The sequence below is a fragment of the Marinitenerispora sediminis genome, from assembly GCF_003336425.1.
Taxonomy (GTDB): Bacteria; Actinomycetota; Actinomycetes; order Streptosporangiales; family Streptosporangiaceae; genus Marinitenerispora; species Marinitenerispora sediminis.
Genome location: NZ_QEIO01000010.1, coordinates 1 through 55251, shown reverse-complemented (window position 1 = coordinate 55251; position 55251 = coordinate 1). Strand labels below are relative to the sequence as shown.

Annotated in this window: 57 protein-coding genes and 2 riboswitches (1 of these 59 only partly in view); of the genes, 28 read left to right on the top strand and 29 right to left on the bottom strand. The window is 74.3% G+C overall.

Annotated features, from left to right (window positions below; all coding sequences use genetic code 11):
- The 3 genes from DEF28_RS03225 to DEF28_RS03215 form a co-directional block, all read right to left on the bottom strand.
- Window positions 1-492 carry the 5' portion of a shikimate kinase gene (locus DEF28_RS03225; protein ID WP_114396404.1) on the bottom strand. 36 nt of this gene lie to the left of the window's left edge, so the window shows 492 of its 528 coding nt (coding positions 1-492); its start codon is at window positions 490-492; its stop codon lies off the left edge, out of view.
- 169 nt (window positions 493-661) lie between these two features.
- Complete coding sequence (gene aroC / locus DEF28_RS03220; protein WP_114396403.1) at window positions 662-1843, bottom strand: chorismate synthase; 1182 nt, start codon at window positions 1841-1843, stop codon at window positions 662-664.
- A 103-nt stretch (window positions 1844-1946) separates the two neighbouring features.
- Window positions 1947-2768 (bottom strand): prepilin peptidase, encoded by an 822-nt coding sequence (locus DEF28_RS03215; protein WP_114396402.1) that lies wholly within the window; start codon window positions 2766-2768, stop codon window positions 1947-1949.
- Between the two features lie 249 nt (window positions 2769-3017).
- Between DEF28_RS03215 and DEF28_RS03210 the strand changes: the two genes are divergently transcribed.
- The gene (locus tag DEF28_RS03210; RefSeq protein WP_114396318.1) at window positions 3018-3353 is read left to right on the top strand and encodes a YciI family protein; all 336 of its coding nucleotides are present in this window, start codon (window positions 3018-3020) and stop codon (window positions 3351-3353) included.
- A 26-nt stretch (window positions 3354-3379) separates the two neighbouring features.
- Here the strand turns inward: DEF28_RS03210 and DEF28_RS03205 are convergent, their stop codons facing one another.
- Together DEF28_RS03205 and DEF28_RS03200 are read right to left on the bottom strand one after the other, a co-directional pair.
- Window positions 3380-4084: an SseB family protein gene (locus tag DEF28_RS03205; protein ID WP_114396317.1), complete on the bottom strand. Its 705-nt coding sequence runs from the start codon at window positions 4082-4084 to the stop codon at window positions 3380-3382.
- 62 nt (window positions 4085-4146) lie between these two features.
- Window positions 4147-4623 carry a MarR family winged helix-turn-helix transcriptional regulator gene (locus tag DEF28_RS03200; RefSeq protein ID WP_114396316.1) on the bottom strand — a complete coding sequence of 159 codons (477 nt, stop codon included), beginning with the start codon at window positions 4621-4623 and terminating at the stop codon, window positions 4147-4149.
- 127 nt (window positions 4624-4750) lie between these two features.
- On the opposite strand from DEF28_RS03200, the gene DEF28_RS03195 reads away from it, so the two are divergent.
- Together DEF28_RS03195 and DEF28_RS03190 are read left to right on the top strand one after the other, a co-directional pair.
- A complete protein-coding gene (locus DEF28_RS03195) occupies window positions 4751-5296 on the top strand; it encodes a YceI family protein (RefSeq protein ID WP_114396315.1) in 546 nt (181 codons plus the stop codon).
- Window positions 5297-5469: 173 nt separating this feature from the next.
- Window positions 5470-5787 (top strand): DUF2470 domain-containing protein, encoded by a 318-nt coding sequence (locus tag DEF28_RS03190; protein ID WP_181874200.1) that lies wholly within the window; start codon window positions 5470-5472, stop codon window positions 5785-5787.
- A gap of 27 nt (window positions 5788-5814) precedes the next feature.
- Here DEF28_RS03190 and DEF28_RS03185 read toward each other — a convergent pair whose 3' ends face one another.
- Window positions 5815-7005 (bottom strand): CaiB/BaiF CoA transferase family protein, encoded by a 1191-nt coding sequence (locus DEF28_RS03185; RefSeq protein ID WP_114396314.1) that lies wholly within the window; start codon window positions 7003-7005, stop codon window positions 5815-5817.
- Between the two features lie 218 nt (window positions 7006-7223).
- On the opposite strand from DEF28_RS03185, the gene DEF28_RS03180 reads away from it, so the two are divergent.
- The gene (locus DEF28_RS03180) at window positions 7224-9881 is read left to right on the top strand and encodes a protein kinase domain-containing protein (protein ID WP_114396313.1); all 2658 of its coding nucleotides are present in this window, start codon (window positions 7224-7226) and stop codon (window positions 9879-9881) included.
- A gap of 197 nt (window positions 9882-10078) precedes the next feature.
- On the opposite strand, the gene DEF28_RS03175 is transcribed toward DEF28_RS03180, so the two are convergent.
- Complete coding sequence (locus DEF28_RS03175) at window positions 10079-10909, bottom strand: helix-turn-helix domain-containing protein (protein WP_114396312.1); 831 nt, start codon at window positions 10907-10909, stop codon at window positions 10079-10081.
- Window positions 10910-11256: 347 nt separating this feature from the next.
- Between DEF28_RS03175 and DEF28_RS27415 the strand changes: the two genes are divergently transcribed.
- The 3 genes from DEF28_RS27415 (at window position 11257) to DEF28_RS03170 (ending at window position 12694) form a co-directional block, all read left to right on the top strand.
- Window positions 11257-11430 (top strand): hypothetical protein, encoded by a 174-nt coding sequence (locus DEF28_RS27415; RefSeq protein WP_158562754.1) that lies wholly within the window; start codon window positions 11257-11259, stop codon window positions 11428-11430.
- The gene (locus tag DEF28_RS27410; protein ID WP_158562753.1) at window positions 11427-11591 is read left to right on the top strand and encodes a hypothetical protein; all 165 of its coding nucleotides are present in this window, start codon (window positions 11427-11429) and stop codon (window positions 11589-11591) included. The genes DEF28_RS27415 and DEF28_RS27410 overlap by 4 nt, the downstream gene beginning before the upstream one ends.
- A 149-nt stretch (window positions 11592-11740) precedes the next feature.
- Window positions 11741-12694 (top strand): aldose 1-epimerase family protein, encoded by a 954-nt coding sequence (locus DEF28_RS03170; protein ID WP_114396311.1) that lies wholly within the window; start codon window positions 11741-11743, stop codon window positions 12692-12694.
- A gap of 76 nt (window positions 12695-12770) precedes the next feature.
- On the opposite strand, the gene DEF28_RS03165 is transcribed toward DEF28_RS03170, so the two are convergent.
- The 6 genes from DEF28_RS03165 to DEF28_RS03140 form a co-directional block, all read right to left on the bottom strand.
- Entirely contained in the window at window positions 12771-13394 is a 624-nt protein-coding gene (locus DEF28_RS03165) for a nucleotidyltransferase family protein (RefSeq protein WP_114396310.1), read from the bottom strand.
- A gap of 148 nt (window positions 13395-13542) precedes the next feature.
- Complete coding sequence (locus DEF28_RS03160; protein ID WP_114396309.1) at window positions 13543-14028, bottom strand: hypothetical protein; 486 nt, start codon at window positions 14026-14028, stop codon at window positions 13543-13545.
- Between the two features lie 124 nt (window positions 14029-14152).
- Window positions 14153-15313: an XdhC family protein gene (locus DEF28_RS03155; protein WP_114396308.1), complete on the bottom strand. Its 1161-nt coding sequence runs from the start codon at window positions 15311-15313 to the stop codon at window positions 14153-14155.
- On the bottom strand, window positions 15306-16454 hold the full coding sequence (locus tag DEF28_RS03150; protein WP_233515063.1) for a vWA domain-containing protein: 1149 nt from the start codon (window positions 16452-16454) through the stop codon (window positions 15306-15308). Before DEF28_RS03150 ends, DEF28_RS03155 begins: the two co-directional genes overlap by 8 nt.
- Window positions 16451-17428 (bottom strand): AAA family ATPase, encoded by a 978-nt coding sequence (locus DEF28_RS03145; protein WP_114396307.1) that lies wholly within the window; start codon window positions 17426-17428, stop codon window positions 16451-16453. The genes DEF28_RS03150 and DEF28_RS03145 overlap by 4 nt, the downstream gene beginning before the upstream one ends.
- A gap of 220 nt (window positions 17429-17648) precedes the next feature.
- Window positions 17649-17882, bottom strand: coding sequence for a hypothetical protein (locus tag DEF28_RS03140; RefSeq protein ID WP_147280060.1), 234 nt, complete (start codon window positions 17880-17882; stop codon window positions 17649-17651).
- 328 nt (window positions 17883-18210) lie between these two features.
- Here DEF28_RS03140 and DEF28_RS03135 point away from each other — a divergent pair, with 328 nt between their 5' ends.
- Window positions 18211-18627 (top strand): hypothetical protein, encoded by a 417-nt coding sequence (locus DEF28_RS03135; RefSeq protein WP_181874199.1) that lies wholly within the window; start codon window positions 18211-18213, stop codon window positions 18625-18627.
- A 330-nt stretch (window positions 18628-18957) separates the two neighbouring features.
- Here the strand turns inward: DEF28_RS03135 and DEF28_RS03130 are convergent, their stop codons facing one another.
- The 10 genes from DEF28_RS03130 to fmt all read right to left on the bottom strand — a co-directional run bounded on the left by DEF28_RS03130 (window position 18958) and on the right by fmt (window position 28994).
- Window positions 18958-19419 (bottom strand): PH domain-containing protein, encoded by a 462-nt coding sequence (locus DEF28_RS03130; protein WP_233515062.1) that lies wholly within the window; start codon window positions 19417-19419, stop codon window positions 18958-18960.
- Between the two features lie 119 nt (window positions 19420-19538).
- Entirely contained in the window at window positions 19539-20033 is a 495-nt protein-coding gene (gene ribH / locus DEF28_RS03125) for a 6,7-dimethyl-8-ribityllumazine synthase (RefSeq protein WP_114396305.1), read from the bottom strand.
- 56 nt (window positions 20034-20089) lie between these two features.
- Window positions 20090-21364, bottom strand: coding sequence for a bifunctional 3,4-dihydroxy-2-butanone-4-phosphate synthase/GTP cyclohydrolase II (locus tag DEF28_RS03120; RefSeq protein WP_114396304.1), 1275 nt, complete (start codon window positions 21362-21364; stop codon window positions 20090-20092).
- A gap of 107 nt (window positions 21365-21471) precedes the next feature.
- Window positions 21472-22143, bottom strand: coding sequence for a nicotinamide riboside transporter PnuC (pnuC, locus tag DEF28_RS03115; protein WP_114396303.1), 672 nt, complete (start codon window positions 22141-22143; stop codon window positions 21472-21474).
- Window positions 22140-22757 (bottom strand): riboflavin synthase, encoded by a 618-nt coding sequence (locus tag DEF28_RS03110; RefSeq protein WP_114396302.1) that lies wholly within the window; start codon window positions 22755-22757, stop codon window positions 22140-22142. The genes pnuC and DEF28_RS03110 overlap by 4 nt, the downstream gene beginning before the upstream one ends.
- 113 nt (window positions 22758-22870) lie before the next feature.
- Window positions 22871-23001: riboswitch (FMN riboswitch) on the bottom strand.
- Window positions 23002-23122: 121 nt separating this feature from the next.
- Complete coding sequence (gene rpe / locus DEF28_RS03105; protein WP_114396301.1) at window positions 23123-23803, bottom strand: ribulose-phosphate 3-epimerase; 681 nt, start codon at window positions 23801-23803, stop codon at window positions 23123-23125.
- A gap of 515 nt (window positions 23804-24318) precedes the next feature.
- Complete coding sequence (locus DEF28_RS03100) at window positions 24319-25758, bottom strand: RsmB/NOP family class I SAM-dependent RNA methyltransferase (protein ID WP_114396300.1); 1440 nt, start codon at window positions 25756-25758, stop codon at window positions 24319-24321.
- Window positions 25759-25853: 95 nt separating this feature from the next.
- Window positions 25854-27356, bottom strand: a complete 1503-nt coding sequence (locus DEF28_RS03095; RefSeq protein ID WP_114396299.1) for an MFS transporter — start codon at window positions 27354-27356, stop codon at window positions 25854-25856.
- Window positions 27357-27448: 92 nt separating this feature from the next.
- Entirely contained in the window at window positions 27449-27892 is a 444-nt protein-coding gene (locus DEF28_RS03090; RefSeq protein WP_199493115.1) for an Rrf2 family transcriptional regulator, read from the bottom strand.
- 169 nt (window positions 27893-28061) lie between these two features.
- A complete protein-coding gene (gene fmt / locus DEF28_RS03085; protein WP_114396298.1) occupies window positions 28062-28994 on the bottom strand; it encodes a methionyl-tRNA formyltransferase in 933 nt (310 codons plus the stop codon).
- A gap of 395 nt (window positions 28995-29389) precedes the next feature.
- Here fmt and DEF28_RS27405 point away from each other — a divergent pair, with 395 nt between their 5' ends.
- The 3 genes from DEF28_RS27405 (at window position 29390) to DEF28_RS03070 (ending at window position 31453) form a co-directional block, all read left to right on the top strand.
- Entirely contained in the window at window positions 29390-30475 is a 1086-nt protein-coding gene (locus tag DEF28_RS27405) for a hypothetical protein (protein WP_158562752.1), read from the top strand.
- A gap of 49 nt (window positions 30476-30524) precedes the next feature.
- Window positions 30525-30893: a hypothetical protein gene (locus DEF28_RS03075; protein WP_114396297.1), complete on the top strand. Its 369-nt coding sequence runs from the start codon at window positions 30525-30527 to the stop codon at window positions 30891-30893.
- Between the two features lie 194 nt (window positions 30894-31087).
- Window positions 31088-31453: an MmcQ/YjbR family DNA-binding protein gene (locus tag DEF28_RS03070; RefSeq protein WP_114396296.1), complete on the top strand. Its 366-nt coding sequence runs from the start codon at window positions 31088-31090 to the stop codon at window positions 31451-31453.
- Here the strand turns inward: DEF28_RS03070 and DEF28_RS03065 are convergent.
- Window positions 31380-32978, bottom strand: coding sequence for a hypothetical protein (locus DEF28_RS03065; RefSeq protein WP_147280059.1), 1599 nt, complete (start codon window positions 32976-32978; stop codon window positions 31380-31382). The genes DEF28_RS03070 and DEF28_RS03065 overlap by 74 nt on opposite strands.
- A 624-nt stretch (window positions 32979-33602) precedes the next feature.
- On the opposite strand from DEF28_RS03065, the gene DEF28_RS03060 reads away from it, so the two are divergent.
- Both DEF28_RS03060 and DEF28_RS03055 read left to right on the top strand, forming a co-directional pair.
- Window positions 33603-35657 (top strand): primosomal protein N', encoded by a 2055-nt coding sequence (locus DEF28_RS03060; protein WP_114396294.1) that lies wholly within the window; start codon window positions 33603-33605, stop codon window positions 35655-35657.
- 161 nt (window positions 35658-35818) lie between these two features.
- Complete coding sequence (locus DEF28_RS03055) at window positions 35819-36604, top strand: nucleotidyltransferase domain-containing protein (protein WP_114396293.1); 786 nt, start codon at window positions 35819-35821, stop codon at window positions 36602-36604.
- 22 nt (window positions 36605-36626) lie between these two features.
- Here DEF28_RS03055 and DEF28_RS03050 read toward each other — a convergent pair whose 3' ends face one another.
- Entirely contained in the window at window positions 36627-37169 is a 543-nt protein-coding gene (locus DEF28_RS03050; RefSeq protein WP_114396292.1) for an ATP-binding protein, read from the bottom strand.
- A 205-nt stretch (window positions 37170-37374) separates the two neighbouring features.
- Here DEF28_RS03050 and DEF28_RS03045 point away from each other — a divergent pair, with 205 nt between their 5' ends.
- The 9 genes from DEF28_RS03045 (at window position 37375) to DEF28_RS03005 (ending at window position 42930) form a co-directional block, all read left to right on the top strand.
- On the top strand, window positions 37375-38196 hold the full coding sequence (locus DEF28_RS03045) for a helix-turn-helix domain-containing protein (RefSeq protein ID WP_114396291.1): 822 nt from the start codon (window positions 37375-37377) through the stop codon (window positions 38194-38196).
- Entirely contained in the window at window positions 38183-38368 is a 186-nt protein-coding gene (locus DEF28_RS03040) for a DUF397 domain-containing protein (protein ID WP_114396290.1), read from the top strand. The genes DEF28_RS03045 and DEF28_RS03040 overlap by 14 nt, the downstream gene beginning before the upstream one ends.
- A gap of 179 nt (window positions 38369-38547) precedes the next feature.
- Window positions 38548-38757, top strand: a complete 210-nt coding sequence (locus DEF28_RS03035) for a hypothetical protein (RefSeq protein WP_114396289.1) — start codon at window positions 38548-38550, stop codon at window positions 38755-38757.
- A 5-nt stretch (window positions 38758-38762) separates the two neighbouring features.
- Window positions 38763-39299, top strand: a complete 537-nt coding sequence (locus tag DEF28_RS03030) for a DUF6879 family protein (protein WP_114396288.1) — start codon at window positions 38763-38765, stop codon at window positions 39297-39299.
- Window positions 39296-40138, top strand: coding sequence for a helix-turn-helix domain-containing protein (locus tag DEF28_RS03025; RefSeq protein ID WP_114396287.1), 843 nt, complete (start codon window positions 39296-39298; stop codon window positions 40136-40138). Before DEF28_RS03030 ends, DEF28_RS03025 begins: the two co-directional genes overlap by 4 nt.
- Before the next feature lie 86 nt (window positions 40139-40224).
- Window positions 40225-40962: a hypothetical protein gene (locus DEF28_RS03020; protein ID WP_114396286.1), complete on the top strand. Its 738-nt coding sequence runs from the start codon at window positions 40225-40227 to the stop codon at window positions 40960-40962.
- Between the two features lie 59 nt (window positions 40963-41021).
- Entirely contained in the window at window positions 41022-41930 is a 909-nt protein-coding gene (locus tag DEF28_RS03015; protein ID WP_114396285.1) for an aminoglycoside phosphotransferase family protein, read from the top strand.
- A gap of 3 nt (window positions 41931-41933) precedes the next feature.
- Window positions 41934-42485, top strand: coding sequence for an HAD domain-containing protein (locus DEF28_RS03010; protein WP_114396284.1), 552 nt, complete (start codon window positions 41934-41936; stop codon window positions 42483-42485).
- A complete protein-coding gene (locus DEF28_RS03005; RefSeq protein WP_114396283.1) occupies window positions 42466-42930 on the top strand; it encodes a hypothetical protein in 465 nt (154 codons plus the stop codon). Before DEF28_RS03010 ends, DEF28_RS03005 begins: the two co-directional genes overlap by 20 nt.
- A gap of 78 nt (window positions 42931-43008) precedes the next feature.
- Here DEF28_RS03005 and DEF28_RS03000 read toward each other — a convergent pair whose 3' ends face one another.
- The 4 genes from DEF28_RS03000 to DEF28_RS02985 all read right to left on the bottom strand — a co-directional run bounded on the left by DEF28_RS03000 (window position 43009) and on the right by DEF28_RS02985 (window position 47602).
- The gene (locus DEF28_RS03000) at window positions 43009-44127 is read right to left on the bottom strand and encodes a hypothetical protein (RefSeq protein WP_233515060.1); all 1119 of its coding nucleotides are present in this window, start codon (window positions 44125-44127) and stop codon (window positions 43009-43011) included.
- A gap of 188 nt (window positions 44128-44315) precedes the next feature.
- Complete coding sequence (locus DEF28_RS02995; protein ID WP_233515066.1) at window positions 44316-44864, bottom strand: DinB family protein; 549 nt, start codon at window positions 44862-44864, stop codon at window positions 44316-44318.
- Between the two features lie 405 nt (window positions 44865-45269).
- A complete protein-coding gene (locus DEF28_RS02990) occupies window positions 45270-46052 on the bottom strand; it encodes an SAM-dependent methyltransferase (protein WP_158562751.1) in 783 nt (260 codons plus the stop codon).
- Between the two features lie 203 nt (window positions 46053-46255).
- Entirely contained in the window at window positions 46256-47602 is a 1347-nt protein-coding gene (locus DEF28_RS02985; protein ID WP_114396280.1) for an aminotransferase class V-fold PLP-dependent enzyme, read from the bottom strand.
- A 62-nt stretch (window positions 47603-47664) separates the two neighbouring features.
- Window positions 47665-47791: riboswitch (SAM riboswitch) on the bottom strand.
- Window positions 47792-48114: 323 nt separating this feature from the next.
- On the opposite strand from DEF28_RS02985, the gene DEF28_RS02980 reads away from it, so the two are divergent.
- The 6 genes from DEF28_RS02980 to DEF28_RS02960 form a co-directional block, all read left to right on the top strand.
- Window positions 48115-49374 (top strand): CaiB/BaiF CoA transferase family protein, encoded by a 1260-nt coding sequence (locus tag DEF28_RS02980; RefSeq protein ID WP_114396279.1) that lies wholly within the window; start codon window positions 48115-48117, stop codon window positions 49372-49374.
- A gap of 322 nt (window positions 49375-49696) precedes the next feature.
- Complete coding sequence (locus tag DEF28_RS02975) at window positions 49697-50887, top strand: acyl-CoA dehydrogenase family protein (protein ID WP_114396278.1); 1191 nt, start codon at window positions 49697-49699, stop codon at window positions 50885-50887.
- A 746-nt stretch (window positions 50888-51633) separates the two neighbouring features.
- Complete coding sequence (locus DEF28_RS02970) at window positions 51634-53223, top strand: BCCT family transporter (RefSeq protein WP_114396277.1); 1590 nt, start codon at window positions 51634-51636, stop codon at window positions 53221-53223.
- Window positions 53220-53351 carry a hypothetical protein gene (locus DEF28_RS28770; RefSeq protein ID WP_258861800.1) on the top strand — a complete coding sequence of 44 codons (132 nt, stop codon included), beginning with the start codon at window positions 53220-53222 and terminating at the stop codon, window positions 53349-53351. Before DEF28_RS02970 ends, DEF28_RS28770 begins: the two co-directional genes overlap by 4 nt.
- Window positions 53352-53419: 68 nt before the next feature.
- Entirely contained in the window at window positions 53420-53884 is a 465-nt protein-coding gene (locus tag DEF28_RS02965) for a nitroreductase/quinone reductase family protein (protein WP_114396276.1), read from the top strand.
- Between the two features lie 205 nt (window positions 53885-54089).
- Window positions 54090-55251: DUF418 domain-containing protein (locus DEF28_RS02960; protein ID WP_114446103.1), on the top strand; the 1162-nt coding region annotated here is incomplete at its 3' end.

The window sequence follows — 55251 nt, the reverse complement described above, 5'->3', positions numbered from 1 at the left end:
GACGATGGCGTCGACGACCTCCTCGGGGTGGTAGCCGCTGGTGGGCACCGTGGTGACGGCCAGCCCCTGGTAGACCGGCAGCCGCTGCTCCAGGAGGGCGCGCAGCTTGGCGCGCGGGTTGCCGAGCAGCAGCGGCCGGGCCTGGTCGAGCCCGACCCGCTTGGCGGCGTCCCGGAACTCCACCTCCAGGTAGACGACGTGCTGGCCTTCGAGGTCGGCGCGGGTGTCCGGGTGCAGGACGGCTCCGCCGCCGAGCGCGAGCACACCGGTGTGCGTGGTGAGCGCCTCCGCGACGACCGCGCGTTCCAGCACCCGGAACGCCTCCTCGCCGTCCTCGACGAAGATCTCGCCGACGGTCTTGCCGGCGCGCTCCTCGACCACCTCGTCGGTGTCGACGAACGCCGCTCCCAGCCGCTCGGCCAGGGCGCGGCCGACCGTGGTCTTGCCCGCCCCGGGCGAGCCGATGAGAACCGCGACGGGTCCGCTCATCAGATCTCCTCGTGTGGCCGCCCCCGGCCCTGCCGGGGAGGGACCACGTCCGTGATGTGTGGTGGGAGCGGGGGGACGGCCGGCTCGGGCGCGGCCGAGACCCGCGCGGCACCGGTCGCGTCCCCTCCGCGGAGGCCGTGGCGTGCGGCCGCCGGCGGCCGCACGCCGGGTGCTACCTGACGGCCAGGGTGTCGAGGTAGCCGCGCAGGTTGCGCGCGGTCTCGGCGACGGAGTCCCCGCCGAACTTCTCCACCGCGGCCTCGGCCAGGACGAGGGCGACCATGGCCTCGGCGACCACTCCGGCCGCCGGGACGGCCGTGACGTCGCTGCGCTGGTGGTGCGCCTGCGCGACCTCGCCGGTGGTGACGTCGATGGTGTCCAGGGCGCGCGGCACGGTGGCGATGGGCTTCATGGCGGCGCGCACCCGCAGGGGTTCGCCGGTGGTCATGCCGCCCTCGACGCCTCCGGCGCGGTTGCTGCGCCGCCGCACTCCGCCGGGACCTGGCTCGATCTCGTCGTGCGCGGCGGAGCCGCGGCGGGCGGCGGTGCGGAAGCCGTCGCCGACCTCCACGCCCTTGATCGCCTGGATGCCCATGAGCGCTCCGGCCAGCCGGGCGTCGAGCCGCCGGTCCCAGTGCACGTGGCTGCCCAGGCCGGGCGGCAGGCCGTAGGCGAGCACCTCCACGACGCCGCCGAGCGTGTCGCCGCTCTTCTTGGTGTCGTCGACCTCGGCGACCATGCGCGCGCTGGTCTCGGGGTCGAAGCAGCGCAGGGGGTCGGCGTCGACCCGGTCGGCGTCGGCCGGGGTGGGGGCCGGGGCGTCCTCGGGAACGGCGACCGGGCCCATGGAGACGACGTGGCTCAGGATGCGGACCCCGAGCGCCTGCTCGCAGAACCGGCGGGCGACCTCGCCGATCGCCACGCGGGCCGCGGTCTCGCGGGCGCTCGCGCGCTCCAGGATCGGCCGGGCCTCCTCGTGCCCGTACTTCTGCATGCCGACGAGGTCAGCGTGGCCGGGGCGCGGCCGGGTCAGCGGCGCGTTGCGGGCGATCCCCTCGAGGACCTCGGCGGCCACCGGGTCCGGGGACATCACCTGCTCCCACTTGGGCCACTCGGTGTTGCCCACCTCGATGGCGACGGGACCGCCGAGGGTGCGGCCGTGCCGGATGCCCCCGATGACGGAGACGCGGTCCTGCTCGAATTTCATCCGGGCGCCCCGACCGTACCCGGCGCGTCGGCGGCGCAGCGCGGCGGCGATGTCGTCGGAAGTGACGGACACGCCGGCCGGGAGGCCCTCCAAGATCGCGACGAGTGCCGGTCCGTGGGATTCGCCCGCGGTCAGCCAGCGCAACATGGCCCCGATCCTTTCACGGTTCGGCCGGTCTCGGCACATCGGGGCACGTGGCCGGGCGGTGGAACCGCTGCTCCGCCCGCCCCGGACCGCCGGGCCCAAGCGCTCAGCCCAGCAGCGCGGGCAGCGGGTCGCCGGCGACGATGACGCCGAGGGCGCCGAGGATCATGAACGGCCCGAAGGGCAGCTGGCTCCTGCGCGTCGCGCGGCGCAGCGCGATGAGCACCAGGCCGTAGCAGGCCGAGAGCAGGAAGGCGACGAAGGTCCCGCTCGCCACGGCGCCGAGCCCGGTCCAGCCGAGGTACAGGCCCAGCAGCCCGGAGAGCTTGACGTCGCCCCAGCCCATGCCGGCCGGATAGATGAACCAGAGCAGCCAGTAGCAGGCCCACAGGGCGGCCATGCCGATGAGGGCGGACCGCAGGGCCGCGCCGCCGCCGGGCGTGGTCGCCGCGGCGGCCCCGAGCAGCGCGAGCGCGACCGGGTAGGCCGGCAGCACGAGCGGGTTGGGCAGCCGGTGGGTGCGCGCGTCGATGACGGCGAGCAGCACGCCCCAGACTCCGAGGAACGCGAACGCCGCCACCTCCGACGGGGACCGGACCGGTCCGCCGGCGATGCTGCCGGAGGCCGCGGCGCCGAGCACCGCCAGAACCACCGCGGTGAGCACGGCCACGACCGCCGGCGACCGGACGGCCAGCCCGCAGGCCGGGCAGCGCCCGGAGGCGGCGAACCGCGCCGGGAGGGCGGCCCACCGCGCCCACGGGACGGTGCCGCCGCAGTGCGGACACGTCGGCGGCGGCGGCCCGGAGTCGTCGTCGGGCCGGTACTCGTAGGCGTGGAACAGCGGTACGACCCGCCCCAGGACCACACCGAGCACGGCACCGAGCGCGGCCAGCGCCACCGGGAGGAGGAAGTCGACGGGCGCGGGCATGACGGCTCTCCAGGGCATCCGCGGGACGGTGGGGAGAAGGGGCGGGACCGGGTCGGCCCCCGGAGAGTGTTCCACACCCCCGCCGCCCGCGCCGGCCCAACCGCCCGGCGGCGGCCGGGCGCGGAGGGCGGGCGGTGCCGGCGGGCGCCCGGTGGGGCGGGGCACGCCGTCGTGGCCTGCGGTTTTCCGGTCGGCCCGCCTCGGCGTGCCGGAGCGTCCCGGCCGCCGGGCCCGGTTAGCATCACCTGAATGAGCCAACACGTCCACTTGCTGATCGTCCGGTACACGGTTCCGCCCGCGCAGGTCGGACCGCATGTCCCCGCGCACGTCCGGTATCTGGAGCGCCACCACGAGGAGGGCGTCTTCCTGGTCTCGGGCACCTCGGTCCCCGCCGAGCTCGGCGGCGCCATCGTCGCCACGGGGGTGAGCCGGGAGCGCGTCGAGCAGATCACGGCGGAGGACCCGTTCGTGCGGGCCGGGGTGGCGGCGTACGAGATCGTCACCATCGACGCCGGGCGCCGGCACCCGGCGCTGGCGGAGCTGCTGGGAAGCGCGACGGAGCGGGAGGCCCCGGTCGCGCGGTGACGCCCGGCCCGGCGCGACGCGGAACGTCAGGCGTCGCGCCGGGCCCGCACCACGGCGCTGAGTTCGATACCGCCGGGCAGCACCGGCGCCAGTTCGGCGGCGAGCCGTTCGGCGACGCGGCGCAGGGTCGCGTCGTCCCGGCGGTCCAGTTCCAGCCGGATGCCGATGTCGGCGCGCTCGGACTCGTGGATGCGCACCCGCTCGATGCCGAACTCGGTGTGGGTGACCCGGTAGATCCGGGCCAGGACCTGCGGGTCCTCCGAGGGGGCGGGCACGGTGCCGTGCTCGGCGAGGCTGGCCAGGAAGTGGCCCTCCACGGCGTAGGTCACCGGTCCGGAGACATCGACCACGAGCGCGTCGGCGCCCTCGTCGACGGCCGCCCGGCAGGCCTCCACGGCCTCCACCGGCACCGGGCGGGCGTCAGGCCGCCAGCGCCGCACCGACTCCACCGAGGTGAAGGCGAGCACGCCCCGGCGCCCGTCGCCGCCCACGAGGATGGGCAGCGCCACCTCGCTCTTCTTGTCGTGCCGGAGGCCGTCGGCGCCCTCCTCGACCTCGACCGGGACGGCGACCACCGGCACCAGCAGGCGGGAGCGGCTGAGGGCGTCGAGCACCTGGCGGTCGCCCGCCGTGCCCCGCGCGTAGCCGTCCAGCTGCTCGCGTAGCTGCGGATCGGCGCCGCCGTCGTCGTCGCGGAAGCGCTGCGCCCCGATGATGCGTGGTCCGGTCACGGAAGGCGACTCTACTTCCTCCCCGGCCGCGTGCTGCCGGGGGCCGGTGCCGGTGGGAACGGTCACGCGCCGCTGGTCTCGCGCAGCCGCTGCTCCAGGACTCCCATGATCTCGCCGAGCTGCTTGGCCTGCTCGTCGCTCAGCACCCCGAAGAGGTTGGCGCGCACGGCCGCCACGTGCCACGGCGCCGCCTCGCGGAGCTTGGACTCGCCGCTCGGGGTGAGCACCGCCCAGGCGCCGCGGCGGTCCTCCGCGCACGTCTCGCGGCGCACGTAGCCGTCGCGCTCCAGCCGGGCGATCTGGTGGGAGAGGCGGCTCTTGGAGACGATGACGGTGTCGGCCAGGCTGCGCATGCGCATGCGCTGCCCGTCCGCCTCCGACAGGTGCACCAGGATGCCGTACTCGACGAGGCTGAGGCCGTTGCGCTGCTGGAGGTCGCGGTCGAGCCGCTCCTCGAGCATCGAGTTCACGACGAGGTAGCTCCGCCACGTCCGCTGCTCGTCGGCGTCCAGCCAGTTGACCGCGCTCATACAGCACATGCTACTTGCGCGCCTCCCCGATCAGCGTAGACTCTCTTCCTGGCAAGAATCTTTCGCTGATGATTCATCGGTGTCACCAGTCCTGCCGACCGGCCACCCGTCCCACCGCTTCCCTGGAGGCAGCAGCATGTCCGAGCAGACCCTCACCCCCGGCATCTGGAAGATCGACCCGGCGCACTCCGAGGTCGGGTTCTCGGTGCGCCACATGATGATCAGCAAGGTGCGCGGCCGGTTCGAGACGTTCGACGCCACGCTCACCGTGACCGAGGACCCGGCCCAGTCCTCGGTGAGCGCGACCATCGACGCCAGCTCCATCAACACCAACCAGCAGCAGCGCGACGACCACATCCGCTCCGCCGACTTCTTCGACGTCGCGAAGCACCCGGAGTTCTCCTTCGTGTCGACCGGGCTCGCCCAGAAGGGCGAGGACATCGTGCTGAGCGGCGACCTCACCATCAAGGGCAACACCCGCCCCGTCGAGCTCGCGCTGGAGTTCAACGGCGCGACCGTCGACCCCTGGGGCCAGGACCGCGCCGGCTTCCACGCCACCACCGAGATCAGCCGCAAGGAGTTCGGGGTGGACATCGAGATGCCGATGGACGGCGGCGGCGTCGTGGTCGGCGACAAGATCAGCATCGTCATCGAGGCCGAGTTCACCCGCCAGGCCGACTAGGCGGGTCCGCGCCCCCGAGCGCGTCCCCCGGACCGGTGCGCCCGGCCGCCTGGCGGCGGCCCGCGGCCCCGATAACGTGGAGGGCGCCGGCGTCCGCCGGCGCCCTCGCCCGTTCCGGGTGCGCCCCCGTTCGAGGCGGCGGGCGCGGGCGGGACCGACCGAAAGGACCGGCGTTGCCGTCGACTCCCTTCTCCGCCGAGGTCGTGCGGGCCGTCACCCGCCACATGAACGACGACCACGCCGACGACACGCTGCTGATCTGCCGCGCCCTGGGCGGCGTCCCGTCGGCCACGGCCGCCCGGATGGTCGGGCTGGACGCCACGGGCGGCGACTTCGCCGCCACCGTCGACGGCGCCGAGGTGGCCGTGCGCCTCGCGTGGAGCGCGCCGCTGACCGAGCGCGCGCAGGTGCGTCACGAGGTCGTCCGCATGTACCGCGAGGCCCGCGCGCGGCTCGGCGCCCCCGCGGAGGGGGAGGGCACCGGGCGCTGACCCGGCGTCCTCCGCGCGCGTCCCGGCTCAGTCGGCCGGGCCCGCACCGTCCAGCGTGTCCAGCCAGGCGCGGACGGCCTCGTTGTGCTCGCCCAGGCCGGGCGGCGGCAGGTGCTCGGCGCGGCCGCCGGCCACGTCGTCGAAGCGCACCGGCGGCCCGGGCAGCTCGATCCGGCCGAGGACGGGGTGCTCGACCGGCAGGACCAGTCCCTGGGAGCGCGTCTGCTCCCACTCGTACACCTGGTCGATGGTGCGGATGGCGCCGCACGGGACGCCGATGCCGTCGATGCGCGCCAGCCACTCGTCGCGGGTGCCGGTGGCCAGCACCGCCTCGATCTCCGTGTTGAGCTCGGCCCGGTTGGTGACGCGGTCGGCGTTGCGGGCGAACCGCGGGTCGGCGGCGTCCAGGCCGAGCAGCCCGGCGAACTTCGCCCACTGCCCCTCGCTGGCGACCGCGACCTGGAGCATGCCGTCGGAGCAGGAGTAGCTGCCGTAGGGGGCGATCGAGGGGTGGTGGTTGCCGATGGACCGGGGCACCTCGCCGGCCACCGTCCAGCGCGTCCCCTGGAACGCGTGCACCCCCACGATCGAGGACAGCAGCGAGGTGCGGACCACCCGGCCGCGGCCGGTCCGCTCGCGCTCGTACAGCGCGGCGAGGGTCCCGTAGGCGCCGTGCAGCCCGGCGAGCAGGTCGCCGATGGGCACGCCCACCTTGGTGGGCTCGCCGCCGGCCGCCCCGGTGATGCTCATCAGCCCGGCCTCGCCCTGCGCGATCTGGTCGTAGCCGGCCCGGCCGCCCTCGGGGCCGTCGTGGCCGAACCCGCTGATCGAGCAGATGACCAGGCGCGGGTTCAGTTCGTGCAGGCGCTCCATGGAGAAACCGAGGCGGTCGAGCACGCCCGGCCGGAAGTTCTCGACCAGCACGTCGCTGGCGCGCACCAGGCGGGTGAGCAGCCCGGCGCCCTCCTCGGACTTCAGGTCGAGCTCGATGGACTCCTTGTTGCGGTTGCACGAGAGGAAGTAGCTGCTGATGGGGTCGTCCTCCGGCCCGACGAAGGGCGGCCCCCAGCCCCGCGTGTCGTCGCCGGTCCCGGGCTGCTCCACCTTGATGACCCGCGCTCCCAGGTCGCCGAGCAGCATCGCCGCGTGCGGTCCGGCCAGGGCACGCGACAGGTCCAGGACGACGATGCCGGACAGCGGTCCGCCGGGTTCTGCCATTTCTGCGACTCCCTCGTGACGGCGGCCAGACCCGGGCCGCCACATTCTCCCGGTTCCAGGAATTGGCCTAGCCAGTGAGCCACGCTAGTCGCTCCGGTCGAGCCGGAACAACCCCCGGCGCCGGAGCCAGCGTCGCCGGCCGGCGTCTCGCCTACTCTGGGAGGCAGGCACGACACCACCCGTCAGCAGACACCCACCCGAAAGACACCGCCTGCACGATGGCCACACCCGAACCCTCCGATCCGAGCGCCCCCACCCAGAAGGTCGAGCCGGCGGCCGCGACCACCCGGCTGGAGCCCGAATCCGGACGGACCCGCTGGATCACCGCCGTCCTGCGCCCGGGTGGCCGCACGCCCGAGGCCCGGGACGCCGACTCCGAGCACACCGTGACCCTGGGCGCGCGCACCCGCCGCCTCGGCACGCCCCGCGGCGAGGCGGCCCGCGCTGCCGGTGCCGCGGACCCCGCCCCCTGGTGGCGCTGGCTCCTCGGGCCGCTGCTCGACTGGTTCGCCCGGCTGGTCGGACGGCTGGTGACCAGTCCCGCGAGCGGGCCCGACTACGCCGTTCCGGCGGAGCTGCGCCGACGCTACACGATCCTCGACCACATCGGGTCCGGCGGGGAGGCCGTGGTCTACCTCGCCGAGCCCGCGGGCCGCTCGGCCGGTGACGGCTCCGCGCCCGGGCGCCGGCTGGCGCTGAAGGTGTACCGCCCGGGTCACGACATCAACCGCGAGCTGCTGGAACGGCTGCGCGCGCGGGGCACCGCCGCGTCGCACACCCCGGCGATCCACGGCTACGGCCACGCGCGGAGCTCGTGGGGCGAGGAGGTGGCCTGGGAGGCCCAGGAGTACTTCAGCGCCGGCTCGCTGCGCGGCCTGATCGACCAGGCGCCGCTGCCGGACGAACGCGCCCGCGAGATCGTGGCGGGGGTGGCCGAGTGCCTGCACCACTGGCAGGACGAGCTCCAGCACAACCACACCGACGTCAAGCCCGAGAACCTGCTGATCCGGCAGACGGATCCGCCGGTGTTCGCCCTGACCGACTTCGGCGGTGCGGTGCGCGCCACCATGAGCCGGGTCTACGGCGGCCTCGCCATCACCGAGGACTACGCGGCGCCCGAGGTCATCGAGGGCCGCCGCGAGGCGCCCGCCGCCTGGTGGTCGCTCGGCATCATGGTGCACGAGATGCTGACCGGCCGCCGCCCGCAGCGCGGTGAGAACTGGCTGACGGCGCGCAACACCGAGGTGGACGTGTCCGCCATCGCCGACGAGCGGTGGCGGCTGCTCGCCCGCGGCCTGCTCACCCCCGCGCCCGACGCCCGCTGGGGGCACGCCCAGGTCGTGCAGTGGCTGGACGGCCGGACGCCCGGGCTGGAGCGGGCCCGCCGGCACGCCCCGATCCGCTTCGCCGACGTCACCCACGAGGACCCGCCCAGCCTCGCCTACGACCTGCTCGACCGCTCGGACAAGGGCGAGGTCTGGCTCGGCGCGCACTGGCCGACGCTGCGCACCTGGCTGGACCGGGAGGTCCGCGACTTCACCTTCGACCGCGGCTACCTGACCCGGCTGGCCGACCACCCCGAGCAGGCGCACCTGACCATCAGTGCGCTCGCCGCCCGGTTCGTGCCCGGTATGCCGCCGCGCTACCGGGGCCACGAGGTCTCGGCGGAGGGGGTACGCGCGCTCGCCGCCGGGGACGCCAGCCGGCATCCGACGCTGCGCGAGGCCATCGAGCTGGGCGCGCTCGGGTTGGCGGCCCGGCACTGGTGCGGCCACCCGGCGTGCCGGTCCGAGGGGACCAACCGGTGCGCGCTGCTGGAGCGGGTGCAGCACGAGGTGCCGCTCGTCATGGAGCAGGTGGAGCTCACCGTCAACAGCGTGGGGCGTTCGGGGGTGCGGGACTTCAGCCGCCCGGCGCGGCACGAGTGGGACGCGGCCTGGGCCCTCGCCGCCGAACTCGTCCTGGATCCGGACGCCGACCAGCGGCACCGCCGGCGGCTGCGCGCGCAGTCGTGGCATCCCGCGCAGCGCAGCGACGCCCCGAGGGTCGACTGGTGGCGCGATCTTCGCCGGAGCGGTCTGCGCGGCCGGCCGGGGCAGGTGGCCACGAGCGCCGCGCTCGTCGCGTCGCTGCTCCTGCTGCCCTGCGCGGCCCGCGCCGGCGCCAAGGTCCGCGAGCGCGACCGCCAGGACGCCCGGGCCCGCTGGCGGCACCGGTGGGACCAGGTGACCGCGGCGGCCGGCGGCGGGTGGGCCAACCTCCGCGAGCGGGTCGGGGCCGCGCGCGCGACCACCGAGGCGGACCCGGCCTCCCGGTACGGTCCCCAGTGGGCGCGCCGCCGCGACGGCCGCCCGCTGGCCGACTGGGAGCGCGACGTACTCGACCCCAAGAGCCCCGCCGAGACCAGGCGCGCGGACCGGGCCATGCGGCGGCTCAAGCGGGCGATGCGCGCGGGCCGGTGCCGCGGCTACGCCTACCCCGCCGGGGTCCTGGGCCTGCTGGACGGCATCGGCCAGTGGCTGTGGACCACGCGCGGCCTGTACAGCGCGCTCCCGGCCATGGAGAGCGCCCGGCTGGGCCTCACCGAGTTCAGCCAGAACCCGGCCATGGCCGGACTCGCCCGCGTGTCCGGCAACCTGCTCCAGCTGCTGCCGGGCCAGATGGCGCAGGCCCCGTGGTTCGCGATCGTGCTCGGCCTGGCACTGCTGGCCCTCGGCCGCACGGCGGCCAACCGGCGCCGCAGCTCCCGCGTCCAGCTCGCGGCCCGGCACCTGGCGCTGGCCGGCACGGTGCTCATGGCCCTCCGGCTGCTGGCGAGCGGGCTGCTCCTGCTGGGCATGGGGGTGCTGATCCCGCTGAGCCTGGTCACGGGGTAGCGGGCGGCGGTACGCGCCGTCCGGGCGGCGGAGGCATCGGACACCGGCCGCTCGTCCGGTGCTCCCCCACCCGGCGGCTCGGGTGCCGCTGATTCCCACCCCCAAGGCGGGGCGTTCTGAGGGCGGCACCCCGGCGGGACCGGCTCGGCGCCCGGACTACCCAGGAGTCGATCCGAGGTGGACCGGCGTCCCGCCGGTCAGCGGTCCAGTCCGTCAAGGTAGGCGTCGATCGGCGCCAGGCTCAGCCAGAGCTGGTCGAAGTAGCGGGCGAAGTAACCGAGGAACGTGGGGTCCTTGACGCTGAACCCGTTCAACTTCTGCCGGGAGCCACCGGAGAAGGCCAGGAAGGCCAGGGTGTCGTCCAGCAGCGCCATGTTCTGGCCGTCCGCGGTGCTGCTCCACCGCAGGATGCTCACCTGGTAGGTGAACAGATCCGCGGTCTCCTCGTGGTGCTCCCGGACCCAGGCGAGCATGGTCGGGTCCGGGATGCCGTCGCTCTCCGGCACCCCGATGATGCGCCGCACGCCCCGCTCGCTCTCCTCCTGCGCTGCCGCGCGGGCCCAGTCGAGGACGGCGGCGAAGTAGTCCGCCGAGGCGGCCGAGGTGTAGTGCGTCGGCGGATACCGGCGCACGTAGGTCATACGGATCTCCGAACGGGCGCCCCGGACCTCGCGGGCCAGTGCCCCGTAGAACTCCGGATTGTTGCGGTACCACGTGGCGGCGAGCATTCCCTGGCCGTCGGGGCGGGCGGCCCGGCCGCGGCGGGCGGCGTCGATACCGCGGTGCGCGTCCTCGTACCGCCTTCGCCAGTCCCGCGGTGAACCGCCGCACGCCTCGACGAAGGCGGACAGCAGCTCCCAGGAGGGGAAGCGGCGGCCGTTCAGGAGGTCGGAGACCGTGGTCCGCCCGCATCCCATCGCGTTGGCCAGTGCCTGCTCTGTCGGCTGCCCCGCCCGCAGCCGCAGCACGCGCAGCTGCTCCGCGAACTCCACCTGGGGCTGCGGGAAGGACGGGGCGGGCTTGGGCATGGGGGCCTCGCAGACAGCTCGACACGGCACGGGTGTCGTCGATTGTCCGTCAATGCCGGCCGCCGTCTGCTGAATTCGGCCGATTCCGGTCTGCCTTCCGGCGTCCTGTCGCCGCTGACCGCTCTGTGTCGGGAACGCGGGCACGCCGCGGCACGGCGGGACATCATCGGGTTCAGGCGCAGCTGGAAGGAAGGTACCAGCGCGAAACCGCGTCGAGCCGCTGCCCGCCCCCGGGGCGGAAGCACCGTTCACGGCTCGACGGTGGCGACCAGGGGCCGCCGCCTCCGTGCCTTCCCACCGGAAGGAGGCGGCGGTCCGGTAGCGAACGACAACGGGAGTGATCCGCCGTGTCCATCGAAACCAAACTCACCCTGCGGGTCCGGCTCGGCGGCCCCGCGGCGCACTTCGTCGCGGTGCTCGCCGCCGGGATCCTGCTGCTGATCTCCGAGGCGTACCTGGTTCCCGCCATCACCCTGCTGCTCGGAGCCGACCTGCCTCCCATCGGCGGGGGTGCGCGTTGACCCGGCCGCTGTGGTGTCCGACCTGCGGGCAGCGCACCTTCCACACCGAGATCACGGTCCGTCCGGTGCTGGACTGCACGGGGCAGGTGCTGGCCGTGTTCGGGACCTTCGAGTGCCGCCGCTGCCAGCGCCGGCAGCGCGTCCGGGTCAGCGGGAGGTGAGGTCGCGGCGCCGGGCCAGCGGCGGCCCGGCGCCAGCCGGTGCGCCGCCCCGCGCCGACACGGTCCGCGGCCGCCACCCCGGACGACCGCACTCGGCGACGTTATGATCGCCGGTGGTGCACATCCGGGCGGACAGACGGCGAGGACGCATGACCGGTCGCGACACAGAGGTGGCAACCGACGAGGCGGCAGCCGACGAGATCGTCCTCACGGCCGGGGAGTACCGGGCGGTCGTCGACCGGCACGGCGCCGCGCTGCAGCGGCTCCGGTGGCGCGACCGCGACCTCGTCTGGGGCTACCGGCGCCCGCCCGGCCCCGCGGCGTTCCAGGGGCAGGTGCTGGTGCCGTGGCCGAACCGCGTCGACCACGGCCGCTACACCTTCGACGGCGCGACCCACCAGCTGGAGGTCACCGAGCCGCAGCGCGACAACGCCATCCACGGGTTCGCGCACGCCGAGGCGTGGCTGCCGGCCGAGATCGCGCCCTCCCTCACCCGGCTCACGCACCGGACCCCGGGGGCGCCCGGATACCCCTTCCCGGTGGAGCTGTCGGTGGAGTACGAGCTGACGGCGGCGTCCGGGCTGACCGTGCGCATCGGCGCCCGCAACATCGGAAGCCGGCCCGCCCCCTACGGGGCCGGGAGCCACAACTACCTGACGGTCGGCGGCCCGGTGGACGAGGCGGTGCTGCTGCTGCCGGCCGGTGAGCGGCTCCCGGTCGACGGCCGGCTGCTGCCGTCGGGGCCGCCGGTGCCCGTGGCGGGCACCGGGTACGACTTCGGCACCCCGCGGCGGATCGGCGACACCGTCCTGGACACCGCCTTCACCTCGCTGCGTCGCGACTACGACGGACGCGCCTGGACCGTGCTCTCGGGGACCGGCTCGGCGGTGGCGCTGTGGGCGGACTCCGCCTTCGGCTGGCTGCAGGTGTTCAGCTCCGACGGCCTGGCCGACGGGGCGGACCGCGGCCAACTGGCGGTGGAGCCGATGACCTGCCCGCCGAACGCGTTCGTCTCGGGCGTGGACCTCACCGTGCTGCCGCCGGGTGGCGCCGTGCAGGCGTGCTACGGGATCCGGCGGGTCGATCCGCTGACGTCCCGCTGACGTCGGCGGTCCCCGCCCGCGGTCCCGCCGTGGGACCGGGCGGCCGGACCCGCCGGCGCGGGGACCGGCTCGGAGGTCAGGACGCGGTCTCCTCCGGCGGCGTGGTGAGCAGCCGGCTCAGCCGGTCCAGGTCCTCGGGGGTGTCGATGTCGTCGGGACGGGCCACGTCGTCGCAGGCCACCGTGGTCACCAAGTGGGAGTAGGCGCTCAGGAAGGGCCGGGCGCCGACGTCGCCCTGCGCGAGCGCCTGCACGCTCGGCCAGTGCTCCCGGGCGAGCAGCACGGGGTTGCGCAGATTGCCGGCGTAGGTGGCGACGGCCGCACGGGCACCGTCCTGATAGGCGGCGACCAGGCGCTCCACCGCCGCGGGCGTGACCAGGGGCTGGTCGGCGAGCGCCACCACGACGGCGTCCACGGCGTCCGGGAGCGCTTCCAGTCCCACGCGCAGCGAGGAGCCCATCCCGCTGTTCCAGTCGGGGTTGTGCACGTCCACGGCGTCCTCGACGTCGATGTCGGCCGCCCCGGTGACGACGTAGACGGGTGCGCAGCCGCCGGTGCGCAGCGTCCGCACGCCCCGGTCGACCAGCCGTTCCCCGGCCAGTTCGACGAGCGCCTTGGGGCGCCCCAGGCGGCTGCCCTCCCCTGCCGCCAAGAGCAGACCCGCGATCGCCGCGCCGTCGCCTCGCGCACGTGTCGTCATGACGTGATGATGCCACGAGCGTTCCCGCCCGCCCGGACCCCCACAGGTCCGCGCATCGCCCGTTACGCCCACAAACGACCCTGATCGTACGGTCGCGTACCCCGATCGGCGCTGTGGTTTACCCGAATTGGTGACCGGTTCCGGCCGCTCAACCGTGCCGTCCGCGCGGCTCCTCGTCAAGGACGTGCGGCTGCGGCGCCTCCTCCGCGCCCCGGGCCTCGGCAGCGTCCCGCGAGCCGGGCCCGTCGACAGCCGGCCGCGTCCGGGGGTCGCGCCGCGGGTGCTCGTCGGCCGGGTCGTCGCCGCGCTGCTGCCGGACCTCCTCGTCGACCACCGCCGCGGCCTCCTCGTCAACGGTCGGCGAGAGCGTGCCGTGCGGCCGCTCCCCGCCCTCCACCAGGGCGGCGGCCTGCGCGTCGAGGCCGCTGGCCATGTTGATCGGCGCCTGCGGCTCCTCGACCACCTCGGGTGCCAGGCGCGCGTGGTCGGCCGGCTCGATGCGGTCCTGCTCCGTGTCGAGCACGCCGCCGCGGAAGAACCGCCGCGGCCGGTTCTCCCGGCGCCACGCGGCCCAGACCACGATGAGTCCGACCGAGATGATCAGCAGCGCTCCGAGCCATCCCCATCCAGGCATAGGTCCCTCCCACCGGAAGTCGCGTGTTCGCGCACCTGCCCGGTGGAGAGCGCCTCATGCACGGCCCGGCGGAGCGCCCGCCCGGCGTTCCCGCCTCCGCGCAGGCCAGGGGCGGGACCGCGGGTCAGCGGCGGCCGGAGCCGGAGGCCGACCCCGCCGGGATCCGGCCGGGCGGCATCGCCGGCCCGCCGTGGATCCGGCCGCGGGTGTCCTGGAGCGGGAGGCCGCTGCCGCCCCACCGGGTCTGGATGAGTTCCGCCGCGATGGAGACCGCGGTCTCCTCCGGGGTGCGGGCCCCGATGTCCAGCCCGATCGGGGAGCGCAGCCGGGCCAGGCGCTCCTCCGGTACGCCCGCCTCCCGCAGCCGGGCCAGACGGTCCTCGTGGGTGCGCCGGCTGCCCATCGCACCGATGTAGCCCGCGCGGGTGCCCAGCGCGAGCCGCAGCACCGGGACGTCGAACTTGGGGTCGTGGGTCAGCACGCAGATGGCGGTCCGCTCGTCGATCTGGTCCGCCACCTCGCTGAGGTAGACGTGCGGCCAGCGGACCACCACCTCGTCGGCGCCGGGGAAGCGCTTGGGAGTGGCGAAGACCGGCCGGGCGTCGCAGACCGTGACGCGGTAGCCGAGGAAGCCGCCGACCTCGGCGACGGCCGCGGCGAAGTCGATGGCGCCGAACACGAGCATGCGCGGCGCCGGCGCGAAGGACCGCACGAACAGCTCCAGCTCGTCGCCGCGCCGCTGCCCCTCCGCTCCGTAACGCAGGATCCCGGTGCGGCCCTGCGCGAGCATGCCGCGGACGTCGTCGTCGACCGCGTCGTCGAGCCGGTCGGTGCCGAGGTGCCCCGCCGCGCGGTCCGGCCAGACGACCCGGCGCGCCCCCACGCGCGCGGGGCCGGCCACCACGGTGGCCACCGCCACCGGCTCGTGCGCGTCGATGGCCGCCAGCACCTCCCCCAGGTGCGGATGCCCGCGGCGGTCGACGGGCTCCACGAACACGTGCAGCTCGCCGCCGCAAGTCAGTCCCACGGCGAACGCGTCGTCGTCGCTGACCCCGTACCGCTCGCGCGCCGGGCGGCCGGTGCGGATCACCTCCTGCGCCAGCTCGTAGACGGCGCCCTCGACGCAGCCGCCGGACACACTGCCGGCCACCTCACCGGACGCCGACACGGCCATGGCCGCCCCGGCTCCGCGCGGCGAGCTGCGCTGGGTGTCGATCACGGTCGCGAGCGCGAACGTCTCCCCCGTCGAGTACAGGTCCGCGACGGCCGTCCTGATGTCACGCACGTGGCGTTCCTCCCCTCCCCCGTCCGCCGCCGATGACGACGGTGGCCAGCTCCTCCAGCGCCTCCAGGCTGTGCCCGGACACGAAGTCGTCGATGTGCGGCAGCGCGGCGCGCATCCCCCCGGTGAGCGGCCGGTACTCCGGCTGCGCCTTGTGCGGATTGACCCAGACGACGCGGTGCGCGAGGCGGGACAGCCGCGCCATCTGGCGGCCGAGCGGGGCGGCGGAGCCGCGCTCCCAGCCGTCGGAGGCGATCACCACGACCGCGCCGCGCGCCATGCCGCGCTGCCCGTAGTGGTCCAGGAACTCCCGGAGCTCGCCACCGAGCCGGGTGCCCCCGCTCCAGTCGGGGATGGCCGCCCCCGCGGCGGCCAGCGCGGCACCGGGGTCGCGGACGCGCATCTCGCGGGTGAGCCGGGTGAGGCGGGTGCCGATACTGAACACCTCGGTGTGCCCGGGGTGGCCCCGGGTGACGGCGTGCGCCAGGCGGAGCAGCGCGTCGGCGTAGGGGGCCATCGATCCGCTGACGTCGACCAGCAGCACCACGCGCCGCGGCCGGGTGGTCCGGTCCCGGCGCAGCAGCCGCAGCGGTTCACCGCCGTCGCGCAGGCCGGTGCGCGCGGTGCGCACCCAGTCGAGCCGGCCGTGCCGGGCGGGGGCGGTGCGGCGGGTCCGGCGCCGCGGCCGGTGCGCGGCGAGCAGGCCGAGCAGCCGGGCCACCTCGGCGCGCTCCTCGTCGGTGAGGGCGGCGAGGTTCCGGGACCGCAGCACCTCGGTGTCGCTGGCCGCGCGCGCCCGACGGGTGTCCGGCGGCTCGCCGGTGTCGCCGCTGGTCTCTGGGGGCCACGCGGCCGGGCGGGGCTGCGGCACCGGCGGGACCGCTGTTCCGGTGGCGTGCTGCCCGCCGAAGTAGGCGGCGAAGCACGCGTCGTAGCGGGGCAGGTCGGCCGGTAGCGAGCACAGGGTCAGCCGGCCGGCCCAGTAGACCTGGCGGGGGTCGGCGACGTCGAGGGCGTCGAGCGCGGCCACGAAGGCGCGCGCCCGGTCGCCGCCGGCCGGCACGCCGGCCGCGCGCAGCGCCGGCAGGAAGCCGAGCAGTGCGTCCAGGCCGGTGCCGGCGGGCGGTGGTGCGGTGGACGTCACCCGGGGTCACCTCCCGCCGGGGCCCCGTTCCCGTCGGCGCCGGTGGCGCTGGCCGCGCCCGCCAGCAGATCGTCGAGCCGGCGGCGCACCTCGTCGTGGTCCTCGCGGTGCTTGACCAGCGCGCCGAGGGTGCGGGCCGCGCGCTCCCGGTCGAGCCCGCGCGCCCCCAGGGCGACCAGCGCGGCGGCCCAGTCGATGCTCTCGGCCACCCCGGGCGGCTTGAGCAGGCCGGGGCCCGCGGCGGCCGGATCGCGGAGCCGCTGGGTGACCCGCGCGACGTCGCGCACCAGCCGCTCGGTCGCCTCGGGCAGCCGGCGCCGGATGATGGCGACCTCGCGGTGGAAGTCCGGGTGCGGCATCCAGTGGTAGAGGCAGCGGCGCTTGAGCGCGTCGTGCACCTCGCGGGTGCGGTTGGAGGTGAGCACGACGAGCGGGGGTACGGCGGCCCGCACGGTGCCGAGTTCGGGGATGGAGATGGTGAAGTCGGCGAGGAACTCCAGCAGGAACGCCTCGAACTCGTCGTCGGCGCGGTCGATCTCGTCGATGAGCAGCACGCTCGGCGCCGGTCCGCTCGTCTCCAGGGCGCGCAGCAGCGGACGCGCCAGCAGGAAGCGCCGGTCGTAGAGGCCGGCCTCGAGTTCGGCGACGCCGTCGGCGCCGGCGGCCTGGGCCGCGCGCAGGTGCAGCAGCTGGCGCGGGTAGTCCCAGTCGTAGAGGGCCTGCGCGGCGTCGATGCCCTCGTAGCACTGCAGGCGGATCAGCGGACCGCCGACGGCCGCGGCGAGCGCCTTGGCGAGTTCGGTCTTGCCGACCCCTGCGTCTCCTTCGAGGAACAGCGGGCGCCCCATCCGGAGGGCGAGGAAGCAGGCCGTCGCGACGCCGTCGTCGGCAAGGTAGTCCTGGGCGTCGAGCAGCGCGGCGAGGTCGGCCGGTGCCGGGACCGCGAGACCGCGGGACTCGATGACATCGCTCATGACGTGGCCGCCCCCTTGTGCCGCTCTCCGCCAGGCTATGCCGTTGCGGGCGGGGAGGGTAAGGCGGACGTTCCCCGAAACCACCGCCCCGATCCCGCCATTCGCCCCCACGACCGGCCGCCCTCTCCCGGAAGCACCGAAGGACGGCCGCCGCCGCGACCGTCCCGAGTGCTGGACCGCTGGTGCTGTTGTTCCCGACGGGCCGGCTGCGGTGTCCCCGCTACCAGCCGGACAGGTGATCGACGACGAGGGAGAGCAGCGCCAGGGTCACCACGACGAACCAGAGCAACAGCCCGACCGGGTCCGCCCGGCGCGACCGATGCGCGTTCCTGTTCCGGTCCTTGACGTCCATGTCGGTGAGACGCACTACGGCGCGGTTGCGTTCGGTCGCCGTCCGCATCGATATGACGCCGTGACGTTTCCAATCGCGGACGCCGCCGTCCTGCGGCCCCACTCGTCCGATCGGCCGCGCACCCGATTCCGCCGAACAGACCAGGTGACCACCGGTACGGAGCCGACGTCAGCCGCTACCGGTGGGCGGGACGGAGCCCGTCGCCACGGACGCGAGGTCACCGGCGCGGCCGTTTCCGGCCATGGCCGGCCGTCGGATTTCGGGGAGCGGTCGCGGAGCGTCACCGCGGTACGGTGCCGGGCCTTTTGCGCGTGCCGCCGCCCCCGCGACAGCTCCCCCAGCGGGAACTTCACAGACCAGGTCACCACCCTCCTCGAAAGGACGTAGCGCGATCGGCGAATCACGTACCGTCATGACAAGAAGGATGCTCGTGACCCATTTCTCGCGCACCGGCAAGCGGGCCCTGGCTCTTGTGGGCAGCGGCCTGCTGTCCGCAGGTCTCGCCACGGCGACGGCCACCGAGGCCAGCGCCGCAGAGATCGTCATCATCGACGGCTACACCCAGACGGTGCGGGAGTCGGCGGGCGTCCCCGTCGTCTGCCCCACCAACCAGGTTCTTCTCGGCCGAGCGCATTCCGGCGACGAGAACGGCAGCACCACGTACTACTGCGGCCTCATCCTCATCGACGGGCAACAGGTCCAGGTGAGCGCCCCGATCTGGAGCGGTTCCCAGCGCGAGAGCGACTCGTTCTTCGCGGCCCCGGTTAACCAGGTCCTGGTCGGCCGGCAGCACTCCGGCGACGAGAACGGACAGACCCGCTACCTGTACGCCCGCATAGTGGACTGACCCGCGTCCTGACCGGAGCGAACGCCGCCCGCCCTGCGTGCCCGGCCGGAGGCCCACTGCCAGCCCCGGCCGGCGGGGAACGCCGCGCCGTCATGTTCGGGGTGGGCGCGCGCTGGAGCGGAAACGGCCCCGCACCCACCTAGGATGCGGGGCCGTTCGCGTCCTCAGCCGCAGCCGTGCCGCACGGACACCGCCCGTCTCGGTGGGACCGCCGATGGCGGCCAGAGGCCGACGGCGCTCCGGCCACGGCGGGGGCCGGGGACCAGGTGCGGGCACTTCTGGTTCCCGATCGGCCCTGCAATCCGCGACGCGCGACCCGCGCCGCTGCCCTCAGCCCGGTTCCTGTGCCTCTCCGCGCTGGTGGAGCAGCGCCTGGAGCTGTGCCAGGTTCTCACCGGCCATTCGGCCGTCGTTGCTCTGGATGCCCATGGCCGCGAGCGTGGAGCCGTCGGCGAGGTCGATCGTGGGCCACGGCTCCCCCACGGGCATGCGGATGTCGACGATCTCCGCCCAGTCGAGCACGTGCGTGCGGATGCAGTTGACGACGGTGACCCCGCGTTCGGTCGCCAGCACGCGCGGCCGGGCGAGCAGGTGCAGCACCCCGACCCCCACGAGCCCGATGGCCACCAGGCCGACGCGGTCCTGGAGCCCCCAGTCCGCCGGCAGGATCACCGCGAGCGCGACCATGGTGGCGAGGACCAGTCCGGCCAGCCCGTAGCCGACCACGCGGATGTTGCGCGGCCGCCATGTGGCGGGCAGGTCCGGAACCGGCGGGCGGGCCGAATCGCCCACAGCGTCACCATCTCTCACGTTTCCCGGCTGCACGGCTGGATCGTCTCCTGTCTCTGGATTATCACGGCGGACGGCGCGACCGGGCGAACCGCCCGGCCGCGCCGCGCCGCGCCGCGTCGTCAGCCGACCGGCGCTCCACCGTGGGAGCGCAGCCGGCGCAGGACCAGCGCGGTGTCGAGGGCGGCGACGGCCGCCTCCCACCCCTTGTCCTCGCGGCTGCCCGGCAGGCCGGCGCGCTCGCGCGCCTGCTCCAGGGTGTCACAGGTGAGCACCCCGTTGGCCACGGGCGTGGCCGCGCGCAGCGCCACCTCCGTCAGCCCCTGGGTGAGCGACTGGCAGACGTACTCGAAGTGCGGGGTGCCGCCCCGGATCACCGCGCCCAGCGCGACCACGGCGTCGTGCCCGCGGGCGAGCTCCTGGGCCACCACGGGCAGCTCGACGGCGCCCGAGACCCGCACGACGGTCGGCGCCGCCACGCCGCTCTCCCGGGCGGCGGCCAGCGCGCGCTCCAGCAGCGCGTCCACGATCTCGGCGTTCCAGCGGGTCGCGGCGACGCCCAGGCGCAGTCCGGCGGCGTCGACCGCGCTGACATCGGGGAGTCCGGCTCCACTCATGGCTGTGTCTTCCGTTCTACTACTGTTCCGGCAGGCGGGAGGCGCCGACGGCGCGGTCAGTTCACCGCGGAGGCGTCGGCGAAGTCCGGGAGGTCGTGCCCCATCCGGTCGCGCTTGGTCTCCAGGTAGCGGAGGTTGTCGGGGGTGACGACGGCCGGCATCGCGACCCGCTCGATGACGCGCACCCCGTGCCGGGTCACGCCGTCGACCTTGCCGGGGTTGTTGCTGAGCAGCCGGACCGAGCGCACACCGAGGTCGGCGAGGATCTGCGTCCCGGTGCCGAACTCGCGGGCGTCCGCGGGCAGGCCGAGCTCCAGGTTGGCGTCGACCGTGTCGGCGCCGCCGTCCTGCAGCCGGTACGCGGCGAGCTTGTGCAGCAGGCCGATTCCACGTCCCTCGTGCCCGCGCAGGTAGACGAGGACGCCGCGTCCTTCCTCGGCGATGCCGGCCATCGCGGCGTCCAGCTGCTCCCCGCAGTCGCAGCGCCGGGACCCGAAGGCGTCGCCGGTCAGGCATTCGGAGTGCAGCCGCGCCAGCACCTCCTCGCCGTCGGCGAGGTCGCCGTAGACGAGTGCCACGTGCTCGACGCCGTCCACCGTGCCCCGGTACCCGAAGGCGCGCCACTCGCCGTGGCGGTTCGGGATGCGGGTCTCCACCACCCGCTCGACCAGGCGCTCGGTGCGCCGGCGGTACTCGACGAGCTGCTCGATGGAGACCAGCCGCAGTCCGTGCTCGTCGGCGAACCGCCGCAGTCCGGGGAGCCGCGTCATGGTGCCGTCGTCGTTCACGACCTCGGCGAGTACGCCGGCCGGGCGGCGCCCGGCGAGCCGGGCGAGGTCCACGGCCGCCTCGGTGTGGCCCCCGCGGGCGAGCACGCCGCCGCGGTGGTAGCGCAGCGGGAGCACGTGGCCGGGCCGCACGAAGTCCGCCGCCCCGGCGGCGGGGTCGGCCAGGGAGCGGATGGTGTGGGCGCGGTCCGCGGCGGAGATCCCGGTGCTGACGCCGGACCGCGCGTCCACCGTGACGGTGTAGGCGGTACGCAGCGACTCCTCGTTGCGCGCCGTCATCAGCGGGAGGTTGAGCCGGTCGAGGTCGGCTCCGAGCATGGGGACGCACACGACGCCGGAGGTGTAGCGGATCATGAAGGCGAGCAGCTCGGGAGTGGCGGCGTCGGCCGCGAAGATGATGTCGCCCTCGTTCTCCCGGTCCGCGTCGTCCACCACGATGACGGCGCGGCCGGCGGCGATGTCGGCGATCGCGTCGCCGATGTCGTCCAGGCGCACGGCGTCGCGGTCGGCGTGTCCGCCTCTGTGCTCCGTGGCGGTCGGCATGGTCGCTCCTGCTCTACTCGGTGTCCGTGCGGGTCCGGCCGGACTCGCCTGGGCGGGGCGCGCGGCGGCCGGCTCCGCGTGCCCGGGTCTCTCGGGCGGGGTGTTGGTCACGCCGCCGCCCCCTCCGGCCGGAGGCCGGCCGCGGCCGCGAGCGCCCGGTGCCGCCTCGTCCAGTCGCGGATGCCCACGACCGCCAGCACGAAGAAGACGCCGTAGACGATCCCGCTGACCCACAGCCCCGACATCAGGGCGAGCGGCACGCCCACCAGGTCGACCACGATCCAGACCCACCAGAAGTCGATGAGCGCCCGGCTCTGGCCGAACGTCGCGACGGCGCTGCCGACGAAGATGAACGCGTCCGGCCACGGCGCCCAGGAGATCCCCGTGGCCTCGAAGAGCAGGGCGGCCGCGACCGTGCCGCCGACCAGCGCGCCGGCCAGCAGGACGCGCTCGCGCGCGGTAGCGGGGCGCACCGGCAGCTCGGCGCCGCCACGGGTGCCGCGCACCCAGCGGTACCAGCCGTAGCAGACGAGCAGCGCGAACATCACCTGCTTGAGCGCGTTGCCGAGCAGGTGGGCGTCGATGGAGACGGCGAACAGCAGGACGGCGCCGAGCAGCTGCACCGGCCACGTCCACAGGCTGCGGCGCACCGCGAGCGCCACGGTGGCGAGTGCGGCGATGTTGCCGAGGAGGTCCGCCCAGCGGACGTGCTCGCCGAACAGCGTGAACCCGGCGTAGGCCCACTCCAGCCACCACACCCCGGCCTCGGCTCCGCTCATCGGTTGCTCTCCCGCCCGGTCGCGCCCAGCAGCCGCTCCACGTACTTGGCCAGGACGTCGACCTCCAGGTTGACGGGGTCGCCGACGCCCTTGCGGCCGAGCGTGGTCAGGTCGAGGGTGGTGGGGATGAGGCTGACGGCGAACGCGTCCTCGCCGATAGAGGCCACGGTGAGGCTGACGCCGTCGACGGTGATCGAGCCCTTCTCGACGACGTAGCGGGCGAGGTCGGCGGGCAGCGAGACCCGGACGGTCTCCCAGCGGGTCCCGGGGACGCGCTCAAGGATCCGTCCGGTGCCGTCCACGTGGCCCTGCACGATGTGCCCGCCGAGCCGGCCCGAGACCGGGGCGGCCCGTTCCAGGTTGACCGGGGATCCGGGGGTGAGGGCGCCGAGGCTGGAGCGGTCGAGCGTCTCCTTCATGACGTCGGCGGTGAACCGGCCGTCGGCGCACTCGGTGACGGTGAGGCACACGCCGTTGACCGCGATGGAGTCGCCGTGGCCGGCGTCGGAGGTGACGGTCGGGCCGTGGATCGTCAGCCGCGCGGCCTGGCCGGAGGCGCCGACGGGAGTGACGGCGACGACCTCGCCCAGCTCCTCTACGATTCCGGTGAACACCTGAGAGCCATCCCCTTACCTGCTCAGGCTCCGGGGATGTACACGCGGCCTCGACCGCCGGACGAACGGCGTCCGCCCGTCAGCCGGGACCGGGCTCGGGTCCGCCGTCCGCCACGCGCGCTGCCTCCCATCCGGACTTTCACCGTCGGTACCGGAATTCCACCGGTTCAACCGGCCGATGGATTCGGCCGGGTCGCGGACTTTGACCGCCGGTTCGGACTTTCACCGACCCCGGAGCACGCGTTGTTGAACGTCTCGACCAACAAGTCTGCCATGCGGGGGTATTCCCGCCGCCTGCCGGGTCCCGCACAGGGAGACGCGGGGCCGCGTCCCCGGGGGACGGCGGCCGCGTCCCCCGGCCGCGCTCACTCCGAGGCGGTCCGCGCCGCGGCGCGCTCGGCCCGGGCCCGCAGCGCCTCGACGGCGCCGGCGCGGTCCTCGGCGCCGTACACCGCCGACCCGGCCACGAACACGTCGGCGCCGGCCTCGGCGCAGCGCTCGATCGTCTCCTCGCTCACGCCGCCGTCCACCTGGAGCCACACGGCCGCGTCCCGCCCCCGGATGAGCTCGCGGGCCCGCCGGATCTTGGGCAGCACGACGTCCAGGAAGCGCTGCCCGCCGAACCCGGGCTCCACGGTCATCAGCAGCAGCATGTCGAACTCGGCCAGCAGGTCGGCGTAGGGCTCCACCGGCGTCGCCGGGTTCAACGCCAGTCCCGCCCGCGCCCCCGCCGCCCGGATGGCCCGCAGCGTGCGCACGGGGGCCTTCGCCGCCTCGGCGTGGATGGTCACGCTCCCGGCACCGGCCTCGGCGTACTCGGGCGCCCACCGCTCGGGGTCCTCGATCATCAGGTGGCAGTCCAGCGGGAGCGAGGCGGCCTTGCGCAGCGCCTCGACGATCGGCAGCCCCAGCGTCAGGTTCGGCACGAAGTGGTTGTCCATGACGTCCACGTGCAGCCAGTCGGCGGAACCGGCGACCGACGCCGCCTCGTCGGCGAGGTGGGCGAAGTCGGCGGAGAGGATGCTGGGTGAGATCTGGATGGCCACGGGTCAGAGTGTAGATCGTCGCGGGTCACGGGCGGGCGTGGCGGGTGGCGCGGGGGCGGACCGGAATGCGGCGTCCCTGCGCCCCGGTGCGGGGGGGACCGCGCCGCCGCTGCCGCGTGATCAGCGCTGGCGACCCGCACGCGGCGGCGATGACGCTCATGCCGGTGCCCCTCCGGCAGGCGGGAACGGGCCGCGCGGCACGTGGTCGCAGGCGGACGGCCGGTCACCCGTGCGCGCCTGCGCCCGGACCGCCCCCGGGGGCGTGCGCCGACCGCACCGCGCCTCCCCAGCGCGCCCCGCGGACGCCGACGCGCCCGGGGCCGCACCCCGGCCATGCTGGTACCCGCGCGGCCCGGACGCCCCCTGCTCCGTGCCGGTCCGAGAGGCGCCCTGGCGGTACCGCGCCCGGTGTCCGGACCGCGCAGACCTGTTCGGCCGCCGCCTCACCCGCCGGGGGCCGCGCCCCCGGCCGCGCGTGCCCGCGGCGGCGCGGCCGGGCGGGACCGCTCCAGCTCTCAGAGGCGGCGCAGCAGCGCCAGGAACATCGCGTCGGTCCCGTGCCGGTGCGGCCAGAACTGCACGTAGTCGCCGTCGTCGACCGCGACATCCGCGACCTCCGGCAGGTGGTCGGCGGCGCGGATGACCGCGACGTCGGGGCGCTGCGCGCGCACCGCGTCCACGATGCCGCGGGTCTCGGGCAGGTGCGGCGAGCAGGTCACGTAGGCGACCACGCCGCCGGGCCGGGTGGAGTCCAGGGCCCGGTCGAGGAGGGCGCGCTGCAGCGGCGCCAGCCCCTCGGCGGTCTCCGGGGTACGGCGCCACCGGGACTCCGGGCGGCGGCGCAGCGCGCCCAGGCCCGTGCACGGCGCGTCCACCAGGACGCGGTCGAACGCGGCCTCCCGCCACGCGGGCCGGGTGGAGTCGGCGACGACGACGCGGGCGGCGTCGCGCACCGAGCGCCGTACCGCGCCGGCGACCAGGCCGGCCCGGGAGGGCTGCACTTCGGCCGCGAGCAGGTGGGCCTCCCGGCCGCCGGCGAGTCCGGCGAGCAGTCCGGCCTTGCCGCCGGGACCGGCGCACATGTCCAGCCACGTGGCGTCGGCGCCCTCGACCGGGACCCGGGTCAGCGCGAGTGCCACCAGCTGGCTCGCCTCGTCCTGGACGGCGGCCCGCCCCTGCCGGACGGGGCGCAGCGCGGCCGGGTCTCCCTCGGGCAGGTAGGCGGCGTACGGCGAGTACCGGGCCTCGACGGCGCCTTCCGACACCAGGTCGGCGACCGCGGCGCGGCCCGGCTTGGCGACCAGTGTCACCCGCGGCCGGTCGTTGTGCGCCGCGAGCAGCCGCTCGGTGTCGGCCAGCTCGCTCCCCGGCCGCTCCCCCAGCGCGGCCGCGAGCGCCTCGACCATCCAGCGCGGATGGCTGTGCACCACCGCGAGGTGCCCGATCCGGTCGCTCTCGGCGGCGGGCGCGACGATGGCCAGCCACTCCTCCATGTCGCGGGCGCTGACCCGGCGCAGGACGGCGTTGGCGAACCGGGCGCGGTGCTGGCCGACCACCCGGCGGGCGAGGTCGACGGTGGCGCTGACGGCGGCGTGCGGCGGGATCTTGGTGCTGAGCAGCTGGTGTGCGCCGAGCCGCAGCACCGGCAGCACCTCGGCGTCGACCGAGCGCAGCGAGCGGTCCACGCACGCGTCCAGGATCGCGTCGTAGGTGCCCTGGCGGCGCAGGGTGCCGTAGGTCAGCTCGGTGGCCAGCGCCGCGTCCCGCCCGGTGACCCCGCGTTCACGCAGCTGGGCGGGGAGCAGCAGGTTTGCGTAGGCGTCCCGGGTCTCCACCGCGCGCAGCACGTCGTAGGCGACCCGCCGCGCCGGGTCCTTCGGAGCCGGCGGGGTGGCCGCCGGCCGCCGCTGGCCGCGGCGCGGGGAGCGGTAGGGGGAACGGGAACGGTCGGTCACGGTGAATCAGCCTCACGCCAGGGTGTCGGATTGCCGGGCGTCGTCCTGCGGCCCGGCGCCCGGACACCATTCTTCCAGCGTCCGGCCCAGGTGGCCTACACCCCCGGATCCCCGCCAAGGCGGGGCCGGTCCCCGCGCTGTCGCCCGCTGCCGGGGCCGCCCTGCTGGATGTTGCCCGCGTCGTGGGGCGGCGCGGCCGCGGGAGGCATCCGGAGCGCCGCGACCAAGGCGAGGAGGGCGAGCACGGCCATGGCGAGGAAGGCGTCGGAGAAGGCGGCGCCGTGGTGACCGGGATACAGCGGGTTGACGGCGCCGCTGCCCGCCTGCTGCCGTGCGGCCACCAGCGCGCCGAACAGGGCCGGCCCGGTACCGGCGCCGAGGAACTGGGCCCCTTGGAGGATCCCGAGTCCGACGCCGGCCTGAGCGGCCGGTAGCGTGCCCGCCGCGGCGCGGATCACCGGGACCAGCACGCAGATCATGCCGACGCTGAGCCCAAGGATTCCGACCCCCGCCGGGATCACCGACGGGCTTCCCGTGAAGGTCGAGAGGAGCAGGGCGAAGACGCCCATGACCGCGAGCCCGGCCAGCAGCAGGGCCCGGGTGCCGACGCGGTCGGTGAGGCGACCGATCAGCGGCGAGATGACGGCGACGGCGATCCCGGCCGGGATCATGACCAGGGCCCCCGCCCCCGGGCCGAGACCGTTGACGTCCACCACCAGCAGTGGAACGAACACCAGGCCGCCGAGGTTGACGAGCATGGCCAGGAACACGACGACGACCGCGGCCCGGTAGACCCGGTTGCCGAACAGCGCGGGCGGGACGAACGGGTGCGCGGCGCGGGCGGTGCGCCACCCGAAGAGGCCGATCGCCGCGATCGCCGCCACGAGGCTGCCCCAGCACGAGGGCGCGGTGGGACCGGCGGCCTGGAGCTGGGTGGCGCCGAACAGCAGCAGCCCGGCCCCGAGGCCGAGGAGGAGGCCGCCAGCGAGGTCGAACATGTCCCTGCTCGCCGGAACCTCACCCGGCAGCACCCGCACCACCACGGGAACCAGGACCAACGCCGCCACGAACATGAGCCAGAACAGCGCGGGCCACCCGAGGAACTCGCCGACGCCGCCGCCAATGGCCGGCCCGGCGGCGGTGCCGATCCCCGAGGCCGCGGAGACGACGCCGATCCCCGTCCCCTGCCGGTCCGCCGGCAGCAGCCTGGTGATGGCGAGGACCGAGAGCACGGGTATCCCGGCCGCGCCCACCCCCATCACGATCCGCCCGAGCACGAGCACGAGGAGATCCGGAGCGAGCGCGCAGACCAGGCTCCCGGCGGCGTAGGTGAGCAGCGCGAACCCGAAGAGACGCCGCATGCTCACCCGGTCGGAGATGCGGCCGTAGATCGGGATGCCGACCGAGAACACGAGCAGGAAGCCGGTGACGACCCATGCGAGCTCCGCCTCGGAAGCCCCGAACTCCGCTCCCATCAACGGGAGCACGAGGTTGACCATGTCGCTGGCGATGACCGTGATGAGCACCGCTGGCATGAGCACGGCCAGCAAGGCCGCCCCTGAACCGGTTCGAACGGTGGTGGCCGACGTGGGGGTCATTCGAGGCGTCCTCCAGGCGGCACCAACTGCCACCGATATAGTTACAGTTCGGGTGAAACAAAGGCGGAGGTGAGCCCTCCGCCGGTGCCCGGTCAGCGAGGCAGCGCGAGATCACGCTCGATATCCAGTACCCGCTGCACCAGGTGGGCGATGGTCGTCCGGCCGAGGCGGGCTTCCATGGCCCGTTCCGCGTCCCGGAACTCGACTTCGAGCAGGGCCTGGATATTGCGTCCGACCTCGCACTCGCCACTGGGGGGATGGGGATGCCGCGACAGGACCGGCCCCGCCTCGACGGCGGCGAAGGCGTCGTAGAGCGTGATCTCACGCGGGGCGCGGGCCAGGGACCAGCCGCCATTGCGCCCCTCGGTGGACAGCACCAGGTCGGCGTCCCGCAGGCTGCCGAGGATGCGCCGCACGAGGACCGGATTGCTCTCCAGGCTGGCGGCGATCTCCGCGGAGGTCAGCGAACGCTCCTTCCAGCGCCCCAGCATCGTGAGCGCGTGAATCGCGACCGCACTCCTGCTACTGAGCCCCACCGCGCCCCCTTCACAGCCCGCCCCGCAAATTGCAACCAAACTAGTTGCGGTTTGGTGCCGAGTCAACCGTCCCCGGCGAGCCGCGCAGCGGCGGGCCGCCGCCGGTTCGCCGGCCGCGCCGCCGGCGGTGGCCGGATCGGCAGGCGGCGCGGGCCCGGGACGCGCCCCCTCACTCCGCCCCGAGGAGGTCCGCCTCCCCCGGCCGGACGCCGCGCGCCCACTCCACCGCCGCCATCCGGCGCTTGCCCTGCGGCTGGACCTCGCCGAGCTCGACGGGGTGGGTGGCGGTGCCCACGAGCACCCGGTGCTTGTCAGCGGCCACCCGGCCGGGCGGCAGCGGCGCCGCGTCCTCGGCCGGGCGCACCGGTCCCAGCTTGAGCCGGCCCCCGCGGAACGTGGTCCAGGCGCCCGGCGCGGGCGTGCAGGCGCGCACCAGGCGGTCCACGCGCAGAGCGGGCGCGCCGAAGTCCACCCGGGCGTCCTCGGGGGTGAGCTTCGGGGCGTGCGAGACCCCCTCGGCGCCCTGCGGGCGGGCGGTCAGCTCGCCGGACTCGATCCCGTCGAGGGTGCGCACCAGCAGGCCGGCGCCGGCGTGCGCGAGGCGGTCCAGCAGGTCGCCGCTGGTGTCGTCGGGGCGGACCGGCTCGGTGAGCACGCCGAAGACCGGGCCGGTGTCCAGCCCGGTCTCGATCCGGAAGGTGGCCGCGCCGGTGACGTCGTCCCCCGCGAGCACCGCGTGCTGCACCGGCGCGGCACCGCGCCAGGCCGGGAGCAGGGAGAAGTGCAGGTTGACCCAGCCGTGCCGCGGGATGCCCAGCGCCTCCTCGCGGAGCAGGGCGCCGTAGGCGACCACCGGGCAGCAGTCCGGGCCGATCTCGCGCAGCCGGTCGAGGAACGCCGGGTCGCTGGCCTTCTCCGGTTTGAGGACCTCGATCCCGGCCTCGGCCGCCACCTGCCCCACCGGACTCACCGACACCCGGCGGCCCCGGCCGGCGCCCGCGTCCGGCCGGGTGACGACCGCCGCGACCTCGTGGCGGGACTCCAGCAGCGCGCGCAGCGACGGCACCGCCGCCTCGGGTGTTCCGGCGAAGACCAGCTTCATGCATGCTCCCCAAAAGCTCGGGTGATCTCCAATGATGGCGTCCCGGCGAGCCTAGTCGCAGCCGCACGCGCGCACGGGACTGGAGACGGTATCCGGAATGCGATGGGGCGCTGGTGCGGATCTCCAAGAAGGTGACCGAAAACTCGGTGACGCCGCCGATCGCCTGTGGAACCGGCACGGCGTACTATGCCGCACAGCACACCGTCCGGCGGTGCATCGGGCCCTGACCGCGCGCCCCAGCACGCCGTCGTTATGCCGTCACGGCGACCCCGTCCGGCTGACTGGTTCCGCCACCGAAGACCCCGTGCTCCCGGGCTCCGAACGGCGGCAGCGTGCGGCATCGATTCCGGTCCGCTCCCTCTTCTTCGCCTCACCCCACCAGAGGAGTCACAGGAATGGCCACCGAACAGGTCGGGCAGTCGCCACGGGTCAGCCAGTCGGAGGAGGAGTTCAACGCCGCCCTGCGTCCGACGACGGGCAGATCGGCGAAACCGGTCTTCCCGGTCTACGTCGAGATCGTCGCGGCCCCCGGCGCCGACGCGGACCCGGCGATCGACAACGTCATCGCCCAGCTCAGCAAGAAGGGCGACGTGGTGGTCGCCGACGAGCGGGAGCTGATGACCCGGGACCCGGGCTGGCTGGGCGTAGCGCGCTCCAACGACCCGGAGAAGTGGGACGCGGCCCGCACGGCGGCGGCGGGCCGGGCGGCCGATCTGGCGCGCCAGGCCCGGGAGCGCGAGGTGCACTACGTCCGCGTCACCGACGGCACCACCGACCAGGCGTACGCGGTCGGCGCGGCGGAACGCGAGAACTTCGACCGCGCCGCAGGTTGGAGCCTGCAGCAGCTGACCGTGGTCCCCAGCAGCCATGTCGGCTACATCACCGACGCGACACTGCGGGTGAACGCGGCTCGCAGCGCGGCCTCCGACCAGGCCGCCTCCACCGGGGAGGGGGCGTCGCGGATCGCGATCCCCAGTCTCGCCGAGTACGAGGAGCGCCTCGAACGCAGCATCGGGCGCGCCGTGACTCCGAGTGCCGACACCGACTTCGAGAAGTCCGGCGTGGTCGCCAACGGCCGCACGCGCCCGTTCCAGGTGGGGACCTCGAAGGACGAGGCGTCATCGGAACGCTCGCTCACGGAGGTGGCCCGGGAGGCGGCGGAGCGCAACCCGGAGAAGCGGCTCGGGCGGTACCGCGCGGACGGCCGGTTCGTCCAGGACGGAGCCGAGGCCCTCCGCACGGACTCCGAGGTGGCCGACGAGTCCGGAAGCATCCGCCAGCTCGCCCAGGAGTACAGCGGGGCGAACGCCGCCGCGGACAGCTGGGGCCCGCAGCGGGCCGGCCTGGCCGGCCGGGCGGCCGACGCCGTGGTCAAGGTGACCGACGCGGTCAGCGGAGCCAGGCGGAGCAGCCACAAGCCCTCCTCGGTCCGGCTGAACCCCGGGCCGGCCTCCGACCAGACGCCCCGGCGCGGCATGTGACCGGCCGCTGATCACGACGAGCGAAGACCGGCACCACAGGGAGATGCACATGGCCACTGAGACCTCCACCGAGCTGGACGAGATCTTCGACGGGAGCGGCGAGCCGATCCCCGCCGACCCCTCTCCCGCGCTCGACCGGATGAGAGCCCGCGACACGGTCAACATCGCCATCGCGAAACTGAACGCGCGGCGGATCGAGGGCTACGTCAACGGCGACACCGAACTCGTCGATCGGACGACGGCGGACATCGCGCGGGCCTACGGAGTCCTGCACACGCTCCGCACGCTCAAAGCCGCGCGGGTCCGCGAGGTGTACACGCAGTACCTCACGTTCTGTCGCTCCATCCCGGCCGTGTCCGCCGAGATCCTCGACAGGTACGCGACGCTGCTGGCCCAGGACGAGGCGGGCGCGCGGTAGCGCGCCGCCCGCCGGGACCGGCCTCGGCCCCGAGCACCCCCATCCCGCTCGGGGCCGGGCGGGCCAGGCGCGGGCGGCGCCCGCGCCCACTGGTCGGTTGATCGGTGCCGCCGCGGACGCGCCCCGGCCGGGATCGCGACGGTCCTGGTAGAACGGGGCCGGACCGCGCCGGCCGATCACGAGGAGGATCCGGAATGACTCCCGAGCAGCTGCGCTCCTACTGCCTCTCCCAGAACGCGGCCGTGGAGGACTTCCCCTTCCCCACTGCCCCCGGCATAGCGGCGTTCAAGGTGCTCGGCAAGGTCTTCGCCCTGTCGAGCCTGGACGCGCGCCCCCTCAAGGTGAACCTCAAGTGCGATCCGGAGAACGCGGTACGCCTCCGCGGCGAGCACCCGGACCTCATCCTGCCGGGGTGGCACATGAACAAGCGGCACTGGAACACCGTGGTCGTCGACGGCGGCCTTCCGGACCTGCTGGTCCGGGAGCTCATCGAGGACTCCTACGACCTGGTGGTGGCGGGGCTCCCACGGGCTGAGCGCCTCCGTCTCGACCGTCCCTGAGCGCCTGGCCGCCGACGTCGGTCGTCCACCGCACGGCGAGGGAGACGTGCGGGTCGGGGTGGAACTCGAACAGCAGCCGCAGGGCGCGCTCGCGCTCGGGGTGGTCGGTGTGGGGAAGGCGGACCACCAGGTCGAGGTCGGAGCGGTGCACGAGGCGGCCGAGCAGGCGCATGTACTCGTGGGGGCCGCGGTGCTCGGCGAGGGCGGCGACCGCGTCGGCCATCAGCCAGCTCCGGTCGGTCTCGGTGAGGTCGCGGCCGGGGTCGAGCCCCCGGTCGTTCAGCCACTCGGCGCAGTGCCGCCACATCAGCGCGTCGGCCAGCCCGGCGCGCACCGCGGGTTCGGCGCTGCGGCCCAGCCGGCGGAGCAGCGCGACCGCCATGCCGCGGCGGCCGCAGCCCGGCCGGCCGCCGGCGGCCACGAGTTCGGCGGCGGCCTGCCGTCCGGAGCGGTGCCGCAGCCAGCCGCGGAACTCCGCGGCCCGGTCGGCCTCCCCGTAGCCGACCAGCACGTCGGTCAGCTCCGCCGCGTCGGCGCCGGCGTAGTCGCCGATGACCGGGGCGGTCATGCCCGCCTCGGTGAGGAGCTGGTTCATCGCCCACCGGCCGAGGGCGGTGAGTTCGACGCAGCCGCCCGGGTGGAGGTGGACCGCGCCGTGCCGGGCCAGGGTGGCGAGGGACCGGTACACGGCGAACTCGGCCACCGCGCGCAGCGGGGCGCGCTGCTCGTCGCGGATCAGCCCGTCCAGGGCGGCGTCGGCGAGCACGTCGCTGACCAGCAGCGCGACCTGCGCCTCGACTCCGGTGGCCCGCCCCGAGTGGTAGAGCTCGAAGGTCAGCTCGCCGATGACCCGTTCGGCGACGTGGTGGCCGGCGTGGTCCGCCGTCCCGCAGAACTCCGCGAAGCCCGTGGCGCGGACGTAGACGGCGAGCCACCGACGCAGGGCGGCGGTGTCGGAGTCGTCCACCTCGGCGCCACGCGCCCGCGTCTCCCGGTCCGCCGCCGAGGCCGGCCGCGGCCCCTCGCCGGGGGCGGGGTCGAGGACGAGCAGGCCGGCGTCGAGCGCCATGGACCACACACGCAGCAGTTCCGGGCGGCGGCCGTCGATGGCGGACGAGCAGTCGTCCAGCAGTCCGAGCGCGGCGGCCGCGGCACGGGCGTCGGCGGCGGCCAGCACCCCGCCGACCACGCGGGGGCGGTGCGCGTCCGCCCAGTCCCGCAGCGCCCACGCCTCGCGCAGGACCGGCGATACACGGGCGGCCGCGGCCAGCTCCGCCTCGCGGGGCAGGCGCACCGGCGGCAGCAGCGTCGTGTCCGGGCCCCGGAGCGGTGACGGGCCGGGGGAGGCCGGCGGTCTGCGGCCCTGCGCGGGCACCGCGGGCCGCGTCCCCGGCGGCGCCGCCCCGGCGGGAACCCGGCGCAGCCAGGAGCGCACGGCCGCGGCGTCCCCGGTGTCGACGCCGTCCACGGCCATGGCGCTGAGGATCTCTCGCTCATAGGTGGTGAAACTCGCGTGTCCCGTCACTCACCCAGCGTCGCACGGTGACCGCCGGGCGTGAGGGCGTTTGCGACATTGCATCGCACCTGGTCAGCCCATAACCGCGGCCACGGCGCAGCCGTTACCCCCGGCTCGGCCGGTGCGCCCGCCGGCGCGGAACTGTCGTCGCGCTCTGGTAAGACTGGCAATGACTTGGCCGCTTCCTCTCCCGAACGCGGAAAGCTCGCCCGGCTCGCGCCGGGGTTCTCCGCTTCGATCCCGATCGCCCGCCCGGATTTGCTCGTTGAGGTCTCCCACCGCTTCCACCGCCCCGCACCGCCGGCCCGCCGGCCGCGCCGCCCTCGGCCGCGCCGGCGTCCCGGTCCCGGTTCACCGCACGGCCGCATGTCCGGGCGGCGGCGTCCGCCATGGTGCCGGCCTCGCGCCCGAACCACGTCGTGCGGGTAGGTACCGGCTCAGGGAGGCGGCGGCGCTACGGCCGCGCCCGCTCCGCGGGGGCGGCCATGGCCTGCGGGCCACCGCACCGGCCAGCGGCCCGCGGCCGGACGGACGGCGTTGCGGCGCGGTGCCGGAACGGCTCCGCCCGTCCTGCCCGGCAGGGGTCCGTCTCCTGTCCCGCCCGACGGCGGGGCCGTCCACGGAGGAAGCCCGATGAACGCCCAACCCGACCCCGACGAGGGGCTCCTGTTCGACATCCCGCGCGCCAAGGCGAAGGCGCGGGCGGCCGGGCGGCCGGCCCCGCCCCGACGCAGCCCCGCGGCGGAGCTCTCGGTGGCGCGGGTGGTCGTCGACACTCCGCTGCCGCACCTCGACCGCCCCTTCGACTACCGGGTCCCCAGCACCCTGGACGCCGAGGCGGTACCCGGCTGCCGGGTGCGGGTGCGCTTCAACGGGCAGCTCCTCGACGGCTTCCTGCTGGAGCGGGTGGCCGAGTCGGAGTTCCGCGGCCGGCTCGCCTACCTGGAGCAGGTCGTCTCCCCCGAGCCGGTGCTCGCACCCGAGATCCGGGAGCTGGCCCGCGCGGTCGCCGACCGGTACGCGGGAACCCTCATCGACGTGCTGCGCCTGGCGGTGCCGCCGCGGCACGCCCGCACGGAGAAGGCCCCGGTGGAGCACCCCGGCCTTCCCCCGCTCACGGCGCCGGAGCCGGGCCCGTGGCGGGACTACCCGGCCGGGCCGGGATTCCTGGCCGCGCTGCGGGACGGCGGCGCGCCCCGGGCCGTGTGGAGCGCGCTGCCCGGCCCCGACTGGGCGGACGCGGTCGCGGTCGCGGTGGCGAGCACGGTGGCGGCCGGGCGCGGCGCGCTCGTCGTGGCCCCGGACGGCCGCGACGTCGAGGTGCTGGACGCTGCGCTGCGCTCCCGGCTCGGCGCGGACCGGCACGTGGCCCTCACCGCGAGCCTCGGTCCCGAGGAGCGGTACCGGCGCTGGCTGGCCGTGCGGCGCGGGCACGTCTCCGCGGTTGTGGGCACCCGGGCGGCCATGTTCGCCCCCGTCCACGATCTCGGGCTGGCCGTGGTGTGGGACGACGGAGACGACGTGCACAGCGATCCGCACGCGCCGTACCCGCACGCCCGCACGGTGCTGTCCATGCGGGCGCACCGCAGCGAGGCGGCGCTGCTCGTCGGCGGTTTCACGAGCACCACGGACGGCCTGGCGCTCGTGGAGTCGGGCTGGGCGCGCCCGCTGGCCGCCCCCCGTGAGGTGCTGCGCAGCCGGGCGCCGGTGATCCGCGCGGCCGGCGACGACGCCGAGCTGGCGCGGGACGAAGCGGCGCGCTCGGCCCGGCTGCCCAGCGTGGCCCTGCGGGTGGCCCGCGAGGCGGCCCGCAATGGGCCGGTGCTCGTGCAGGTGCCGCGCCGCGGCTACCTCAACTCGCTGGCCTGCGCGCGCTGCCGGGCCCCGGCCCGCTGCCCTGGCTGCCAGGGGCCGCTGGCGCTGCGCAGCGCCCACGCGATGCCGTACTGCCGATGGTGCGGGCGCATCGCGGGCGAGTGGCGCTGCCCGGACTGTGAGCACGCCCGGCTGCGGGCGAGCGTGGTAGGCGCGCGGCGGACGGCCGAGGAACTGGGCCGGGCGTTCCCGTCGCTGCCGGTCCGCACGTCCGGCCGGGAGGAGGTGCTGACCGAGGTCGGCGAGCGGCCGGCGCTCGTGGTGGCCACCCCAGGCGCCGAGCCGGCCGCGGCCGGCGGCTACGCGGCGGCCCTGCTGCTCGACGGGTGGGCGCTGCTTGGCCGCGCCGACCTGCGCGCGTCGGAGGAGGCGCTGCGGCGGTGGTGCAACGCCGCAGCGCTGGTCCGGCCGGCCGGTGAGGGCGGCCAGGTGATCGTGCTCGCCGATGCCGCGCTGCCGGTCACGCAGGCGTTCATCCGCTGGGACCCGATGGGCTTCGCGGAGCGGGAGCTGGCCGAGCGCCGGGAGCTCGGTTTCCCGCCTGCGGTGACGATGGCGTCGGTCACCGGGGAGGCGGCGCACGTCCGCGAACTGGTGGACCAGCTGGCGCTGCCCGAGGACGCCGAGCTGCTCGGTCCCGTCCCGGTGCTCGGGGCGCCGGAGACCGCCGGGACGGAACGCGCCCTCCTCCGGGTCCCGCGCGGCGGCGCCCGGCGGCTGTCCGCGTCCCTCAAGGCCGCCGCGGCGGCCCGCAGCGCCCGCAAGGACGACCGGCTCGCGCAGGTGCGGGTGGATCCGCTCGACGTGGTGTGAGCGGAGCGGCGCCCGCACCGGAGCACCGCCCGCCTCCGGCCGCCGCCTCCCCGAGCCGCAAGGAAAACCCGTGGCACCGCGTGACCGGGCCGCACTACGCTCCGGGGAACTCCGGGGGGCCGCACCCGCGCGGCCCTGGATCCACGCGAGGGAGGCGGAGCATGCGGCACTCCACCGACGAGTTCGCCCGGCTGGCGGAGCGCGGCACGATCCTGCGCTGCCAGGTCGGTTCCGGAGTGCACGGCACCGCCATCGACGGCCAGGACGACCGCGACGAGATGGGGGTCTGCGTGGAGCCGCCGGAGTACGTGGCGGGCCTGCGGCAGTTCGAGCAGTACATCTTCCGCACCGCCGGGGAGGGCGAGCGCTCCGGCCCCGGTGACCTGGACCTCGTGGTGTACGCGCTGCGCAAGTGGATGCGGCTGGCCCTGGCCGGCAATCCGACGGTCCTGCTGCCGCTGTACGTGCCCGAGGCGGAGGTCACGCACCGCACCGACCTGGGCCGCGAGCTGCGCGCCGAGGGCCACCGCTTCGTCTCCCGCGACGCGGCCCGGCGGTTCCGCGGCTACCTGCGCTCGCAGCGCGCCGGCCTCACCGGGGAGGGCTCCCGGCACACCAACCGCCCGGAGCTGGTGGCCGCCTACGGCTTCGACACCAAGTACGCCTACCACATGGTGCGCCTGGGCGTGCAGGGTGTCGGCCTGCTGGAGACCGGCCGCATGCCGGTCCCGGTACCCGAGCCGTGGCGGACCTGGCTGCGCGAGCTGCGCCAGGGCCGGCACACCCGGGACGAGGCTCTGGAGGCCGCCGCGGACCTGGAGGCGCGTCTCGTCGCGCTGAGCGAGAGCTCCGACCTGCCCGAGCGCGCCGACTCCGCCTGGGCGAACGCCTGGCTGGTGGAGGCGCACCAGCGGACGTGGCGGGAGTGGGCGGCAGAGGCCGCGTAGCACGACACCCGCGGTCCGAGCGTCACGCGGGCGGGCGCCGGTCGACCTCGAACCACACGGTGGTCCGCCCGTCGGGGCCGCGGAGCGTCCCCCAGCGGTCGGCGTAGTGATCGACCAGGAACATTCCCAGCCCGCCGACCCGATCGGGGTCGGTGGGCTGGACACATGGGGCGGCGGAGTCGTCCTCCGTGCCGTCATCGATGACCTTGATCTGGGTCCGGGCGGGGTCGGTCAGCTTGGCGACGGTGACCGTCACACTGCCGCCGGGCAGGCGGGAGCGGGTGTGGATGACCGCGTTGTTGAAGAGTTCACTGGCGAGCTGTTCCAGCACCTCGCTCTCGTCGCGGGGCAGCGCGGCGACGAAACGGACATGCCGCCGAAGCACGGCCGCCTGGGCCGGGTCCCCGGGGATGGTGATGGCGTAGCCGGTACCGGGGCTGGCGGAGCCGTCCGGGTCGACGGCGGCGCGGTCGGCCGATGTCGTGGCTCGGCGGGGAAGCGGGGTGACGTAATTGTCCTCGCGTTGTTCGTCGGAATTATCCGCGACTATGACGGTTGCACTCATTGGCGCGCCCCTTCAATTCATCCCATAACCATTGGAAACTCGCAGACCGTTAGCGAGTTCCCCTGGCACCACCATGAACGACACCGAACGCCTCGGACCAGGTAGATCACCGTTCGGATACAAAAGGTCAGAACCGGTGCTCGACAGAGGCGCCACCGTGCTGCACTGGTGTAGTCGGTCGTGAACCGGTTGTGAAGGCGGGCTAATGGATCGCAAAATCAAACCGGCCTGGCGTCGTCTCGGTCGGGAAATCCGGACACTCCGAATCAGGTCCGGGATGACGCAGGCACAGGTCGCCAAGGAAATGCAGATGGTGCCCTCGCATATCTCCGCCTGGGAATGCGGGACTCGGGGGATGACCGGGAAGCAGGCAGAGAAGCTCGACCGAGCACTCAACACGTCTGGTGTTATCGCACGGGCGTGGGCGAAGGCACACGCGCCGGACCCGCTACCGGTGTGGTACGAAGAGGTCGAGCAGCTGGAACGCCGGGTTACCGAACTGCGGGAGTACCAGCCGCAACTGATTCCGGGGCTGATCCAGATCGAGGACTATGCGCGGGCGGTGTACCGTGAAGGTGCTCCCTGGATCACTCCAACGGACCGGGAACGCAGGGTAAGGTCCCGGCTGCAGCGGCAGCACATCCTGGAGAAGGAGGCCCCACCTCTGGTGTCAATGGTGGTGGAGGCGTCTGTAATCCAACGCGCCATCGGCGGACAGAAGGTGCTCAAGGAGCAGCTCACGCACGTCCTGGGACTGATCGAGCGAGAAGCCATCCGGTTCCAGGTCATGGCTCCAGACGCAGAGTGCCACCCGGGAGCGTCAGGGCCATTTCGCATCTACACCTTCGTGGATACTCCTCAGGTCGCCTCAGCCGAGTACATGGGAGGCGAGATGACTTTGGACGACACAATGAAGATCCAACAGTGCGCGACGATCTTCGGTGTCCTCCAGTCCGAAGCGCTCTCACCCCGCGCAAGCAGCGAATTGGTCCGGAAGGTCAGGGACAACCTTGATGTTCGAGCATGAGTCCACGTGGCACAAGAGCAGTTACAGCGCTGTAGAAGGCAGCTGTGTGGAGGTAGCGGAAGGACCTGCCGTCCTCGTCCGCGACACCCAACACCGCCACCTCGGCCACCTCACCTTCTCCCCCGACGCATGGACCGCCCTCCTCCACGAACTCAAGACCCACACGATGTGACCCCCCGCCCCGAGAACGCAACCGGCGGCCAGGCATCAGCCCGGCCGCCGGTTCATTGCAGGCCGTCTCGGGGGAGCGGAGTCGCATGACCTCCTCGCGCAATTCCGCGCAATCGAGCAGCGGGCACGCGTCATCCCGCGCATCCTGATCTCCGACACCACTGACAAGAAAGGGGACCCATGGCGCGCAGGATTCGCGTGATCGGGTCGACCTCTGATGACGGCAATTGCCCGACGCTGTACGAAGACGTCGACACAGGCGAGGTGATCGTGCAGGGCTACACCGTGAATGATCCCGAGGACCTCACCCAGTTCCAGCATGTGCTGGACGGGGAGTCATTCGTCGTGGTTCCGCGCGAGCTACTCACCCGCTTCCCGCTGAAGGACTGATCGACGTGGCGGATTACATCGACGAAGCCACCTTCGGGGACTACTTCCAGAGTTTCCAGCACACCGTGTGGCGCCTGGAAACCCGACGTGGCTACGCCAGCGACCGGGCCAGTGAGAAATACCGACGGTTCCTCGCCGGAGAGCCGCTCCCGGACGACAGCCACCGGCCGTGGTGTGCGAACGTCCGGGAGCAGCGACGCCAAGGCAAGTGGTTCGCGCGGGTGCGAATCCTTGACTCCCCGCCCACGGAGGGCCAGCGTTACCTTCTCACCTCAGCCGCGTCCAACATCGCGGCGGGCGAGGACATCCGGAACCTCTGGCGGGCAGACTCCGAAAAGCTCAGCCTCCCCGCCGTCGACTTCTGGCTGTTCGACTCCCGCCGCGCGCTGGTCCTGCACTTCGACGAGGACGACGAGCTTCTCGGCTCCGAACTGGTCGAGGAGCCGGCGCGCATCGTCGAGTTCTGCCAAATCCGGGACGCGGCATGGCACCACGCCGTCAAGCGGGACGACATCCTCAGACAGGTACCGTCACCGGGGTGAGCACCGACTTTCAACAGGGCCGGAGAAACCTCGGTGCGCGGCTGCGCGAACTGCGCACCGAGGCCGGTCTGACCGGCAAGCAGCTTGCCGCACGTCTCGGCTGGCAGCCGTCCAAAGTTTCACGTCTGGAGAATGGCAGGCAGACCGCTACGGTCGCCGACCTGGAAGCATGGGCTAACGCGCTGGAAGCCACCGGAGTACTCAGCGAACTCAAGGGGCGCCTGCGAGGGCTGGAAACGGCTTACCGCAGTTGGAAGCGCCATCTCGCCGCGGGCCATCGAGCCGTCCAAGAAGCGAGCGCGCTCCGCGAGGCACAGACCAAGACGATCCATGTCTTCGAGTCCGGCATCATCCCCGGCCTCTTCCAGACTCCCGAATACGCCCGCGGTGTCCTCGCCGACGTGTCCGACCGCATCGGTTCGCCACGCGACATCGAAGCCGGCGTGCGCGCCCGAATGCAGCGGCAGGAAGTGCTGTATCGACCTGGCCGCCACTTTCATGCCCTCATCTGGGAGGGTGCACTGCACGTGGCGCGCTGCGCCCCGGAGGCGATGGCCGCCCAGCTCGACCGCCTGTGTGGTGTCATCGGGCTGGATACCGTCACGCTCGGCGTGATCCCGTTCGGCGTCCGTACCCATTTCTCACCGAAACACGGTTTCTGGATCATGGACGAACGCCTCGTCGTCGTGGAGACCTGGAACGCCGAGCTGTGGCTCGACTCGACCGACGACGTGGCCCTCTACCGCAGGATCTGGAATCTCATGGCCGCCTCAGCCATCTACGAGCACAAGGCGCACCGCCTCATCACCCGCGCACGGGATCAGTTCACCCGGCCGTAAGCGACTTCGCGCAACACCAGCCAGCAGCGCCGCAATCCGGCGCAATCGCCAGGAGGCGTCGAGACGCTTCGTCATACGGTCCTTGCATGGCAATCACGATCGCTCCGATCACCGTGGACCTGCCGCACACCTTCGACACACGGTGGAACCGCATCCCCGGTATCACCGTCACCGGCAGGACGCTCACCATCGATCCGGCCTCGTACTACTTCCGCGTCGAGTCCACCACGTGGACGGTCATCGACTGGGAGAAGGTCGCCGCTGCACTGCTGCCCGTCAACGAGACGCCCACCGAGTCCATCGAGCAGATCGCGCTGAACTTCATCGCCGAACACGGCCGGACGACCACCGACCCGGCCGAGGTGCTGCGGATCGCCTGGCAGGTCTACGGCTTCCTGTTCCGCGAGGAGCACCTGCCCTCGCTCGGCCTGAAAGGGGTGACCGCGGACCACTTGCGGATGCTCGCCGAGGTCTCCACCCTCACAGCGCTCAACAAGGTCGAGCCCGACGGGACCATCAGCAACGTTGGCCCGGCGTGGTTCTTCGTCGACGCCGCCAAAGTGGTCTACGACCTCGACCGGGAGACCGCCGGCATGCTGGACGAGGTCTTCCACGGCGGATGGTTCAACGAGAACCGCCGCATCGAGGGCATCAAGGCGCACGCCGCCCTCGGCGGGAGGCTGGTGCACGCTTGTCAGTCCGTCCCCGACAGCCGGGGCGGCGTCGTCGCCCCCTACGGCACTCCAATGGACCGCATCCGCGACGAACTCGCCGGATTCCGCGACGAGTGGATGTCCCGGGTCCAGTCGTTCGCGGTGAGCTGACCCGGTCCGACGAGGCTCCCCACGCGGCGGGGAGCCTCCCTTCGCCGACGAGAGGCCCCATGTACACCGCCGACATCGACCAGCTCCGCGATACCGTCCTGCGTCGCGCGGGACAGACGGCCCGGAAGCGCGACGTCCTGCATGACTGGGCGCTGTCCCATGTCGAACGCCTGGACACTCCCAGCGCAACCGTTATCTTCAAGTGCGCCGTCCAGCCGTTCCTAGACGAGGCCCGGTCCCTGTCCCGTCTGCGCGCGGCCGAGATCGACGTCCCCGAGGTAATCACGTCGGTGCGTACGCCCACCGCGCTGGGCATGGTCCTGGAGGACATGGGCGCCCCTGAGCGGGAGGCGACCGATGCCGACGCCGTCGCGGCGATCGTCCCGCTGCACGCCGCCCCCGTACCGGACCACCTACCGATCGGCTCGGCGGAGTGGCTGGCCACTCTCCCCGGGCGGGCGGTCGGGCACTTGGCCCGGCTCCGCGCAGCCGGACGGTGGAACGAGACCAGCGACATTGCTGACGCCCTCGAAGCACTGGACGAAGCGTCCCTCCCCCGGGCGCGTGGCGTCCGCACGCCGCCGTTCGGTTGGGTGCACTCGGAGTTCCACCCGGAGAGCCTGCACGTGCGCGGTGACCGCCGCCGCCTCTACGACCTGGCGCGCGCGTTCGCCGGCCCGGGGCTGATCGACCTGGCGTCCTGGCACGGCACTGTCGACGTCCCCGACCCCGCGCGCACCCGCGACATCATCGACGCCTACGTCGCGGCCGGCGGACCGGGCCAGGCGCGCGCCATTCGGGGCGGGCTGCCGGCCGAGAACTGGGCACTCGGCTGGCACCGCGTCTGGGTCGTGGAATGGTTCCTCGCCCAGGCCGCTGTCTGGATCGCCGACCACTCCACCGACCACGTCTATGTCCGCGTCGTCCGCCGCCACGTCCAGGACGCGGTCCATCTGCTGAAGGTGTGAAGCATGGAACCCCCCGCCCTACTGATCGACATTGACGGGGTCCTCAATCCCTTCCCCGGCCCACAGGGGTCCGTTCCTCCCGGCTACCGCCCGCACCGAGTCTCCCCCGAGGGCCATCGCGACATCCTCGTCTGGCTCAATCCCCGCCACGGCGCGTGGATCAGCGCCACCGCCGCGATGGGCCTCGTCCGACCGGTGTGGGCGAGCAGCTGGATGGCCGACGCCGACGGGTGCGTCGGCCGCCGCATCGGCCTGAGCCCCCAGCCCTACATCGACCTGGGGCGTCCGGACATCACCACTCCGCATCCCCACGGCTACCTGTGGAAACGCGACTCTGTCAGCACTTGGGCAGCCGATCGACCGCTGGCATGGATCGATGACGACTTCACCGACGCCGACCACGCGTGGGCGGCGCAGCGGACCCGCGCCGGGACGCCGACTCTGCTCATCCAACCCGACCCCCGCGTCGGGCTCCGGCGCGGCCACATCCAGGCCGTCCGGCTGTGGGCGGTCGGCCTGATCACCGAGGAGGGCCATGCCACGGCACCCGTGTGAACGCCTCACCGCTCCGGACGGGCGGACCGTGCACGTCGACCTCGCGCTGGTCCGGCTCATCTCCCTGCTGTGGAACCTCGGCATCCGCACCCGGGCCAGCTGCCAGGACTACGGCGAGTCCCTCCAGGCGCATCCCGGCCTGCTTTCCGGGGACCCGCGATGGATCGACTTCCACCGGGGCCGTGTGTGGCTCAAGCTCCGCGCCGCCGACGCCCAGCGGCTCATCACCATGGTCAGCACCGACCGGGAGCTGCGGGCCGGCCTGCGGCGGTGGGCAACCGCCGACTCGTGGCTGGCCGTCCGCCCGGTGGTCCCGGACGCGTTCGGAGTGGGCGCCGACACGTCGGACGACGTCCACCTGTTCTTCCCCTGCGCTCACCTCGAACGGGTGGAACGCCTGCTCCGGACGGCCTGCTCGCCGCCTCCCGGAACGAGCGGGGCGTGACCGGTGTCGGGCCCCCCAAGAACGGATCCGGCGGCCGGGCATCAGCCCGGCCGCCGGATCACTTGTTGTCGCCCCGGGTCACAGCCCGTACGCGAACACCACTCCGTACCCGACCGGAACGTCCGGGTCGCCCTCGGGGTAGGCCTGGCCGGCGGCGAGGACGCTGGTGGTGCCGGGGATGGCGGTCGGCTTCGGGATGTGGAGCTCGTACCCGTCCTGGGTGGGCGTGTACCGGGTCAGCTCGCCGTCGGCGGTGCGGTGCACCAGGTCGCCGTCCCAGCTGCCGTCCTTGATCCACAGGCCGCCGGCGCCGTCGTCGGTGACGCCGGAGTAGCGGCCCTCGGACTCGCCGGTTTCGACCGTCCACTCCGTGCCGTCCCAGTGCGCCAGCAGGGGGAGGTAGCGGTTCCGCTCGTCGTCGTCCACGTAGTGGATGTCGCCGACGGCCCACACGTCGTCGGCCGCGCGGGCGTAGACGTCGGTGAAGCCGGCGGACGGCTCCCCGCCGGGGAGGTCCACCTCGGGGACGTCCATCGGCTGCCACCGCGTGCCGTCCCAGCGCTCGACGCTGGGCTGGTCGCCGTCGTAGCCGGCCGCGAACACCGCGTCGGAGGCGACACCGGAGACGGCGCTGGCGGTCGACTCCGGGGCCGGGTAGTCGCGCCAGACCTCGCCGTCGAAGTAGGCGGCGCGCGCCCAGCCGTCGACCGGCTCGGAGAGGAGCCACACCTCGTCCTCCGACAGCGCCTCGATGTCGGTGGGGACCAGCGCCGGGTCCAGTTCGACGGCACGCCACGCGGTGCCGTCGTAGTGGAGGGTGCTGGCCCCGTCCTCGGACACCCCGGCTGCCCAGACGTTGTCCGCGGCGGAGGCGTCGGCCACGGTCGGCCGGAGGGTCCAGTCCGCCGGCAGCTCCTCGCGCTGCCAGTCGGCGCCGTCCCAGCGGTGGATCCAGGTCGGGCCGCCGTCGTCGGCGATGCCGAACGCCCAGACGTTCCCGGCGTCGGCGGCGGCGACCACGTCGAACGTGCCGCCGAGTTCCGGCGATCCGTACGCCAGGCGCCATCCGTCCTCCGCCTGTGCCGGGCCCGCCAGCGCCGCCGTCGTGGCGAGTGCCGCGGCCGTGGCCGCCGTCACGCGCACCATCTGCCGGCCCCGCACGGCACCGGCACGCTGCCGACCCCCGGTCTTCGTCATACGGTCACACTCCGTTCCGCTCGGTGATCACTCTGGATCTGTCCGTAGGACGTGCGACCCCCGCGTTGGGTTCGCCGGGAATCACGAATTTCCGCAGAAAGTCCCGGGATGACAAGCCAGTTCGGCGGCAGATTCGGGGAACACCGACCGTTTCCGCTGTTCAGGCGGTCGGTCGACTCACAACGGGTTCAGAGCGCGTCCCGCCCCACGCCGGGACGGCTGCGGTAGAGGTCCCGCATCAGCGCGATCTCGGCGCCGTGGTGGACCACCTCGCGGTTGACGTGCAGCGCCAGTGTCAGGAAGGGGAACTCCGCCCACTCGGACGGTTCGGCTGCGCCGACCGGCGCGGCGAAGTCCTCGGCGTCCAGGGCGCGGACCCCGGCGCACCAGGCCGCGTACGCGCGCTCCAACCGCCGCATCGCCTCGTCAGCGCTGCCCGGCCAGGCCGCGTTCTCCAGCATCATCGTGCGCCCGCCGAAGTGGTGGTCGACCCGCATCTCCAGCACCTCGACGACGATGTGGCCGAGCCGCCACCCGATGGTGGTGACCGGCGGCGGCACCGGCTCGGGCCACTCGCGGTCCGGCGCGAACGTGCCGTCGCTGAGCCGCCGCACCGACCAGCAGCCCTCGACCGGCTCCCAGTAGAACTCGTCGTCGCCCAGGCCGATCAGCCCCGGACGCAGCGAGGTCTCCCAGTAGAACTCCAGCTGCCCGAGGATCTCGGCGGTCCAGTTCAACACACGTCTCCCCCTGCCCGACATGGAGGTGTTCTATCCCTTCCGCACATCGCGGGCCGGCTCGTCACCCGGCACCAGTCCTGCCATTCTCCCGCCCGATCCGGTGGCTCGCCGACGCGGCGTTCAGGGAGGGGGCGGGAGCGGCCCCCGTCGCGTCCACCGCACCGGCGAAGCGGAGCCGCCGTTGTGCCACCACCGCGCACCCGGCAACGGCTGGCCGGGCCGGGCCGGCCGGCGGCTCACCCGGCAGTCCGGAGACCGGCCGTCCGGACCTCGCGCCGGACGGCCTGCGCAACCGCCGCGGAGGCTCCCGTACGGCGTCGCCGCCCCGGTCCCGCGTGCGGACCCGCGCCCGGCGGGCGTGGTCGCGCGGTGGCGCCGCCGGCCGCCCGCTCAGGCGGCGGGTCAGACCCGCCGACCGACCCCGGCCAGCACGCCGACGCCGGTCGCGGTCACCTCCTCGTCCGGATAGGGCCACCAGGCCATGTCGGCCAGCCCCGGTTCCACCAGCGGAAACGGCCCGAACAGCGCGGCGGCGTGCTCCCGGGCCCACGCGTCCGGCACCGCGCCGGCGGGGTGCACCGGCCCGCTCCCGGGCCGCTCGCCGGTAACGCGGCGCTGGGCGATGGCGATGCGCCCGCCGGGGCACATGGCCGCGTGGAAGGCGCGTACCAGTTCCTCGGGAACGAGCCCGGCCGCGCGCACCGCGTCCGGTTCCACCATGAGTACGGCCACCGGTTCCGCGTAGTCGACCAGGCCGCGTGCGCCGAGCGCCGCGACGACCGCTTCCGGCCGCTCGCCAGCCGCCCGTACCACCGGCACGGTCCGCGTACACGACGACGCCCGGCCGTGCAGCGACACCGCGGAGTCGGTGTCGACGTACACGACGCGGGCGTCGGAAACGTACTGGCGGGCGGCGTGGTGGATCCCGTCCGCGACCGGAAGCCGCGAGCCCACGTCCACGAATTGCGCGATCCGCAGATCCGCCGCGAAATGGCTCACCGCCCGCCACAGAAATCCGCGTTTCGCCTGCCGAAGGCGCGTGTTCTCGGGGGGCCGGCCCTCCGTGGGCGGACGCTCCCGGCCGGAGCGCCGCAGGTAGTCCTCGACCCGGATGACGCGCGGAAGCGGCACGTCGAGCGCGGGGGGATCGTGCTCGATGTGCCTTGCCCGCCGATCGTCAGTCACGATCACGCTCCCCGACCGTCGGCTGATCAGGGCTCGGTGACCGGGAGGGCGCTCCGCGCCAGCGCCTTCCGAATCCCGCGACGTCCCGTGGCCCTTTCATTAGCGCCCGATGGTACCGCTTCCACGGTTATTTATCCGCCGCGCGCAATTCAATGGCCGGTAATGCGTACTCCGTGCGGGTGACCGGGACTTCCGCCGCGTTCTCAGGGGCGCGGGCGCGGATCCGGTACGGGGGCGATCCGGTCGTCCACGAGTTCGTAGTTCCACCTCGGGCCGCGCGTCGCCAACTCGGCGACGGCGCCGACCAGCCGGTCCACGTGCTCCTCGGTGGTGCCCAGGCCGAGGCTGGCCCGCACCGCCTGGGTGTGGCCGGAGGGGAGCAGCCGGCGGGTCAGCAGGTGGGCGCAGAACAGGCCGTCCCGGACGCCGACGCCGTACTCCGCCGACAGCGCCGCGGCGAGCTGGTCGGCGGCGAGCCCGTCCACCACGAACGACACGATCCCGACGCGGGGGTGGTCGCCACCCCACAGGCCGAGGTCGTGCACCCCCGGGATGCGGGCCAGCCCGTCGCGCAGCCGCCGCAGCAGCGCCTGCTCGCGTTCGTGCAGCCGCTCCTGGTCCGCGGCGCTGAGGACATCGCAGGCCGCGGCCAAGGTGACGGCGCCGAGCACGTTGGGGCTGCCGGCCTCGTGCCGGGCCGGCAGGTCGTTCCACCGGACCCCGTCCTCGGTGACGTTGGCGGTGGCACCGCCGCCGGCGAGGTAGGGCGCCGCGGCGCGCAGCCAGTCGGTGCGCCCGGCGAGGACGCCCGAGCCGAACGGGGCGTACAGCTTGTGCCCGGAGAAGGCGACGTAGTCCGCGCCGGTCGCGGCCAGGCTGAAGGCCCGGTGCGGCACCAGTTGCGCGGCGTCGACCACGATGCGCGCACCGGCGGAGTGCGCCACCTCGGTCAGCTCCTCGATCGGCCAGATCTCGCCGGTGACGTTGGACGCCGCCGTCACGCACAGCAGCCGCGGGCCCTCCGGGGCCGAGCCGAGCGCGGAGCGCGCCGCCTCGACCGCCTCACCGGGGCTCGCCGGCAGCGGCAGCCGCACCACGCGGCCGGCCCGGCTGCCCCGGTGCTGCCAGGGCAGCAGGCTCGCGTGGTGCTCGGCCTCGAAGACGACGACGGTGCAGCCGTCGGGCACCGAGCGCGCGAGCAGGTTGAGCGCGTCCGTGGTGCTGCGGACGAACACCACGGCGTCGCCCTGCCGCGCCCCGACGAAGTCGGCCACCGAGCGGCGGGCCCGCTCGTAGGCGTCGGTGCTGACCTGGGAGTGGAAGCCGGCCCCGCGGTGCACGCTGGCGTAGTAGGGCAGCGCCTCCTCCAGCCTCCGGTGCACGGCGGTGAGGCACGGGGCGCTGGCGGCGTAGTCGAAGTTCGCGTACTCCACCCACTCGCCGGTGACGAGCGGGACGCGGACGTCGGCGCCGACGACACCGACGGCCTCCTCGCCCGCAGCGGGGGTGATCGCGGACTCCGGGAGCGGGTTGTCGGCGACAGCGGTCATTACAGGGCACCTCCATGGGTCCGGGGACCCCGGGGTGCACGCGGTGGTGCTGGCACGGGAGGGGTCCGCGCTTGCCTGACACGGTTGCTTGCTCGGTCGTGTCTCGACCTGGTCCTCACCCGGGGCACCCCACCGCGGAAGGAGGGTTGCCGGCCAGCAAGCCGGGGCTTGACGCTGGCGCTCATGACCTGCGGGTGACTATAGCGCACGTTGTCCGGTTCCCGGCAAGCCGGGGCGGCCCGTCCGGCGCGTGATCGGGGTCTCTCCGCGGCGGCCGTGCCGCTGGGTCAGCGATCGGGCGCCCGCCCGGCCACGGCGCGTCCGGTCGGGGATACTGGTCGTGCTCGCCCTCGGCACGGGCGCCGGCGCCACCGGCCGGCCCGGGCACCGCGGGGCCGCGTGAAGGGAGGCACGTCCAGCGTGCACGGCCACGACCGCTTCCATCACCTCGCCGGCCGGGCCGGCCGCTCCCCCGGGCGCGCCGGTGCGCCGGACCGGACGAAGGCGGTCCGGTGAGCGCGCCGGGCGGCGCCGGCGGTCCGCTCGCGGGCGTGCGGGTCGCCGATCTCTCCCGGGTGCTCGCCGGGCCCTACGCCACCATGCTGCTCGCCGACCTGGGCGCCGAGGTCGTCAAGGTGGAGGACCCCGGCCGCGGCGACGACACCCGTGCCTGGGGGCCGCCGTGGGCGGGCGGCGAGGCCGCGTACTTCCTGGCGGTGAACCGCGGGAAGCGCAGCCTGGCCGTCGACCTGAAGGACCCGGAGGGCCTGGCCGCCGTGCGCGAGCTGTGTGCGCGCTCCGACATCGTGGTGCAGAACTTCCGTCCCGGGGTGGTCGCCCGGCTCGGGCTGGACTACGCCGCCGTCCGGGAGCGCAACCCCGCGGTGGTGTACTGCTCCGTCACCGGCTTCGGGCCGGACCACCGCCCGCCGGACCGGCCGGGCTTCGACCTCGTCGTGCAGGCGGAGAGCGGCCTCATGGCCGTCACCGGGGAGCCGGCGGGAGCGGCCGTGAAGGTCGGCGTGGCCATCACCGACGTGCTCACCGGGCTGAACGCCGCCGTGGCGGTCCTGGGCGCGCTGGTGCGCGCCCGCGCGACCGGCCGCGGCGAGCACGTCACCGCCTCGCTCATCGGATCGGCGCTGTCGGGGCTGGTGAACGTGGCGCAGTCGGCCCTCGTCACCGGGACGGAGGCCGGACGCTACGGCAACGCCCACGCCTCCATCGTGCCCTACCAGGCGTTCCCCACCGCCGACGCCGACATCGTCATCGCCGCCGGCAACGACGCCCTGTACCAGCGGCTGTGCGCCGCGCTGGAGCGCCCCGACCTCGCCGCCGACCCCCGCTACGCCGACAACCCCGGCCGGGTGGCGCACCGCGCCGAACTGGTGGCGGCGCTCACCGGGACGCTGCGCGAGCGCGGCGCCGCCGAGTGGCTGGACCGCCTGGCGGCGGCGGGCGTGCCCGCGGGTCGGGTCCGCGGGGTCCTGGAGGCGCTGCGGGCCGCGGACGCCGCCGGGGACGACGCGACGCTCGCGCTCCCCCACCCCACGGCCGGCCTCCTCGACCTCGTGCGCGCTGGTTTCCGGGTGCCGGCCGAGCCGGATCCCGATGCCGGCGAACGGCCTGGCGACGGACCCCGGCCGACCACGCTGCCGCCGCCGCTGCTCGGACAGCACTCGGCCGCGGTACTGACCGAACTGGGACTGTCCGAGGGCCGGATCGCGGCCTTGGTCGAGCGCGGCGCGGTCCGGCAGCACGAGGTCCGCTGACGGCCGGCCGCCGACCGGCCGATCCAGTGCCAGGGGCGATCGCCGGGCAGCGGGCCCTCCCCATGGCCGCGGGCGGCCCGGGGCCCGGCGGTCCGGGCGCCGGGCCGGTGCCGCCGAACAGCGCGCATCCGGTTCCGCGCCGCCCGGCCCGGGGAACGGAGGTGGTATCACCCCCTGGAGGAGGAGCACCCGCCCGAGGACGGTCCGGCGGATCGCGGGCGTCCCGGCCGGGCCCGGTGGACCGCGGTGGACCGGCACCGCGAACATCCAGCTCACACGTACCTTCCCGGCTCCGGCCGGGGCACCCACCCAAGGAGATCCGATGACCGAGCAGCGCGGGCCCGCGGCCCCCGCCCCCGACGACTTCCTCGCGGTCGACGCCGCGCTCACCGGCGAGGAGCAGGCCATCCGCGACACGGTCCGCGACTTCGCCGCGCGTGAGCTGCTGCCCAACGTCGCCGACTGGTTCGAGGCCGGCACCATCCCCGACCCCCGGGCCCTCGCGAAGGCGTTCGGCGGGCTCGGGGTGTTCGGGATGCACCTGACCGGCTACGGCTGCGCGGGGACCAGCGCCACCGCCTACGGTGTCGCGTGCCGCGAGCTGGAGGCCGTGGACTCCGGGCTGCGCAGCTTCGTTTCGGTCCAGGGGTCACTGGCGATGGCCGCGATCCACAAGTACGGCTCCGAGGAGCAGAAGGCGTCCTGGCTGCCGCGCCTGGCGGCCGGGGAGGCGATCGGCTGCTTCGGGCTGACCGAACCCGACTCCGGCAGCGACCCCGGCTCGATGCGGACCCGCGCGCGCCGGTCCGGATCCGACTGGGTCCTCGACGGCACCAAGATGTGGATCACCAACGGGTCCGTCGCCGACGTCGCCGTGGTGTGGGCGGCCACCGACGACGGTATCCGGGGCTTCCTGGTGCCGGCCAGCACGCCCGGGTTCACCGCCACCACCATCCACCGCAAGCTGTCGCTGCGCGCCTCCATCACCTCCGAGCTGGTGCTGGACGGCGTCCGGCTGCCCGAGGACGCCCGGCTGCCGGCCGCGGCGGGCCTCGGCGCGCCGCTGTCCTGCCTGAACGAGGCGCGGTTCGGCATCGTCTGGGGCGCCGCCGGAGCGGCGCGGGCCTGCTACCTCGCGGCGCTGGACTACGCGGGCACCCGGGTGCAGTTCGGCCGCCCCATCGCGGGGTTCCAGCTGACCCAGCGGAAACTGGCCGACATGGTCGTGGACGTGAACCACGCCAACCTCACCGCGGCGCGCATCGGCCGGCTCAAGGACGCCGGGCAGTGCCACCACACCCAGGTCAGCTTCGGCAAGCTCGCCAACGTCGCCGCCGCGCAGCGGGTGGCCGCCGCCGCCCGCTCGATCCACGGCGCCAACGGCATCACGCTGGAGTACCCGGTGCTGCGCCACATGCTGAACCTGGAGACGGTGGCCACCTACGAGGGGACCGAGGAGGTGCACGCGCTCAGCATCGGGCAGGCGGTCACGGGGCTGCCGGCGTTCCGCTGACCGGCGCGCGGCCCGGTGGCGCCGGCGGAGCCACCGGACGCCCGCGTTCCTCCCGCCGGAGGCGAGCGCCCGTCGAGTGGTTGCGATGTCTGGTGGATGTCTGGTGGGTGCCAGGCGCGGCGGTTCGGAGTCGGCGCGCCGTGGCGGGCCGCCCATGCGCCGCCGCACCCGGCGGCTGGTCGTCGGTTCTCCGCAACGCGTTGCCAGGAGGGTGTCCGGGGCGTGCGTCGCAGCTTGGTCGCGGCCGCCCTCTCCGGACGCCCGGTGGCGGGCGGCCGCGGCCCGCCCGGCTGAGCGGGACGAGCGGGCCGGCCAGCGGCTCCCCGCCGGTGGTGATCCACACGCTTTTCGCCCGCCCGCGCTCCCGGGTCCGGGCGGGGATCCGCCGGCCCGGGGAGCGGGGCGAGCGCCAGCGGCGATACCGGGGTAGTGTGCTCGGACAGATCGACCGCGAACGCGTCGCCGCTGGTCAGGGCCCGCACCAGCCTGGTTCGCGGCCAGCGGCGACTGAGTTCCACGGCGGCGACGGTCCCCGCCACCCCCACGAGCCCGCGCGGAGTGTAGCCGAGGATGCCGCGGCGGCGGCCGGCACCGCGTCGCCGTGGACCTCGCCGGACAGCCCGGCGCAGCGGAAGTAGTACTTTTGGCAGCTCGGCGGGCTGGGCGCGCGTCCCGCGCGGCATCTCGCCTCGTCCCGCACCACTCCACCACCCCGCGGCGGACCCGCCGGCGGAAGGGAGACGCACATGCGACCGGAGACCACACCGCGGACCCGGCTGGGTCCGGTGTTCTGGATCTCGGTGGGGGTCTCCGCCCTCTTCGTGCTGTGGGGCGTGTTCGGCGCGGAGAACCAGATGGCCGTGATGAGCGGCGCGCTCGGCTGGCTGACCAGCCGGTTCGGCTGGGTCTACCTCACCGTCCCCGTCCTGCTGCTCGGCTTCCTGCTGTTCCTCGCGCTCAGCAGGTTCGGCACGATCCGCCTCGGCGCCGACGACGACCGGCCCGAGTTTCGCACCCACTCCTGGATCGCGATGATCCTGGGGGCCGTGATGGGCATCGGCCTCATCTCCTACGGTGTCGCCGAACCGGTCTCCCACTTCATGGCGCCGCCGCACCAGCTCGCCGAACCGGGCAGCCCGGAGGCCGCGGTGGTGGCGCTCCAGTACTCCTTCTACGACTGGGGGCTGCACGCCTGGGCGGTGTTCGCGCTGTTCGGCCTGGCCTTCGGCTACTCGACGCACCGCAGGGGCCGGCGCGGCCTGATCAGCGCGATCTTCCGCCCGCTGCTCGGCCGCCGGGCCGACGGCCCGCTCGGCACCGCGATCGACGTGTTCACCGTCTTCGCGACGCTGTTCGGCACCACCACCTCGCTGGGGCTCGGCGCCCTGCAGATCGACAACGGGCTGGCCCGCCTGCTCGGCACCCCGAGCGGCGTCACCACGCAGGTGGTGATCATCGTGGTCACCACCCTGCTCTTCACCGCCTCGGCGGTCTCGGGCGTGCACCGCGGCATCCGCTACCTGAGCGAGGGGAACATGGTGCTGGCCGGGCTGCTGTTCGCCTTCGTGCTGCTCGCCGGCTCCACCGCGTTCCTGGTCAACGTCTTCTTCGAGTCGGTCGGCCGCTACCTCAACGACTTCCTGACGATGAGCCTGCGCGGCGCGGCGTTCGGCGACCTCGCCTGGATGCAGAGCTGGACCTACTTCATGATGGCGTGGTGGATCTCGTGGGGGGCCTTCGTCGGTGTCTTCCTGGCCCGCATCTCCCGAGGGCGCACTATCCGGCAGTTCGTCGGCGTCGTGATCGGCGCGCCGAGCGCGGCGTTCTTCGCCTGGTTCACGGTCTTCGGCGGTTCCGCCATCGAGACCGACCTCTACCGCGGCGGCGGCGTCGCCGAGGCCACCGCGGCCGACATCAACAACGCGTTCTTCGCGCTGCTGCAGGAGTTCCCGCTGCCAGCCGCGACCTCGGCGGCGGTGGTCCTCCTGGCCGCGCTGTTCTTCATCACCGGCGCCGACGCCAACACCTACGTCCTGGGCATGCTGACCTCGGAGGGCAGCCAGCGCCCGCGCACCCCGGTCCTGCTGCTCTGGGGCGGGATGACCGGCGCGGTCGCCGTCATCCTGCTGCTGTCGGGCGGGCTCCAGGCGCTGCAGCAGACCGTCATCGTGTCCTCCGCCCCCTTCGTCCTCGTCATCGGCGGACTGGTGCTCGCCTTCTGGAAGGACCTCAAGGCCGACCCGGCCATGGCGGCCCCGGCCCGGCGGCCCACCTCCGCCGTCCCCGAGCCGGCCGTCGCGGCGGGTGGCACCCGCGGCGGCGGGGATCCGAGGTGACCGCCACGGCCGGCGACGGCGTGCGGGCGCGCGACCGGGCCGTCCGGCACCGGGCCTGCGACCTCGGCGACGTCGCGGCCCCGGACTGCTCGCTCCCGTCCTCCGCACCGGTGGCCGGCGCCGGCTGACGCCGCGCGGGCGCCGCCGCCCCGCGCGCGCCCCCAGAATGGAGGGGGACGCGTGATAGGGAGAAGGCATGGCCAAGCAGACCAAGCGGTTCGAAATGACGAAGCTGCGGCGCACCGCCAACGCCGTCATCGGCGGGTTCGTCAAGTTCGGGATCGGCCCGGCCGAGCTCCACCTGCTGACGACGCGGGGCAGCAAGTCGGGGTTCCTGCGGACCACGCCGGTAAGCCTGGTGGAGAACGACCAGGGGCGCTTCCTGGTCGCTCCCTACGGGCCGGTCGGCTGGGTGCGCAACATCCGCAAGGACGGTTTCGCGACGCTGCGCCGCGGCGGCTGGATCGAGCTGGTGAGCGTCACCGAGGTCGGACCGCTGCGCGCGGCACCGGTGCTGCGCGACTACCTCGACCACCCGCGGGCGGCCGTCGTGGGGCCGCACTTCGAGGTCGAGCCCGGCGCCCCGGTGGAGTCGTTCGTGGAGATCGCCGACGCCCACCCCGTCTTCGAGATCGTACGGAGCACCACCGTCCGGCTCTGAGGGCCGGACGGAGCGGGGCGGGCCGCCGTGCGGCGGCCCGCCCCCTTCGCCCCGTATCCCGCCGGCGGGACACGGCGCGCACGTACATCGAAGTCGGCAGCCGTTCTCCCTCCCCCGGAGGAAGCGGCCGCCCCCTTCCGGTGGCGACGATGGTCGCATCGCGGCGACCGCCGCGCGACCCCCTCCACCGGGAAGGACCCCTTCCATGGATTCGACCGCCGCCACGCCCGCGCGCCGGGCGGACACCGCGGCGACAGCCGCCGCACAGCGGTCGGCCCTCCTGGACATCCTGCGGGGTGTGGCGATCATCGGCACCCTCGGCACCAATGTCTGGCTGTTCACCGCCGCCGGCGGCGAGGCGAGCATCGTCACCAACAGCGGCTCGTTCAGCACGGCGCAGACGCTGCTCGCGGACCCGGGCCCGGCCGCGGCCGCCGAAACGGCGTTGCGGTTCCTCGCCAACGGCAAGTTCCTGGCCCTGCTCACCCTGCTGTTCGGCGTGGGGCTGGCCATCCAGTTCCGGTCCGCCGCGAAGCGGGGCGCCCGCTGGCCGGGGCCCTACCGCTGGCGGGCGCTCTTCCTGCTGGCCGAAGGCGCGGTCCACTTCGTCCTCGTCTTCGCCTGGGACGTCCTCATGGGCTACGCCGTCACCGCGCTCGTGGTGGCGTGGCTGCTCACCCGCTCGCAGCGCGTCCAGAACGCCGTCATGTGGACGCTGGCCGGCCTGCACCTCGCGATCATGGCGCTGCTGACGCTGGCCATGGGCGCCGAGCCGGCCGCGGGCTCCGAGGCGCCCGGCGGCGCGGCCGCCGCCGCAGACGCCGAGGTGGTCCGGCTGTACGCCGAGGGCGGCTACCTCGACCAGGTGGCGTTCCGGCTGTCGAACGCCCTCGTGCTGCGGATCGAGCCGGTCATCTCCTTCCCGCTGCTGATGTTCCTCTTCCTGCTCGGGGTGCGGCTGTTCCGGGCGGGCGCGTTCGGCGACGACGCCGCCGGGCGGCGGATCCGGGCGCGGATGCTGTACTGGGGGCTGGGCCTCGGGCTCCCGCTGAACCTCGCGACCACCCTGGCCGGCGACAGCCTGGCCCTCGTGGACCGCTACGTGGCCGCGCCGGTGCTCGCGCTCGGCTACGTGGGGCTGGTCGGCTTCGTGGTCGACCGGATCCGCCGCCCCGGCCCGGTCAGCGGCGCCTTCGCGGCGCTCGGCCGCACCGCGCTCTCCGGCTACGTGCTGCAGAACGTGCTCTGCGTGCTGGCCTGCTACGGCTTCGGGCTCGGTCTGGCCGCCAGGTTCGCCGGAACCGGCCCGTGGTGGGTGCTGGGCCTGTGGGGCGCGGTGAGCCTGCTGCTGCTCACGGCCGCGCCGC

What these genes read in the sequence shown, in the direction of transcription:
- aroC (WP_114396403.1), bottom strand. Translation starts at nt 1,843, where the DNA reads ATGTTGCGCTGGCTGACCGCGGGCGAATCCCACGGACCGGCACTCGTC.
- DEF28_RS03215 (WP_114396402.1), bottom strand. Translation starts at nt 2,768, where the DNA reads ATGCCCGCGCCCGTCGACTTCCTCCTCCCGGTGGCGCTGGCCGCGCTC.
- DEF28_RS03210 (WP_114396318.1), top strand. Translation starts at nt 3,018, where the DNA reads ATGAGCCAACACGTCCACTTGCTGATCGTCCGGTACACGGTTCCGCCC.
- DEF28_RS03200 (WP_114396316.1), bottom strand. Translation starts at nt 4,623, where the DNA reads ATGTGCTGTATGAGCGCGGTCAACTGGCTGGACGCCGACGAGCAGCGG.
- DEF28_RS03195 (WP_114396315.1), top strand. Translation starts at nt 4,751, where the DNA reads ATGTCCGAGCAGACCCTCACCCCCGGCATCTGGAAGATCGACCCGGCG.
- DEF28_RS03185 (WP_114396314.1), bottom strand. Translation starts at nt 7,005, where the DNA reads ATGGCAGAACCCGGCGGACCGCTGTCCGGCATCGTCGTCCTGGACCTG.
- DEF28_RS03180 (WP_114396313.1), top strand. Translation starts at nt 7,224, where the DNA reads ATGGCCACACCCGAACCCTCCGATCCGAGCGCCCCCACCCAGAAGGTC.
- DEF28_RS03175 (WP_114396312.1), bottom strand. Translation starts at nt 10,909, where the DNA reads ATGCCCAAGCCCGCCCCGTCCTTCCCGCAGCCCCAGGTGGAGTTCGCG.
- DEF28_RS03170 (WP_114396311.1), top strand. Translation starts at nt 11,741, where the DNA reads ATGACCGGTCGCGACACAGAGGTGGCAACCGACGAGGCGGCAGCCGAC.
- DEF28_RS03165 (WP_114396310.1), bottom strand. Translation starts at nt 13,394, where the DNA reads ATGACGACACGTGCGCGAGGCGACGGCGCGGCGATCGCGGGTCTGCTC.
- DEF28_RS03160 (WP_114396309.1), bottom strand. Translation starts at nt 14,028, where the DNA reads ATGCCTGGATGGGGATGGCTCGGAGCGCTGCTGATCATCTCGGTCGGA.
- DEF28_RS03145 (WP_114396307.1), bottom strand. Translation starts at nt 17,428, where the DNA reads ATGAGCGATGTCATCGAGTCCCGCGGTCTCGCGGTCCCGGCACCGGCC.
- ribH (WP_114396305.1), bottom strand. Translation starts at nt 20,033, where the DNA reads ATGAGTGGAGCCGGACTCCCCGATGTCAGCGCGGTCGACGCCGCCGGA.
- DEF28_RS03120 (WP_114396304.1), bottom strand. Translation starts at nt 21,364, where the DNA reads ATGCCGACCGCCACGGAGCACAGAGGCGGACACGCCGACCGCGACGCC.
- pnuC (WP_114396303.1), bottom strand. Translation starts at nt 22,143, where the DNA reads ATGAGCGGAGCCGAGGCCGGGGTGTGGTGGCTGGAGTGGGCCTACGCC.
- DEF28_RS03095 (WP_114396299.1), bottom strand. Translation starts at nt 27,356, where the DNA reads ATGACCCCCACGTCGGCCACCACCGTTCGAACCGGTTCAGGGGCGGCC.
- fmt (WP_114396298.1), bottom strand. Translation starts at nt 28,994, where the DNA reads ATGAAGCTGGTCTTCGCCGGAACACCCGAGGCGGCGGTGCCGTCGCTG.
- DEF28_RS27405 (WP_158562752.1), top strand. Translation starts at nt 29,390, where the DNA reads ATGGCCACCGAACAGGTCGGGCAGTCGCCACGGGTCAGCCAGTCGGAG.
- DEF28_RS03075 (WP_114396297.1), top strand. Translation starts at nt 30,525, where the DNA reads ATGGCCACTGAGACCTCCACCGAGCTGGACGAGATCTTCGACGGGAGC.
- DEF28_RS03070 (WP_114396296.1), top strand. Translation starts at nt 31,088, where the DNA reads ATGACTCCCGAGCAGCTGCGCTCCTACTGCCTCTCCCAGAACGCGGCC.
- DEF28_RS03060 (WP_114396294.1), top strand. Translation starts at nt 33,603, where the DNA reads ATGAACGCCCAACCCGACCCCGACGAGGGGCTCCTGTTCGACATCCCG.
- DEF28_RS03055 (WP_114396293.1), top strand. Translation starts at nt 35,819, where the DNA reads ATGCGGCACTCCACCGACGAGTTCGCCCGGCTGGCGGAGCGCGGCACG.
- DEF28_RS03050 (WP_114396292.1), bottom strand. Translation starts at nt 37,169, where the DNA reads ATGAGTGCAACCGTCATAGTCGCGGATAATTCCGACGAACAACGCGAG.
- DEF28_RS03045 (WP_114396291.1), top strand. Translation starts at nt 37,375, where the DNA reads ATGGATCGCAAAATCAAACCGGCCTGGCGTCGTCTCGGTCGGGAAATC.
- DEF28_RS03040 (WP_114396290.1), top strand. Translation starts at nt 38,183, where the DNA reads ATGTTCGAGCATGAGTCCACGTGGCACAAGAGCAGTTACAGCGCTGTA.
- DEF28_RS03035 (WP_114396289.1), top strand. Translation starts at nt 38,548, where the DNA reads ATGGCGCGCAGGATTCGCGTGATCGGGTCGACCTCTGATGACGGCAAT.
- DEF28_RS03020 (WP_114396286.1), top strand. Translation starts at nt 40,225, where the DNA reads ATGGCAATCACGATCGCTCCGATCACCGTGGACCTGCCGCACACCTTC.
- DEF28_RS03015 (WP_114396285.1), top strand. Translation starts at nt 41,022, where the DNA reads ATGTACACCGCCGACATCGACCAGCTCCGCGATACCGTCCTGCGTCGC.
- DEF28_RS03010 (WP_114396284.1), top strand. Translation starts at nt 41,934, where the DNA reads ATGGAACCCCCCGCCCTACTGATCGACATTGACGGGGTCCTCAATCCC.
- DEF28_RS03005 (WP_114396283.1), top strand. Translation starts at nt 42,466, where the DNA reads ATGCCACGGCACCCGTGTGAACGCCTCACCGCTCCGGACGGGCGGACC.
- DEF28_RS03000 (WP_233515060.1), bottom strand. Translation starts at nt 44,127, where the DNA reads ATGACGAAGACCGGGGGTCGGCAGCGTGCCGGTGCCGTGCGGGGCCGG.
- DEF28_RS02985 (WP_114396280.1), bottom strand. Translation starts at nt 47,602, where the DNA reads ATGACCGCTGTCGCCGACAACCCGCTCCCGGAGTCCGCGATCACCCCC.
- DEF28_RS02975 (WP_114396278.1), top strand. Translation starts at nt 49,697, where the DNA reads ATGACCGAGCAGCGCGGGCCCGCGGCCCCCGCCCCCGACGACTTCCTC.
- DEF28_RS02970 (WP_114396277.1), top strand. Translation starts at nt 51,634, where the DNA reads ATGCGACCGGAGACCACACCGCGGACCCGGCTGGGTCCGGTGTTCTGG.
- DEF28_RS02965 (WP_114396276.1), top strand. Translation starts at nt 53,420, where the DNA reads ATGGCCAAGCAGACCAAGCGGTTCGAAATGACGAAGCTGCGGCGCACC.